The organism is Streptomyces sp. NPDC093795 (assembly GCF_044764665.1).
Lineage (GTDB): Bacteria > Actinomycetota > Actinomycetes > Streptomycetales > Streptomycetaceae > Streptomyces.
Window position 1 is genome coordinate 57194 of record NZ_JBIWIO010000004.1, and the last position, 53722, is coordinate 110915.

The window sequence follows — 53722 nt, forward strand, 5'->3', positions numbered from 1 at the left end:
CCAGGGCGGTGGCGGAGACGCGGCGGGCGCCGAGCGAGTCGGCCGCGACGGAGTCGACGGTCACGTCGACGGGCTGCCCGGCCCGGAGGGCGGCGTCGAGGGCGCGGCAGTTCTCGGGTTCGACGGCGACGGTCCTGATGCCGTGGTGTCGGGCGGCGGTGGCGACGCCGGCGAAGAGGCCGCCCCCGCCGACCGAGACGACGACGGTGTCGAGGTCCGGGATCCGCGCGTGGATCTCGTCGAGCAGGGTCCCGGCCCCGGCGGCAATCAGGGGATGGTCGTAGGCATGGGAGGCGAGCGCGCCCGTCTCGGCCGCGAACGTCTCGCAGGCGGTCAGTGCTTCGGCGTACTCCGTGCCGACGAGTCGTACGTCGGCGCCGAGGCCGAGGAGTTTGTCGGCCTTGACCCTGGGGGCGGTGGTCGGCAGGAAGACGGTGGCGGGGACACCTTGCCGGAGGGCGGCCCAGGCGCAGGCGAGGCCGGCGTTGCCGCCGGAGGCGATGGTGACACCGGCGGCGGGGAGGGTGCCTTCCTCCCGGTGGGCGAGGAGGAAGTTCTGCGCGCCACGGGCCTTGAAGGAGCCGGTGTGCTGCATGAGTTCCAGGGCGAGGTGGAGCGTGTACGGCCCGGTGCCGGGGCCCGCCTGGGGGGCGGGGTCGACGTCGGCCCGGGTGATCGTGACGGGGCGGACGTGACCGGCGATCCGGTCGGCGGCTGTCTTGATGTCGGCGTGCGTGAGGCTGTGCACCTGAGCTCCTGGAGGGGTGGGGTGGAGGAGAGGGGGCCGGTCGACTCCCGTGGTCCACGGGCGCCGACGGCGTCCGGTCCGCGTCAGCCGCCGCCGTGGCCGGGCAGCGACGTCGGGGCGTCCGACAGGGCGTGGGCGAGCGCCGTGGCGAACCCGTCCGCGTTGTCCAGCATCAGGTTGTGGCCCGCGCGGGGGATCTCGATCACCGGGATGCCGAACGCCGTCGCCTTCTCCGCGTCGGGGTCCGGCCGGCTGAATTCCCCGAGGAGGAAGGTGCGGGGCAGCGTGAGCGCGGCGAGGAGGTCACCCGGCGCGGGCACGCTGCCCTCGACGAGGGCGGTCGCGCTGCGGTGGACGGCGAGCGGGTCGGCGAGGCGCAGCCGGGCCACGTAGTCGGCGCGGTCGAGTGTGGCCAGCATCCGGGCGAACCCCTTCGCCACGAAGGCGTCCTCGTCCTGAGCGGCCACCGGGGAGCTGAACGCGCCGCCGCCCGCGTACAGGTTCGGCTCCGCGACCACGAGTCGGGCCACGAGGTCCGGGCGCGCCGCCGCGAGATGGATCGTCACGGCGCCGCCCATGGAGTGCCCGACGAGGTCGACGCCTGTGAGGCCGAGGTGGTCGAGGACGGCGGCCACCGCCGCCGCCTGGGACTCCATGCGGTAGTCGAATGCGGCGGGCCGGTCGCTCAGCCCGTGGCCGAGGAGGTCCACGAGCAGGGCCCGGGCGCCGCCGAGGGCCGGGTGGGCCGCGATATGGGCGAAGTCCGACGCCGCCGTGCACCCGAGCCCGTGGACGAACACCCGTACGGGCCCGTCTCCGGGCAGGTCGATCCACCGGATGTACGCCCCCTGGTCCGCGAGGAACAACTCCCGCATGCCGACCACTCTCCCCTGCGCCGCCACTCGTACCGTCAGGAGCCACCCTACGAGTCGGCGCTGACAACGCACCGGCCGGAACGGCCGGGACCCCGGCGGTCCGTCCGCTAGCGTCGGAGGGACGCGGCAGACAGCCGGTGACACCGGACAACCCCCGAAAGGATCTCCATGCCCCTCGCAGGCGAGTACGAGCCCAGCCCCTCGACGTGGGTGCGCGAACAGGTCGAGCTGTACGAATCGTCCGGCGGCACCAAGGGCACGACCATGCGTGGCCTGCCCGTCGTCCTGGTCACGAACGTCGGCGCGAGGAGCGGCAAGCTCCGCAAGACCCCGCTCATGCGGGTCGAGCACGAGGGGGCGTACGCGCTCGTCGCGTCGAACGGCGGGGCGGTGAAGCACCCCGTCTGGTACCACAACCTCGTCGCCTCGCCACTCGTGGAGCTCCGCGACGGCACGCACGTGTGGGACATGAAGGCGCGTCTGGTCACCGGCGAGGAGCGCCGGGCGTGGTGGGAGCGGGCCGTCGCCGCGTTCCCCGACTACGCCGACTACCAGCGCAAGACCGACCGGGAGATCCCCCTCTTCGTCGTCGAGCGGACCGAGTAGGAACCGGAGGGACCGCCGTCGACCCGGCCGAGCTCGCCGCCGAGCCCGGCCGGTGGTCCACACGGCGGAAGGCTGTCAGCGGCCTGCGTGTGCGGCGCGGTGGATCGTGGCGTCGAGGAGAGCGAGGGCGTCGGCGGCGGTGCGGCCGGGTGCCCGGTTCCACGGCCCGATCAGTTCCCGCCAGCCCCGTGACCGGAGTTCGGCCATGATCCAGGCGGCGGCCTCGTTCATCGTCGTCGCGCTGCCGTAGCCGAGGCGATGAGCGGCGAGCAGGGCGCCGCAGACGCATCGGGCTCCTCGGACGTCCCGCAGCTTGTACGGCGCGTTCTGCCAACCCCACTCCGTCAGGACGAGGCGCGCGTAGCCGAGGTGGACCGAGGGGCGCAGTTCTGGCTGCCCGACGCGTCGCCAGGCGTGCAGTTTGTCGGGGAGTACGGCTCCGATCCGGCCCGGGAGCCGGCGCTCGGCGGGCAGGGGCGGCGGCAGTGCGTCGAGCGCGTCGGCGACGAGCCGGTCCACGGGCAGGGTGAGCAGAGTCCGCCATCTCTCGGTGCCCGGCGCCGTGTCCGGGGCCGTGTCCGGAGCTGTGTCCGGCACGGGGACGGGGGCGCCCGCGGGCGGTGGCGTGGCGGTCAGGTCCGTGACGATCCGCTGCCAGGTGGCGCTCTCGTAGAGCGCTGCGGCCTCACGGTCGAGGGCGTCGGGGCTGATCAGGGAGGCGGAGGGGGACATCCGGGCGGCTCCTCGGTCGGGGTGGCACCATCCTTCAGCACGAATGTCGGGTTTGCGCGTTATGCCCTTGAGTACCCCTTCCGCCGATAGGGCCTTTCCGGCGCTCTTACCTATTAACCGAATTAAGGCGCATTTTCGGACATTGAACACCTGGTGACGCGACTCACTTTCCCGGGAACTCCCCCGCCTCCGGAGCCGCCGCGAGCCCCACCGCGCAAGGAAGTTCGGCGGGCCGGAAGAACGGTCGATCATGAATTCGGGGAATTCCGTGATCCTTTCGCGGGGCCCGCCGCCCCACCCATCTTGTTCTCCGTCGCATTACTGGCCTACGGTCACCTCCATTCGAGCGGATCGCCGAATCCTGCCACCGCTCGAAATACCTCCCTTTCACCCGACGGCAGGAGCGGGGGACCCACGAATACGCCGGCCCGGATTCCGGAACGGCTCGGGGTGAAGCCGCGTGCGCGCGGCCGGACATCTCCAGTCCGAACCCGACAGCTCACCCCGAAGGCGCCGGAGAGGAAACCGTCATGCCTGCACACGGTAAGCACCGCCGCCCCCGACGCCACCCCGTCTCGCGTGGAATCGCGCTGGTCGGAACGGGTGGAGCCGCCCTGGCCCTCCCGCTGATCGCCCCCGCCGCAGCCGGCGCCGCGCCCGTTTCCGGAGCTCCGGAACTCGCCGCCCGGCCCGCCGCCGCCCTCGCCGCTCCCGCCGCCGCGGCGGCCACGGCCAAGGCCCCCACCGCGCCGGCCGCCGCCCGCACCTACACGGTCGTCAGCGGCGACTCGCTTTCCCTGATCGCCCAGAAGAAGGGAATTCAGGGCGGCTGGAAGGCTCTTTACCAGGCCAACAAGAGCGTGGTGGGTGACAACCCGTCACTTATTCGTCCCGGCCTTGAACTGACGCTCGGTCGGGATTCCGCGAAGGCCGCTCCCGCGAAGGCGAAGAAGACCGGTTCGGCCGATCGGGCGAGCCGCTCCGAGCGCCGCCCCGCCGCCCCGGCCGTCGCCAAGGACACGGGCGCCTCCGCGGCGCAGGCCGCTCCCGCCGCCGCTCCCGTCCAGGCCGCCCCGGCCGCCGCCGCCCAGTACGCGAACAACCTCGACGGCTGGATCCGGGAGTCGCTGGACATCATGTCCCAGCGCGGCATCCCCGGTTCCTACGACGGGATCCTCCGCAACATCATGCGCGAGTCGTCCGGCAACCCCCAGGCCATCAACCTCTGGGACTCCAACGCGGTCGCCGGAACGCCCTCGAAGGGCCTCCTCCAGGTGATCCAGCCGACCTTCGACGCGTACCACGTGCCGGGCACGTCCACGGACCTGTTCGACCCGGTCGCCAACATCACCGCCGCCTGCAACTACGCGGCCGACCGCTACGGCTCCATCGACAACGTCAACGGGCCGTACTGATCCCGCTGGTCCCGAAGTGCCGGGTGAACCAGGAGCCGGCGAGTTCCGCCACCTGCTCCAGGGCACCCGGCTCCTCGAACAGATGGGTGGCGCCCTCCACGACGGCGAGCCGGTTCTCGCAGCGCAGCCGGGCCCCGGCCCGCCGGTTGAGGTCGAGGACCAGTTCGTCCCTGCCTCCCACCACGAGCAGCGTCGGGGCCCTGACCTGGGCCAGGTGGTCGGCCGCGAGGTCGGGCCGGCCACCGCGGGAGACGACGGCGGCCACGGAGGACGCGGGATCGGCCGCCGCCCACAGCGCGGCGGCGGCTCCCGTGCTCGCCCCGAAGTATCCGAGGGGGAGGCCGCCGCTCCCGGGCCGGCCGGCGAGCCAGTCCGTGGCCTCGGCGAGGCGGCCGGCGAGCAGCGGGGTGTCGAAGACGCGGGCCCTGTCCCCCGCCTCGGCCTCGGTGAGCAGGTCGAAGAGGAGCGTCCCGAGTCCCGCGCCGTTGAGTGCCGTCGCGACCGCCCGGTTACGGGGGCTGTGCCGGCTGCTGCCGCTGCCGTGGGCGAACAGGACGATGCCGGCGGCGTTCTCGGGCAGCGCGAGCCGTCCTGTGAGCGTGGCTCCGGCGGCGGGAATCCGTACGTCCTCCGCGTGGACGACCGGCCCACGCGTGGCCCGGTTCCGGTCCAGGCAGGCGATGACCTCGGCGTCGGGGGTCTGCGCGAAGTCCCGGTAGAACTGACCGATCGCGTAGAACAGCTCCGGCGTGTGGACGCTCACGGTCTCGTCGGCCTCGCCGCCGAGCCGGGCCGTCCATCCCGGTGGCGCGACCGGCACCGCGAGGACGATCCGGGCGGCGCCCCGGGCGCGTACGACCCGGCAGGCCGCCAGGGCCGTGGCCCCGGTCGCGAGGCCGTCGTCGACGACGAGGACCGTCCGCCCGTCGAGGGGCACGGAGGGTCTGCTGCCCCGGTAGCGCCGGGCCCTGTGGTCGAGCTCGGCGTGTTCGCGCTGCTCCACGGCGGCGAGATCGCGCGCGTCCGCCCCGGTCTCGCGCATCACCCGCTCGTTGACCACCCGTACCCCGCCCTCGCCGAGCGCGCCCATCGCGAGCTCCGGCTGCCGGGGCAGTCCCAGCTTCCGTACGAGACAGATGTCGAGCGGCGCGTCGAGGGCGTCGGCGACCTCGGCGGCCACCGGCACACCGCCACGCGGGAGACCGAGCACCACGACGTCCTGGCCCTTGAAGTGGCCGAGCCGGGTGGCGAGCTGCCGGCCCGCGTCGATCCGGTCGTTGAAGTACATGGCCGCCGTCCTTCCGCCTGCGCGGCTCCGGGCCCGTCCCCGGGCCCGGGGAGAACGTCGGCTGCCCGTCTCTCCAGCGTAGACGTGTCCTCGGCGGCGGCAGGTCAGGGGCGGAGGGTCCCGTCAGGCGGCGAGGAAGGCCTCGATGGCCTCGGCGAGGGCCTGCGGGGTCTCCTCGGGCGCGTAGTGGCCGGCGTCCTTGAGGACTTCGAGGCGCGCGTTCGGGTACCAGCGCAGCCAGGTGGCCTCCATCGCCTCGGTGCCGAGCGCGGGGTCGTGGGCGCCGACGACGAGCAGGACGGGGGTGGGGTTGTCACGGACGCGCTCGTGGAAGTCGGTGCGGGACCAGGAGTCCAGGTAGGCGCGGAAGGCTGTCGCGGAGGAGCGCCCGACGGAGCGCTCGACGAGGGTGCTCAGCCAGGCGTCGTCGTAGCGGCCGCCGGTGGTGTTGTCGATGATCGCGCGCCGGTTCGCCGGTTCCTCCGCGGCTCCGGCGAACAGCTCCCAGGTGTCGCCGTCGAGGGGGAACCCGGCGGCGGAGACGGGAGAGATGCCGATGATCGAGCGGACGCGGTCGGGGGCGTCCAGGAGCATCAGCTGTGCCGCCTTGCCGCCCATCGAGTGGCCGATGACGGAGAAGGAGTCCCAGCCGAGGTCGTCGGCGACCGCGAGGGCGTCGGCGGCGACCTCCTCCATCGTGTAGGCGCCCGTGCGGTCGAGAGCCTCGCCGTAGCCGCGGCAGTCGACGAACGCGTAGGAGCCGTCGGTGTCGCGGAGATGGGCGCGCAGCGAGGCGAAGCTGGTGCGGTCGCCGAACCAGTTGTGCAGCACGAGGGCCCGCCGGGGGCCGTCGCCCTGTACGTCGTACGGAAGAACGCGGTCCGTCATCGTGCCCCCTGAGCGCGAGATGGTGGTGGCGCCGCGCGACTGCGGGCCGGACTGACTACCGAGTGTGACTGTCCAGGCGCATGCGGTCAATACACCCAGGGGTGGAGGCCCGCCTCCGGGATGCAGGGCGTTGCCGGTGGGGGGCATGCTGGCCGTGTGACCTCGCACGGCACGTCCGGCCCCGGCCCGGCCGGCGGAACCGGGCGTCCGTCCGGGACCGGAGCCGCGGACGGGCCTGCTTCCGGTGCGCTGACCTGGGCCCTCGCGGAAGCGGCTCTGGGGGCGGTCGAGGATGTCGGTGGGTACGCGGGCGGGGTGTACCTGCGCTCCGGAACGACGGGGCTGCTCAGGCTCGCGGTCCTGGTGGGGCTGCCGGGGCCCTTGTTCCGGCCGTGGTGGCGGATGCACGAGAACCGGCCGTTCCCGGTGGCCGAGGTGCATCGCTCCGGCCAGCCCGTCCACCTCGCCGACGTCGAGGAGGCGATGCGACGGTTCCCCCAGCTGGTGGCGAGCCTGCCGTTCCCCTTCTCCTCGCTGTACGCGCCGGTCGTCGCGGGCCGTGAGCGGTTCGGGGTGCTCGTGGCCCTGCGGCCGCCGACGCCCGGGGTGCCGGTGGACGCACGGGACCGGAGCCGGATGACGCGGGGAGCGCTCCGCCTCGGCGAAGCCCTCGCCGACCTGGCCCGCCGGGGGACGGTGGTCGAATGGCCCGGCGATCCGGTGTGCGTGCAGCTGTCCACGACGGGCGCCCCGCCGGTCCGGTTCGGCTCCTTCGACTGGGACCTGCGCACGGGCACGGTCACGATGGACGCCGGGCTCCTGGAGATCCTCGGCACGGACGTGACCTCGCCGTGCTCGATCGAGGCGCTGACGGCCCTCCTCGAACCGGAGGACGGGTACGCGCTGTGGGCGGCCGCCCGGCAGGCGACGGGAGCGGACGGACGGCCGGTGGTGCGCAGGTTCCGGCTGAGGGGGCCGGACGGCGGACTGCACCTGCTCGAGGTCTCCTCGCGGGCGCGTACGAGCCCGCCGGAGTCCGCGAGCGGTGCGGGAGGCTCCTCCGGTGAGGGCGGCGGCGCCGTACGGCTCATGTGCACCCTCGTCGACCTCGGCACCGGGCTCATCGGCTCGGACGCCACGGACCGGCTGCCACGGGCGATCCTGGCGATCGACCGCCTGGGCCGCGTCACCTACGTCAACGAGCGCACCGAGCGGCTGCTCGGTCGCCCCCGCGGAGCGTTGGCGGGGCGGCCGTTGTGGGAGGCGCTGCCCTGGTTCGGTCTCCCGTTCCACGAGGAGCAGCTGCGCGCCGCCCTCGTCTCCGGTGAACCGGTGCGCTTCCTGGCCCGGCCGGAGCCCGGCCGGTGGCTGTCGGTCTCGCTGCATCCGGGGCGGGACGGGGTGACGATGGTCCTGGTCCCCGAGGAGGGGCCGGAGCGGATCACGCCGGGGTCGGACGCCGAAAGGGTCACGGACGACACCTACTCCCTGCCCGGTGACCGGGCGGTGGCCCCGTACCGGCCGGTCGCCCTCGCGATCGCGCTCTCCGAGGCCGTGACGGCCCGCCAGGTGTCGGCGGTGGTGACGGAGGAACTGCTTCCGGCGTTCGGCGGGCGCCAGTTGGCCATCTACCTGCTGAGCGACCGGCGCCTGTACCTGGCCTGGGAGACCGGTTTCCCGCCGGGGTTCCTCGAATCCTTCGACGGTGTGGCCCTGGACGCCCGGTTGCCGGGGGTGGAGACACTGACCACGGGCAGGCCGCTGTTCTTCGAGTCGATGGAGCAGCTGGGCCGGACGTATCCGGGGCTTCCGCTGGACGCCCACACGGGGGCGCGGGCGTTCCTGCCGCTGATCGCCTCGGGCCGGCCGGTGGGCTCCTGCATCCTGGGTTTCGACCGGCCGCGCGGCTTCAGTCCGGAGGAGCGGACCGTACTCACGGCGCTCGCGGGCCTCATCGCACAGGCCTTGGAGCGGGCGCAGCGGTACGACTCGGAGTCGGCGGTCGCACGGGGGCTCCAGGACGCGCTGCTCCCGCACCGGCTGCCGGTGCGGGAGGGGGTGGACACGGTGGGCCGGTACCTGCCGGGCACCCGGGGCATGGACGTCGGCGGCGACTGGTACGACGTGATCGAGACGGAGGAGGGGCGCCTCGCCCTGGTCATCGGTGACGTGCAGGGGCACGGCGTGGCGGCGGCGGCCACGATGGGGCAGTTGCGCAGCGCGGTGCGGGCGTTCGCGTTGGGCGGTCATCGGCCGCAGGACGTGATGCGCGGGACGAACCGGCTCCTGATCGACCTGGACCCGGGGCAGTTCGCGAGTTGCTGCTACGTACTCCTCGACCCCGCTACGGGCGAGATGCGGGCGGTGCGGGCCGGGCATCCGCAGCCGCTGCTGCTGCGGCCGGACGGGTCGACGGAGCTGCTCGACCTCGCGGGCGGGGTGGTGCTGGGGGTCGACGACCGCGCGTCGTATCCGGTGACGCGGCTGCGGTTGGCTCCCGGAGCGGTGCTCGCGCTCTTCACGGACGGTCTGGTGGAGCTGCCGGGCCGGGACATCGACGAGGGGATCGAGCGTCTGCGGCGGGCTCTCGCCGCGGCCGCTTCGCTGCCGCTCGCGGAGGCCGCCGACCGGGTGATCCGGGAGGCCCGGCAGGCCACGGCCCGCCCCGACGACATCGCGCTGCTGCTCGCGGCGCGCTGGCCTGAGCACGGCTGAGGATCACCCGGTCGGGCCCGTGGCACTGGTCGGCGGCCGTGCGCGCGGGGAGGCTGGGGGTGCCCGTGCCGACCTGGCCGGGCGAGTCGGGGCGGCAGCCCGAGGAGGACACGTGCAGCAGGACAAGCAGCCCGAGTACGGCCCGGTGGTGTTCCGTGACCGCTCGGCCGGGTACGCCTTTCTGACCCGGTCCACCGCGACCAGCGACCGGACCATCGAGTGGGACGACGGCGTCACGTACCCGGTGATCGACGTCGAGATCTCCTCCGAGAGCCACCCGTTCTACACGGGCAAGGCGCGGACGGTGGACTCGGAGGGGCGGATCGCCAAGTTCGAGCGGCGCTTCGGCGAGACGGGCTGAGGCTGCGGCTGCGCTTCGGTTTCCGCTGCGGCTCCGAGCTCCGGCCGCTTTTCTGAACCCGCTCGTGAAACTGGCCAGAAGGTGGCCAGTTCGCCTTCCAGGATGAGGTCACGAAGACGGCGGAGCGCTCGCGCTCCGCCGGGGACTCCCTGGAGGGGAACTGTTGTGATCGTGGTGACCGGAGCGACCGGGAACGTCGGACGACCGTTGGTGGAGCTGCTGGCCGCGGCCGGTGAGCGGGTGACGGCGGTGAGTCGGCGGCCGGCCGCCGGGCTGCCCGCGGGGGTGACGCACCGCCAGGGGGACCTGGCCGATGTGGAGGGTCTCAAGGGCCTGTTCGAGGGTGCGGAGGCGGTGTACCTGCTCGTCGCCGGCCTCGGGGACGAGCTGAGTCCGCGTGAGATCGTGGCGGCGGCGGTGGCCGCCGGGGTGCGGCGGATCGTGTTCCAGTCCTCGCAGCTGGTGGGGACGCGGACCGGTTCCGTGTCGCACGAGCTGCTGCGGGCGTTCGAGACGGCGGTGAGGGGGTCGGGTCTCGACTGGACGGTCCTGCGGCCGGGCGGATTCGCCTCGAACGCCTTTTTCTGGGCCGAGCAGGTGCGTTCGGCCCGTACGGTGGCGGCCCCGTTCGCCGATGTGGCGCTGCCGGTGGTGGACCCGGTGGACATCGCGGCGGTGGCGGCCGAGGCGCTGCGCGATCCCGCGCACGCGGGGCGGACGTACGTCCTGACCGGGCCGGTGGCGGTGTCGCCGCGCGAGCAGGTCGAGGCCCTCGCCGGGGTGGTGGGCGGCCCGGTCGGGTTCGTGACGCTGAGCGCGGGTGAGGCGCGGTCCCGGCTGGTGCGGTTCCTGCCGGAGGAGGCCGTCGACGGGATGCTGTCGGTGATGGGCGAACCCCTGGCGGAGGAGCGACGGGTGAGCCCGGACGTGGAGCGCGTCCTCGGCCGGGCGCCGAGTCCCTTCTCTGCGTGGGCGGCGCGCAACGCGCTCGCGTTCACCTGAGGGAACGTCCGAAAACGGCCCGAGACCCGCGGGCGGGGGCGGAGTGCGCGTCACGTGGACGGCGTTCCCCGCCCCGGCCGGGGTGGTCGAGCGAGGGCGCTCGGCGCCCTCCGCTCAGTTCGGGAAGGCGATCAGGCCTTCACGACGCCGGATTCGGCGATCTTGATCTTGGCGCTGGTGGCGCCGGAGCGGGAGCCGAGGCCCTCGATCTTCTTGACGAGGTCCTGGCCCTCGACGACCTCGCCGAAGACGACGTGCTTGCCGTCGAGCCAGTCGGTGACGATCGTGGTGATGAAGAACTGCGAGCCGTTGCTGTTCGGGCCGGCGTTGGCCATCGAGAGCAGGAACGGGCGGTCGTGCTTCAGCTTGAAGTTCTCGTCGGCGAACTTCTCGCCGTAGATGCTCTTGCCGCCGGTGCCGTTGCCGCGGGTGAAGTCGCCACCCTGCAGCATGAACTGCGGGATGACGCGGTGGAACGGGGAGTCGGCGTAGCCGAAGCCGTGCTCACCGGTGCAGAGCTCACGGAAGTTCTGGGCCGTCTTCGGGACGACGTCGTCGAACAGCTTGAAGGTGATCCGGCCCGCGGGCTCGTCGTTGATGGTGATGTCGAAGTAAACGTTGTCGCTCATGGGGGCATCCTTTCATCACTCGCGGACGGCGCGCGCACGGGCCGCCGCCTCTTGGGTCACGGCGCGCCGGTGCCCCGCCGCCCGATGGGGGCGCGGGGCACCGGTCGTGATGTGTGGGGGGGGTCAGAGCAGCCCGCCGGTCTTGGGGACCGGGAGTGCGCCTTCGGCGCTCTGGATGGTGTCCTCGACGATGGTCCCGACGGCCTGGTCCTCCTGGAGAAGGCCGGTGGCGCCGCCCAGGGGGCTCTCGGCGGCGCTGGCCTGCGGCGGAGGGGTGACGAGGGCGGTGACGACGCCTGCGGCGAGGGAGGCGATGGCGAGCATGCTGCGCTTCTTCATGCCCTGGTCAACTACTGAGGGGCCTCGGGGTTACGGCCGGCCGCCGCCGGATCCAGACGAGGAGCAGCAGCGAGGCGACGGCGGCGAGGGCGCACCAGGTGGAGAGGAACTCGGTCCGCCACAGCAGGGCGCAGACGGCCGCGCCTGCCCCGGTGACGAGCCCGAGGAGCCGCAGGAGGGGGTCGCGGGCGAGGAGCAACGCGCCGACGGTGGCGAGGAGGTACCCGGCGAGGACCAGGGGCGCGTACGGCAGGTCGACGGCGTAGCCGAGGGTGTGGCCCCTGACCTCGGCCGTGACGGGGCCGGTGGCGAGGCGGTACGCGAGGAACGCGGCGGTCGCGGTTCCCACGGCGAGCGGGGCGATCAGGCGTGGCCGGTCGGCGGGGCGGGCGGCGGCGAGGACGCCGGCGGGCACCCACAGGGGCAGCAGCGGGAGGGCGATCACGGCCCAGGCGAGCGTGGCGGTTCCGGTTCCGCCCGCGGCGCGCCAGACGGCGGCCTCGACGATCTGGTGGGCGCCGAGGAGCAGGGGCAGGGCGGCGAGCGGCGCGTCACCCGGGCGGCGTACGGAGGCGAGGGCGGCCACACCGACGGCGCCGATCCCGAGGCCCGCCCACAGGTCGGCCGTCGCACTCCAGCACATAGCGCCGTTTTATCCCATTTCTGATGGAACCGTACGGTTGTGGTGGGTGTCTCTGTCAGTGACACCACTGTCCCCGAGCAGGAGAAATGGGGGACGTCATGCATCACCGTCACACCCTCGCGGCCGTCGCCGCGGGAATCCTGTCGTTCGCCGGGATCGGCGCCACGATCCCGGTGGACGCCGCGACCACCCCGCCCCGGAGCGTCTCGGCCCAGGCCACGGCCCTGGTCGTCAACGCCCGCTGGGGCGGTCACGCGACCTTCGACCGGCTCGTGATCGACGTACGGGGTGTCATGCCCCCGGTCACCGTGCGCCAGGTCGCCGCGCTGTATCAGGACGGCTCGGGACAGAAGGTCCCGCTGGCGGGGAAGTACTTCCTGGAGATCAGGCTCTCCCCCGCGGCCGCCCACGACGACGCCGGAAGGTCCGTATACCAGGGCCCCCGGCTGCTGAAGATCCATCTCCCCGCGCTCAAGGGGGTCGCCCTGACCGGCGACTTCGAGGGCGTGGTCACCATCGGAGCCGCCTTCGACACCAAGCCCGCCTACAAGACCTTCCGGCTGCACGGGCCGGAGCGCTTCGTGGTCGACATCTCCCACCCGGTGGGCTGCCGGGCCTGAGAGGTACGGGGCGGGGCCCCTCCCGCCGGCGGCCCCGCCCCCCTGTACCCCGTCGTCTCAGTCCGTCAGGGGCCGGTGTCCAGGTACACCGGTACGCCGGTCCTGCGGGCGCGGTCGATCCCGACGAGGCGGCTGAACTCCCCCGGGTTCATCTCCCGCTCCCACTCGTCCAGGGTGCGCAGGCTGTACTCACTGTGCTCCTCGGGGTCGAGGACGACGGCGGCGATCTGCTCGTCCGTCAGCTCTCCGCCGTCGAAGATGAAACCGATGTGGTTGGCGGGCCACTCCTCGCCCCGGTCGGTGACGAAGTGCGTGCCGAGGAGCCGCGGCTCGCCGGTGAAGGTGAGGCCGGTCTCCTCGTGGCACTCGCGGACGGCCGTCTGCCAGGGGGTCTCCCCCGGGTCCATGTTGCCGCCGGGCCACTGCCACAGCTCGGTGCGGTAGCTGGCGCGCAGTTGGAAGGGGCGGCCCGCGGTGTCGGTGAAATACAGGCAGGCGTACGCCGTCGCTCTCGGCAGGGTCGCTACGTACTCGACGGGCGGCAGCCAGATGTTCGCCATGGGCGGCTCTCTCTCGACGGACCGATGGTTCGCCTTCATCCAAGCGGGCCCCGCGCTCCCGCCCGGCAGCTCGCGGGTCGATCACCGGATCGTGTGACCGCGGCGGTCCCGGTCGGTCCGACGGTGGTCGTGGTGCGGCGCCGCGGCCGGTGAGGTCAGGGACCGTCGGGCGGGGTCCCGGCGAGGCGGCGCCCCAGGAGGTGTTCGTGGACGAGGCGTCCGACGAGGGCGCCTCCGTACACGACGAAGCCGACTCCGACCAGCCAGGACTGGAGCACGAGGACGGTGCCGAACTGGCCGTACGTCACCGCGTTGGAGGCGATGAGCGGGGAGAACACGAGCTGGGAGAAGATCCGCAGCCCGAGGAGGCCGAGCGCCGTGAGGGCGGCTCCGGGAGCGAGGGCGCGCCAGCGGATGCGGCCGCAGAGCAGGAAGCGCTGCGACCACCAGAAGAAGACGAAGGTGCCGAGCAGGTCGGCGAGGGCGACGAGCACGGTGATCGAGGCCGGGGAGTCGGCGGGCGCCGCGGAGGCTACGAAGAGCAGGAGGGCGGCGACGAGGACGGCGAGCCAGACGACGTGTCGCCACATGGTGTGCCACCGGGCGGTGGGGAGGTCCCAGACCCTCTCGTACCCGGTCTGTACGGCGGATCCGAAGGTGACGCCGAAGGCCGCGAGGGCGGCGAGTCCGAAGGCGGTGGTGCGTTGCAGGGCCTGTCCCGGCTGGCCGAAGAGCCGCTCGACCTCCTCCTGGGAGACCTCGGAGACGCCGAGGCCCTGGACGAGCCAGCGGGCGAAGCCCTGGCCGCTCGCGAGGTCGGCCGCGGCGACGACGATGAGGAGCGGGACGAGGGTGAGCAGGCTGAGCGCCGCGAAGCCCATGGCGCGGTGCATGAGTTCCATGGCCCGGCCGCGGTTCCAGGCGAGGCCGAGGGAGGAGCCGGCGACGCGCGCGTGGAGTCGCCGGAACCAGTGGCCGTGTTCGGTCGGGGCACCGTCGTGCGGCGGACCGGGTGTGAAGCGCATGCTTCGTGAGGTACCCGGCCGGGCGGCGGGACCTGCCAGGGGTGCGGCCGAACGGGTGCCGGACGTTTCCTGGAACGGCGGGACGCGGGGCCTCGGCGGTAGAGCGGGCGGGCGGAGGGGGCGGCCAGGCTCAGGGGTGGAGCGGGCGGGCGCCCGGTCCGGGGTGGACGGTGACGTCACGGGCCGTGAGGGTGGCCTGTTCGTCGCCCTCGCACTGGACGACGACCCGGACGGGAGCGCCGCAGTCGGTGTGCCGGATGTCGAGGACGGACCCCTCGGGCTCTCCGGCGTGGGTGTCGCCCCACTGCTTGAGGGCGAGGAGCACGGGCCACAGGTCGACGCCCTTGGGCGTGAGCCGGTACGCGTACCGGGTCCGGGAGCCGGGGTCGCGGTAGGGCTCCGCACGCAGGACGCCGGCGGCGACGAGTTTGCGGAGGCGGTCGGCGAGGACGGCCTCGGAGAGCCCGAGGTGCCGGCGGAACTCGTCGTAGCGGCGTACACCGTTGAAGGCGTCCCGCAGGATCAGCAGGGTCCACTTCTCGCCGACCAGATCCAGGGTGCGGCGGACCGGGCAGTTCTCCGTGTCGGTCTCCAGCCACTTCATCGTCACACTCTAGCCACCTGACTGCGTCGTTGACAGTCAGCTGCGGCGAAAGCTAGCTTCGCCGTACAGAGCCAGCTGGGAGTCAGCCGGCCACGGCGGGCGGAGAGTGGTCATGGGGCGGTCGCGCACGGTCGAGTGGGAGGACGCCGGGGCCACCGCGCGGGCCGCCGGGACGATGGCGGGGCTCGACTTCCTGCGGGAGATGGTGGCGGGACGACTGCCCGGGCCGCCGATCTCCGCTCTGATCGGGTTCTCCCTCGAAGAGGTCGAGGACGGGCGGGCGGTGTTCGTCTTCGAGCCGGGCGAGGAGCACTACAACCCGATCGGCAGCGTGCACGGCGGCGTGTACGCGACCCTCCTCGACTCGGCGGCCGGCTGCGCGGTGCACTCGACGCTCCCGCAGGGCATGGCGTACACCTCGCTCGACCTGTCGACCCGTTTCCTCCGGCCGCTCACGTCCGGCACGGGCAAGGTCCGGGCGATCGGCACGGTGCTGTCGCGAGGGCGCAGGACCGCGCTCGCGGAGGCGGGCCTGTACGACGCGGAGGACAGGCTGCTCGCCCACGCCACCAGCACGTGCATGCTGTTCCCCGTCCCGGCGGAGGGTTCCGGCGGCACGCGCGCGTAGGTTCGCCGTACTCCCCCGCGCCCGGGCCGACGCGACCCGGCGTACGCCCGCGCGCCGGCTCAGCGCATTCCGGGGATCGGGAGGGTGCGGGTGCAGCCGTCCGGCGAGACGTCGGGGATGCCGTTGGCCTGGAGGGCGGCGCTCACCAAAGTGGCGAGCAGGTCGATGTCCGACCCGATGTCCAGGCGGACCGTCACCCACCCCGATCCGGCCCGGAGACGGACCGCGCTCGACCCCAGGAGCGCCGGGCGCAGCTTCGCGATCATGGCGCGGGTGAGGTGGACGTCCGCCTCGTGTTCACCGTGGAAATGCACGATCTCCTGTGTCGCGGTGCCCAGTCCGACCTCGGCGCCGCAATGGGCGCGGCCGGGGGTCAGCGAGGGCCAGCTCATCAGACGTTCACTGGCATGCCTGGCCGTGTTCATACGGAGGAGCGTGCCGGGCGCGGGGGCCGCGCACAAGCGTCCTGCCGGAAGAATCCCGCGCAGGCGTGAAACATGCCTCTGGCAGGGGCGGGGTGACCGTGCGTCACGGCGGCCCGTGGGGAGGGTGTGACTCCGTGTTATTGGGGTGCACGCGCGCGGATGCGTGCGGCGAGTACGGCGACGTCGTCCTCCGCGCCGTGCGCGCCGAGGCGGCGGAGCACCTCGTCGACGACCTGCCCGGGGCCGGAGCCCGCGGGGAGCCGCAGGTCCGCGAGACGGGCAAGCGACACGTCGATGTCCTCGCCGCGCCGTTCGACGAGTCCGTCGGTGAAGATCAGCAGGGTCTCGGCGGGGGTGAGCGGGCGGGTGGTCGGTTCGTAGCCGCCGACGCCGGTGCCCAGAGGCGGGCCGACCGGCAGGTCGACGAGTTCCGCCGAGCCGTCGGCGGCGAACACGGCGGGCGGGAGGTGTCCGGCGCTGGCGAAGGTGGCGGTGCCGCGGGCCGGGTCGACCCGGACGAGCAGGCAGGTGGCGGGGCGGCGGGCGTCGTCCTCGGCGACCACGGAGTCGAGGTGGCGCAGCACCCGGTGCGGGGGCAGGTCGGTGGCGGCGACGTCGCGGAGCGCCGTGCGGTAGGCGTTCATGTCGACGGCCGCGTCCAGGCCGTGGCCCATGACGTCGCCGACGACGAGGAGGCTGCGGCCGAAATGGAGCCGTACGGTCTCGAACCAGTCACCGCCCACGAGGGTGCGGGACCCGGCGGGCAGGTAGCCGCCGGCGACCTCCAGGTTGGGGTGCGGCCGGCCCGGTTCGGCGACGAGGGCGCGCTGGAGGTGGAGCGCGGTGTCCTCGGTGGCCGCGAGCTGCCGGGCATGCCCGAGGTGCCGTGCCGCGAGCCGGACGGCGTGACGGAGGATGGCCACCTCGTCCCCGGTGAAGGGCGCGCCGCCGGTCCGGGTGAGGGTGACCGCCCCGAGGGGCTCCTCGTCGTGGACGGCGAGGGGAAGGGAGAGGCGGTGGGCGGGGACGCGACCGGTCTGACCGCCGACGGCATCACCGGCCCCGGCGTCGGCGGCCCCGGCGTCGGTGGTCCCGGCGTAGGTGGCGTCGGCCCGTGTCGGCGGTTCCGCGTGGGCCGCGCGTCGTGGTGCGGCGCCTCGTTCCGGCGTCAGGTCGACCGTCGCGGCGGCGCGCAGGTGGCGGGCGGCGAACGTCGCGAGTTCGCGGCAGGTGCTCGTCTCGTCGAGCGTCGTGCCGATCTCGCCGATCGCCTGCTCCATGGCCTCCACCCTGGACAGGAGGGCCTCGTCCCGTTCCGCCACGACACCTCCGTACCCGGTCACCCCCATTGCACCAGCGGGTGGCGCCCCGCGCGCGGGACGGTTGTGCGGTGGGGCTCGATCTGATCAAGTACAGCAGAGGCTACTGGCCAGTAGAGGACTCGCTCCCCGGGGGGACCGTCATGACGACCGGATTCTTCAGCTCCGTCGACGATGTCGCGGATCGACTCGCCACGACCGGCTATCTGGCGTCGCCCGCCGTCGCCACCACCGTGTTCCTCGCCGACCGGCTCGGCAAGCCGCTGCTCGTCGAGGGCCCGGCCGGCGTCGGCAAGACGGAGCTCGCCAAGGCCGTGACCGAGGTGACGGACGCCCGACTGGTCCGGCTCCAGTGCTACGAGGGCGTCGACGAGTCCCGCGCGCTCTACGAGTGGAACCACGCCAAGCAACTGCTGCGGATCACCGCCGGCCGGGGCGAGACCTGGGACGAGACGCGGACGGACATCTTCGGCGAGGAGTTCCTGCTCCCCCGGCCGCTGCTCACCGCGATCCGCTCCGAGCAGCCGACCGTGCTCCTGATCGACGAGACCGACAAGGCGGACGTGGAGGTGGAGGGCCTGCTCCTGGAGGTCCTCAGCGACTTCCAGATCACCGTGCCCGAGCTCGGCACGATCACGGCGACCCGGCGGCCCTTCACCGTGCTCACCTCGAACGCGAGCCGCGAGCTGTCCGAGGCGCTGCGCCGACGCTGTCTCTTCCTGCACATCGGCTTCCCCGAGGAGGAGCTGGAGCGCCGGATCGTCACGCTCAAGGTCCCGGGCCTCGACGCCGCGCTCGCCGCGTCCGTGGTGCGGGTCGTGGGGGCGCTGCGGGCGATGGACCTGCGCAAGGTGCCGTCCGTCTCGGAGACGATCGACTGGGCCCGCACGCTGCTCGCGCTCGGCGCGGACCGGCTGGACGAGCGGATCGTACGGGAGACCCTGGGCGTCCTCCTCAAGCACCAGGAGGACATCGTGAAGGCCGGCGCCAAGCTCGACCTGGACGTGGTGTGAGCCAGGCGGCCGTCGCGCGGCTCACGGGTCTGGTGGGCGCGCTGCGGGCCCACGGCTTCGGGATCGGGACGGGCGAGACCGTGGACGCCGGACAGGCTCTTGAGGCGGTGGGCTTCACGGACCGCGAGCGGGTACGGGAGGCGCTGGCGGCGACCCTGTTGCACGGGGAGGGGCAGCGCCCGGTGTTCGACCGGGTCTTCGACCTGTACTTCCCGCTCGGCCGCACCGGGGCGGCGGAGGCGTACGACAGCACCCCGGGAGGCCTCGCCGCGCTCCGCGAGCGGATCGCGGAGGCCCTCACCGCCGGTGACGATGCGGCTATGGACCGGCTCGCCGCCGAGGCGGTGGGTGGTTTCGGCGGCTACGGTTCCGGCCCCGGGTCGGACGGCTGGTCCTCGTACCAGACACTCTCCCGGCTGCGCCCGGAGACGCTGCTCGCCCGGGTGCGGGAGCGGCTCGGGACGGCCGTCGGCGCGGAGGATCCCGAGTTCACCGAGCGGCTGATCGACGACGAGATCCGGCGGCGGATCGAGGCGTTCCGCGAGCGGGTGCGGACCGAGGCGCGGCGGCGCGTCGCCGAACGGCAGGGAAGGGATCCGGTCGCGCGCCGAGCGGTCGCGGGGACGGCGGACACCGTGGACTTCCTCCTCGCCGGGCGGTCGCAGCTGGACGAGCTGCGGCGTACGGTACGGCCGCTGGCGCGGAAGCTGGCCACCCGGCTCGCGGCCCGGCGGCGCCGGGCGGCGCGCGGGGAGATCGATCTGCGGCGGACGCTGCGCCGGTCGCTCTCGACCGGGGGCGTGCCGATGCGCCCGGTGCTTCGACGGCGCCGTCCCCGGCGGCCCGAGCTTGTCCTGCTGTGCGACGTCTCGGGGTCGGTGGCGGGTTTCGCCCAGTTCACGATGCTGCTCGTGCAGGCCCTGCACGAGCAGTTCAGCCGGGTGCGGGTGTTCGCCTTCGTCAACCGCGTGGACGAGGTGACGCGGCTGGTCGCCGGGGGCGCGGCGGACCCGGCGGGGCTCGGCGAGCGGATCCTCGCGGAGGCGGAGCTGACCGGCTGGCACGGGCAGAGCGACTACGGGACGGCGCTCGGCGAGTTCGCCGACCGGTACGCGGAGGCCGTCGGGCCACGCACGGTCGTCTTCGTCCTCGGCGACGCCCGCACCAACGGCTCCGACCCGAACCTCTCGGCGCTGAAACGGATCGCGGACCGGGCCCGGCGGGTCCACTGGCTCAACCCCGAGCAGCCCTCCCTGTGGGGTACGGGAGACTCGGCGGCCCCGGCCTACGCCGCTCTCGTCGAGATGCGCCCGTGCCGGAACGCCCGCCAGCTGGGGGCGCTGATCGGGCGTCTGCTGCCGGTCTGAGAGCGGGAACGCGGGCGCGGGCACAGCCGCGGGGGCACCCTGACATGCGCAGCGGTTGTACGGCGGGCAGGTGCTCGAACTAGCGTGGCCCCCATGGAACTCTTGGGAGAGATCGCCGCCGACCGTCCTCTGCTCGTCCTCGCCGTCAAGGAGGAGGCGCAGTTCCTGGACACGGACCTGCCGGTGCTCCTGACCGGCATGGGCAAGGTGAACGCGGCGACCGCGCTCGCGACCGTCCTCGGCAGGGGGCCCCGGCCGTCGGGGATCGTGAACCTGGGGACGGCCGGAGCCCTGCGGCCCGGCTGGACCGGGACGCATGTGGTCGGCACCGTGGTGCAGCACGACCTCGACGGCGAGCTGCTCGCCACGCTGACCGGCGAGACGTACGGTGCGCCGCTGTCGCTGCCCGACGGCGGAGACGTGGTCCTGGCCACCGGGGACGCGTTCATCTCGGACGAGGCGGCCCGGGCCCGGCTCGCGGAGCGGGCGCCGCTGGTCGACATGGAGGGGTACGCGCTCGCGGTGGCCGCGGAGCTCGCCGGGGTGCCGCTGCGCATGGTGAAGCACGTCAGTGACGAGGCCGGTGACGGTGCCGCGCGCACCTGGCGGGAATCGGTCGCCGAGTGCGCGCGGGCGCTTGCCGTGTGGGCGGAGGCGAACACGCCGTACCGCTCCTGAGGACCGTGGGCCCCCGGTCTGTCAGCGGTGCTGGAAGTGGACCTCCGGGTTCGTCGGGGAGGGCCCGTCGAGCAGGGGACGCGGGAGTCCGCGGAGGTGCTGGTCGAAGAAGGCGGCCACGTACGTCCGGGTGACGGCGACGGCGCGGTCGACGGGCAGTTCGGGCTGCGGCAGACCGAAGTGACGCTTGATCACGGGTCCGTCGCTGAAGGTGAAGTGGTCGGATCCGGCCACCGTGATCCACCGCTTCCACCCGTCGAGCACCGGCCACGCACGGTCCCAGCTGGTGTCGATCCCTCCGGGCAGATGCATGGCGTCGTGCGTCCCGAGCATCATGAACGGGCGGCCCCGCAAGCCCTCCGCGGGGAGGTCCGGCCAGAAGGACCCGTCCATGTTGACGCCGGCGTCGACGCGCGGATCGGCCACCATCGTGGTGGCCGCGCTCGCCCCGCCGATGGAGTGCCCCGCCATGCCGATCCGGCGGGCGTCGATCATGCCGGCGTGCCGCCAGGCGGGCCGGGGCCCGGTGAGCCGGTCCAGGACGTACCGCGTGTCGGCGGCGCGGGTCGAGGTGACCACGCTCTCGGGGACTCCGCCCTCGTCCACGGCGGTACAGGCGACGCAGGTGAGGGTGCGGCCGCCGGGGAGGCTGATCCCGTAGGACTCGTAGGCGTGGTCGACGGAGGCGACGACGTAGCCGCGGGAGGCGAGGTCCTCGGCGAGGTGGGTGAGCGTCCAGCGGGAGACGCTGAAGCCCGGCGAGAGCACGACCAGGGGGTGGCGGCCGGGCGCGGGACGCGCGTCGGTCCTGCTGTGGGTGCGTGTCCGGGCGAGTACGTCGCCGGAGACGGCGGGTCCCAGCTGTTCGGCGAGCAGCCGCGCCTCCTCCGGGGTGGCGTACGGGGCGGGTCGGCCGCCTCCGGCGCGTGCGGCCGGGTAGTGGAGCGTGACCATGAGCGCACGTCCGTCGGCGGTGGGGACCCACGGGTCGGTGCGGGACCGGTCGACGAACGGCAGGACGGTACTGCCGATGGGGTACGGCCCGGTGGGGGCGGGAAGCTCGGCCCGTGTGACGGCCGACGCCGGCGGTACGGCCGACGCGAGGGGTACGACGGGGGTCGCGGCGACGGCTGTCGCGGGGGCCGCCGTCGCGGGGCCCGCTGTGACGAGCGCGGCGGGTAAGGCGAGGGAACAGGCGAGGAGAGCGGCCGCTGCCGCCCTGGTGATTCGGGTCATGAGGGCACGCTAGGGCGGGTGGGCCGGTCGAGGCGTCCTGCTGGGGGCCCATGTTCCGTCAGACCGGGGGCTGACGCGGGGGTGGAGTGCGCGCCCGGCATCAGCCCCTGGTCCGATGCGGGGTGCGCGCGCCCGGCCAGGCGCGCGCACCCGTCCGCCGTCCGGCTGCCGGAGGTCAGCCGAGCGGCAGTTCCAGGAAGGACGGTTCGCCGTCCGGGGAGCTGATCACGGTCTGCGTCCAGGTGACGGAGGCGTCGCCGTACAGCGGGTCCTTGCTGTCCACGACCAGCATCAGCCGGTGGCCCGGGGCGATGTCGTACGCGGCCGCCTGGAGCTTCCAGGTGACGGTGGTGTCCTGCTCGGGCGTCAGGCCGTACACGTTGAGCGGCTCATGGGTGATGATCCGGGCCGTGTCGTCCTCGGCGACGTCCAGGAGGTGGGCGTAGAGGCTCGCGGAGGTGGCGGTGGAGCGGACCGTGAGGCGCAGTCGGGGGATGCCGCGGACGCGGCGGCCGGCCGTCTGCTCCCCGCTGGACGGGACGAGCGGGTCGGTCGTCCACGCGACCGCGTGCCGACGGTCGATCTTGCGGGTGTCGTAGATCTTGGGATTGCCCTGCCACTCGGCCTGACCGGTCTTCATGATCGCGTCCATGGCGGTGGCCTCGGTGTCGACGCCCGCGAGGAACGCGCGCCGCCAGCCCGTCTCCTCCGTCCTGGGCGCTCCCCCGTCGGCGACCGGGTCGGTGGGGAGGAGCCGGCCGTCGGAGCCACCCGCGCCGTCGCCGGTGAGGCCGAACACCTCGGTGCCGCGGGTGACCTCGCTCCAGTCGGGGCTGGTCTCCCGGTGGGCGGGCGTGACGATCCGGTTCTCGCCCGTCGGCTCGCCGGTCTCCGGGTCCGTGACCGGCTCCGTCTCGTACGTGAACATCACCTGGTTGCAGACCTGGGGCCAGTCCTCGACCCCGTTGCGTTCGCCCTTGAGGTGGTGGTCGAGCCAGGCGTACGCCTCCGCCATGGGGAGGTTGACCTCGTCGGGCGTCGGGGGCGGGCCGATGAGCGCGGGGCCCTCGGGCGCGGCGTGGTCGCCGATCCACAGGTTGAGCCGCTTGGGCACGTCGAGGCCGTTGAAGGTCTCCAGGGTCTGGTTGACCGCGAAGAGGCTCTCGTGCCAGGTGTTGGAGAAGAAGGTGGGCGTGCCGTTGTCGTTGGTCAGGTCGAGGTACGACTCGGGGGCGCGCAGCCGACCCCACTCGACGACGGTGTCCAGGTTCCGGTCGGCCTGGAAGTCGGCGAGGATCCGCTGGTTGTCCTCGTCGAACTTGCTCTCCACCGGGCCGCCGGTGAGGGCGAGGAGGGCCTTCACGGCCGCGAGGTGGCGGGTGTCGTGGTCGTAGAGGCTGGTCGCGAGGTTGCCCCAGGTGCTGAGGGCGACGACGGCGGCGACCCGGTCGTCGTGGGCGGCGACGAGCTGGCTGATGCCGGAGCCGTAGGACTCGCCCATGAACCCGATGGTGCCCGGGGCGAAGTGGTCGACGGCGAAGTCGATGACGGCGGAGCCGTCCGCCCAGTCGTGGGGTCCCGCGACGTCGACGAAGCCGCTGGAGGTGGACGGCAGGCCGGGGATGCCGAGGCCCCGGGGGGTGTAGGCGAGGACGTGGTAGCCCTTGTGGGCGAGGACGAGGTACGACCAGAGGAACAGCGGCCAGCCGAAGGGGGTCCAGCCGGCCGGGACGACGACGAGCGGGTGCGGGCCGGGGCCGAGCTGCCGGAGGCTGAAGGCGGAGAGCCGGACGCCCTCCGTGGACGCCTCGATGCGGTGGTACGCGGGCAGGGCGAGGCCCCGTACCTCCCTGACGAACGCGGCGAGTTCGGGAGGGAGCAGCGCCTCGGGACTGTTGGCGGCGCTGGTGGTGCTGGTGCCGTCGGGGCTGGCGGTGCCGGCGGGCGTTTCGCTCAGGAGGGCGTTGGCGAGGGTCTGGCCGAACCGGACGGCGCCGGGGTCCACCGTCGCGTCGGCGGCCCAGAGGCCACGTCCCGCGATCCGGCTGGTCTCGGCGGCGGTCAGGCCCACCGTGACGTCGGGGAAGCCGGGAAAGTGTTCGGACGAGCCGGTGGTGAAGGGGTTCTCCTGGGGCACGTGCACCCGTTCCTCTCGACTGGACTGGTGACTGTCCGCGATGCGGACGGTCGCAAGCCTCACGTATGCGGGGACGAGGTACCAGAGCGCACGAACAGCGCACGTATCACACAACCCGTCAGGAACGACACAAGCCGCCCCGAAGTCGATGTTTGGTGACGAGCGGGACGGGTCAGCGGGCCTCGGGACTGTCCGGAAAGACCACGAGCAGGGCGGCCACGTCGTCGTCGAGGCCGTCGGCGCCGTAGTCGGCGAGGTCCTTGTGCAGGAGTTCCGGCAGCTCCCCGGCCGGTTCCGCCGCCCAGCGGCGCAGACGCGGTTCGAGCGGGTAGAAGGTGCCGGTCCGGTCGCGGGTCTCGCTGACCCCGTCGGTGTAGAGGAGCAGCCGGTCCCCGGGCCCGAAGGGGACCTCCTCGATGCGGTGCCGGGAGTCGGCGAGGCCCGCGAGGTTGACGGGCAGCGAGGGATCGGCGAAGTGCACGGCGTGGACGTCGGCGCAGTGCTGGAGCAGCGGGGCGGGGTGGCCGCAGCTGAGGAGCCGTGCGGTGTCCTCGTCGTCGGGGAGTTCGACGAGGACGACGGTGGCGAAGCGTTCGGCGGCGTCGGAGTCCGGGTCCCACGCTCCGTAGCGGGCGAGACCCTCGTCGAGCCGGTCGGCGAGGACCGCCAGGTCGGAGGCGTCGTTGACGGAGGCGCGGAAGGAACCGAGCAGGACGGAAGCGGTCTCGACGGCGCCGAGGCCCTTGCCCTGGACGTCGCCGAGCATGATCCGCACCGCGCCGGGGACCCGTACGGCCTCGTAGAAGTCGCCGCCGATCCTGGCCTTGGCGGCGGCAGCCACGTACAGCAGGTGCAGGTCGAAGCGGCCGAGGCGGGCGGGGAGCGGACGCAGCACGACCCGCTGCACCACCTCCGCGACGGCGGTGAGCTCCCGGAGGTCCTGCTCGTAGCGGGTACGGACCTGGCTGACCCAGGCCGCGGCCGCGGTGACGGCCGCGAGCACGGTTTCGCTCGCGACGAGTTCGGGGGCGAGCGGCTCCCCGCGGATGATGCTGAGCAGGACGCGGGCGGCCATCGCGAGCAGTCCGATGCCGATCGTCCCGCGCACGCTCCAGGTGACGGCGGCGAGCGCGGGCGCGGCGACGAGGAGGCGGTCGAACCGCTCCCGGTCGGGGGTGATCACGTCGGCGAGGAAGGTCAGGGCCAGGACCAGGAAGGGCAGTGCGCGACCGAGGTTGAACTGGGTGCGGGCCGCTGTGCCGGGACGGCCCCGGTGACCGTCGGGCATCTCATGATCGTACGCAGGATCGGCGACCGGGCCGGGGTGACGTCGGCCCCGGGCGTGTCCTGCGCCGGTCCGTGGCGGCGCCGGGCAGGGCGAGCGCGGCGGGGACGGCGAGCGCGGCGATCACGACGAGGGCCGGGAGGGCCGCGCCCGCGGCCGGGACGAATCCGCCGAGCGGGACGCGGGCGAGCAGCAGGGTCGCGACGGCGACTCCGAGGGCGGGTCCGACGTTCATCGCGGTCTGTTGGAGGCCGCCGGCGACTCCGGCGTGGGCCTCGGGGGCGCGGTGCACGACGACCGAGGTCGCGGTGACGAGCAGGGTGACGAACCCGGCGCCGAGCAGGGCGGCGGAGGTGCCGACGGAGACCGCGCCGGCCGTCGCGTCGAGCCGGGAGAGGAGCAGCACCCCGAGCGTGAGCAGGCCGGTGCCCGCCGTCGCCGTACGCCGGGGGCCGAACCGGCGCTGGAGCGGCGGGCAGAGGGGCGCGCCGAGCACCATGAGGACGGCGAGCGGCAGGACGCGCAGCGCGCAGCCGAGGGGGTCGAGCCCCTGGACGTCCTGGAGGAAGTACGTCGCCACGAAGAGCGAGCCGAACAGGGCGGCCGAGGCCGCGAGGAGGACGGCGAGGCCCGCGACGACGGGCACGCTCCGGAGCAGCTCCGGTGGCAGGAGGGGGCGCGCGGCGCGGCGTTCGTGCCGGACGAGGGCGGCCGCGGCGGCGGCGGCCCCGGCACAGGCGAGCGCGCCGGCCCTCGCGCCTCCCGGCCGGGCCGCTTCGACGAGGCCGTTCACGAGCAGCCCCAGCGCGGCGGCGAGCAGCAGCGCCCCGAGCGGGTCGAGGGCGTCCCGTTCCACGTGACGTTCAGCGTGACGTCGAGCTTCACCCTCCACCTGACGTTCAGTGTCTCGTTCGCCGGTGGCGAGGGCGAGCAGGCCGATCGCGAGGGTCGGGGGTACGCCGAGGAGGAAGACCGAGCGCCAGCCGTACGCGGAGACCAGCGCGCCGCCGACGAGCGGTCCGGCGGCGGCGGCGAGTCCGATGGCGGCGGTGCGCACGGCGATGGGCGTTCCGAGCCGCTCCGGCGGGTACGCGGTCTGGAGCATGCCGAGGGTGGCGGGCTGGAGGAGCGCCCCGCACACGCCCTGGAGGACGCGCAGCGCGATGACCGCGCCGATGCCGGGGGCCAGCGCGATGCCGGTGGAGGCGGCGGCGAAGCCGAGGGCTCCGACGGCGAAGACCCGGCGGTGGCCGTAGCGGTCACCGAGCCGGCCGGCGAAGACCAGGAGGCTCGCGACGGCGATCAGATAGCCGGTGCTGGTCCACTGGACCTGGTCGAGGCCGGCGTGCAGATCGCGCTGGAGGGCGGGCTGGGCGACGGTGAGCACGGTGCCGTCGAGGGCGACGACGGCGGCGCCGACGACGCTGCACGCGAGGACAGGGGCGCGGCGGGAGGTCACGGGGCGGGCTCCACGGGCCCGAAGTTGGTGTCGAGGAGCGGGGCGGGCTCCACGGGCCCGATATACGAGGCGGGCTCCATAGGCCCGAGGTGGGCGTCGAGGGCGGTGGCGAGGAGCGGGGCCGGGTCCGCGCCGCCGGTCGCGAGCGGGAGGCTGCCCCAGTGCCAGAGCTGGGCGATGCCGTGGAGGTTGGCCCAGAGCGCGCCCGCGACGACGACGGGGTCGGCGCCGGGGCGGACGCGGGCGACGAGCCCGGTGAGGTGGGCGAAGAGCGGCAGGCTCGTCTCGCGCAGTCCCAGCCGGCCGCTCTCCAGGAGGTCATGGCGGAACATCAGCTCGTACATGCCGCGCCGGGCGCCCGCGTAGTCGAGGTACACGCGGCCGATGACCGCGATCCGTTCGCGCGGTGCGGCGGTCTCCCGGTCCTCGGCGGCGAGGCGGGCGGCCAGTTCGGCGAAGCCCTGGCGGGCGATGGCCGACAGGAGGTCGAGATGGGTCGGGAAGTGGCGGCGGGGCGCTCCGTGGGAGACACCGGCGCGTCGGGCGATCTCGCGCAGGGAGAGAGCCTGGGCCCCTTCGGCGTCCACGAGCTCGACGCCGACCCGGACGAGCCGGGCCCGCAGCCCGCCGCCGTCACGGTCGCCCACACCTTCATGACCGTCGCGGCGGTCGTCCTCGCCGTCGTACGTCTCGGGTTCGTCATGCATAGACACTGTCTACCAAGATCGAGTAGACGGTGTCTACTCACTCGTGCGCCCTCGTCGGTTACACTGAGGAACAGCGAAGGGGAGTAGCCCCGCAAACCGGTCGTCGACATACTGGAGCCCCCGGGTTCCCGGTGACCGGGTCCGCGTTCGGCGCGGACGGGCGAGACCTTCGGCCAGGCATCAACCGCGTCCGCGCTTCCGTGGGCGTGGTCCGTCATGCCGGGCCGAGTGGTCCTCCCGTCGCCCACCGAGGCGCCGTGCCGAGTCCACGGGCCCGGACCGAGCAGAGAGCCCCGGTATGCACCTCGACCCCTTGGCGATCCTCACCGCCTTCGGGCTGATCTTCCTCGCCGAGCTTCCCGACAAGACGATGTTCGCGTCCCTCGCCATGGGCACGCGCATGCGTCCGCTGTACGTGTGGATCGGCACCTCCACAGCCTTCCTCGCCCATGTCGCCATCGCCGTGGGAGCCGGCAGTCTGCTCGGGCTGCTCCCCGGCTGGTCCGTGAAGCTCGTCTCGGCCCTGCTGTTCGGCTTCGGCGCGTTCATGCTGCTGCGCGGCGGGGGCGACGACGACGAGGCCGACGCGGGCGGGCGGACGGTGACCGGCTTCTGGCCCGTCTTCTCCACCGCCTTCATGGCCGTCTTCATCAGCGAGTGGGGTGACCTCACCCAGATCACCACCGCCAACCTGGCCGCCACCAACGGCACCTGGTCGACGGCGATCGGCTCCCTCGCGGCCCTGATGAGCGTCTCCGCGCTCGCCCTGGTCGCGGGCAGGTTCATCGCCAAGCGGGTGCCGCTCAAGACCGTGCAGCGCATCGGCGGTGTCTGCATGGCCGGCCTCGCGATCTGGTCGCTGACCGAGGTCTTCACCGGCTGACACCGGGCCACGGACCGACGACTCGCGCGCCCTCACCCTCCTGGGGTGGGGGCTTGCGCCGTTCACGCCCCCGCCGCGAACCCTTGTTGAAGCAGTGAATCACTGCTTCACTTCTTCCATGCCCTACCGCCGTACCCCCGCCGTCCAGGCCCGGCTCGACGCCCAGCGCCTCGCCGTCGTCGACGCGGCCCGAGAACTGCTGGCCGAGCAGGGCTACGCGGGCTGCTCGGTGGCGGCCGTGGCCGCCCGCGCCGGAATCGCCACGGGCAGCGTGTACCGCCACTTCCCCAGCAAGGCCGCGCTCTCCGTGGAGCTGTTCCGGACCGTGGTGAGCAGGGAGGTCGCGGCCGTCTCCGAGGCGGCCGGGCAGCCCGGCCACCGTTCGGCCGCCGAGCGGGTGGTCGCCGTCGTCGAGACCTTCGCGCTGCGCGCCCTGAAGTCGCCGCGCCTCGCCTACGCGCTGCTCGCCGAACCGGTCGATCCGGCCGTGGACGCCGAGCGGCTGGTCTTCCGGCGCGCGTTCCGGGACGTGTTCGCCTCGCGCGTCGAGGAGGGCGTGCGCTCCGGCGAGCTGCCGCCCCAGGACCCGGTCCTTACGGCGTCGGCGCTCGTCGGCGCGGGCGCGGAGGCGCTCGTCGGCCCGCTGGCGGAGGGGTCCGTCGGACCCGGCACCGTACCCGCCCTCGTCACCTTCACCCTGCGAGCACTGGGAGTTCCCGATGCCGACCACGCATGAGGTCACCAACCAGGTACCGCCCCTGACCGGCTACGACGTCTCCGCGGATCCCGCGCTCCTGGGGGCGCTGCGCCGGGAGGGCGCCGGCTGGGCCGAGGCCGAGGTCCGCGAGCTCGGGGTGCGGGCCGGTGGCGCACAGGCCCAGGAGTGGGGCCGGCTGGCCGAGCGACACTCCCCCGTCCTGCACACCCACGACCGGTACGGGCACCGCGTCGACGAGGTCGAGTTCCACCCGTACTGGCACGAGTTGATGGACGTGGCCGTCCGGCACGGGCTGCACGGCGCTCCCTGGCGCGACGAGCGGCCGGGCGCGCACGTGGCCCGCGCGGCGAAGGTCTTCGTGTGGGGGCAGGTCGACGCGGGACACCTGTGCCCGGTCTCCATGACGTACGCGGCGGTGCCGGCGCTGCGCGTCCAGCCGGAGCTCGCCGAGGTGTACGAGCCGCTGCTCACGTCCCGGTCGTACGACTTCGGGCTGCGGGTGCCGACGGAGAAGCGCGGGATCATCGCCGGGATGTCGATGACGGAGAAGCAGGGCGGTTCGGACGTCCGGGCGAACGCGACCCGGGCGGTCCCGGCGGGTGAGCCCGGCCTGTACGCGCTGACCGGCCACAAGTGGTTCACCTCGGCGCCGATGTCGGACGTCTTCCTCACCCTGGCACAGGCGCCGGGCGGTCTGTCCTGCTTCCTCGTGCCCCGGGTGCTGCCGGACGGCAGCCGCAACGCGATCCGCCTCCAGCGTCTCAAGGACAAGCTGGGCAACCGGTCCAACGCCTCCTCCGAGATCGAGTACGAGGGTGCCCTCGGCCGGCTCGTCGGCGAGGAGGGGCGCGGGGTGGCGACCATCATTCGGATGGTCAACATGACGCGGCTCGACTGCGCCATCAGCTCGGCGTCCGGGATGCGTCTGGGGCTCGTACAGGCGGTCCACCACGCCACGCACCGGGAGGCGTTCGGGGCGCGGCTCGTCGACCAGCCCCTGATGCGGAACGTGCTCGCCGACCTGGCGGTGGAGGCGGAGGCGGCCACGGCGGCGGCGCTGCGTCTCGCCGGGGCGGTGGACCGGGCTGCGCGTGGCGACGCGGAGGAGGAGCAGCTGCGGCGGCTCGGTCTCGCGGTCACCAAGTACTGGGTGTGCAAGCGGGCGCCGGCGCACGCGGCGGAGGCCCTCGAATGCCTGGGCGGCAACGGCTACGTGGAGGACTCGGGCCTTCCGAGGCTCTACCGCGAGTCGCCGCTGCCCTCCGTCTGGGAGGGCTCCGGGAACGTCGCCGCCCTCGACGTGCTGCGGGCGATGGGCCGTCAGCCTCAGGCGGTGGAGGCGTACTTCGCGGAGGTCGACCGGGGCGCGGGCGCCGACCGGCGTCTGGACACGGCGGTCGCGGCCCTGCGCAAGGACCTCGCGGGGCTCGGCGACCCGGACGCGATGGCGTACGGGGCCCGGCGGCTCGTCGAACGGCTCGCCCTCGTCCTCCAGGGCTCGCTGCTCGTACGGCACGGGCATCCGGCGGTGGCGGACGCGTTCTGCGCCTCACGGCTCGACGGCGACCGCGGCCTCGCCTTCGGCACACTGCCGACCGGGGTGGACACGGCGGCGATCATCGCGAGGAGCGGCCCGGGCGCGGGCTGAGCGGCGCGGGCTGAGCGGCGCGGGCGCGGGCAAAGGGTCCGAGCGGCGCGGGCGCAAGCCGAGCGGCCCGGTCCGCCCCAGGGGCCGTCCGGCGGATCAGATGCAGGGGGCTTCCCTCCCGGACGGTACTTCACCCGGGTGCGGGGCAACCGGCCGCATGTCGTGGGCCACGCAGGCGATCCCCTGGGCACGGCTGCCGCCGCCCCGGGGCGGTGTGCCGTCATGTTCGTCTGGCGCCACGCTTTCCGGCGCCTCTCGTGCCCCGCCCAAGGAGACGTCCATGTTCCGACTGCCTCGGCTGGCCGCCACGGCCACGGCTGCCGCCGCCCTCACCGTGTTCGTCGCGGGTTCCCCCGCGATCGGTGGACCACCGGTGCCCGACCCACACGTCGTCGCCCGCTTCGACTACGCCCTCGGGCAGACTCCGGAGAACATCGCCCTCGATCCCGACGGCTCCGCGAACCTGACCCTGTCCTTCGCCCGTCAGGTCGTCAACGTCGACACACAGGGGACCAGACGGACCCTCGCGACCCTGCCCGCCGTGGCGAACCCGAACACACCCGTCATCGGTGCGGCCGCCGCCCTGGGTATCGCGCGCGCCGACGACGGGACCCTCTACGTCACGTACGCCACCGGAACGAGCGAGACCGGCATCTGGCGCATCCCGCCCGGCGGCGGCGCGCCCGTCCAGATCGTGCGGCTGCCGGCCGACGGCTTCCCCAACGGCATCGCCCTCGACGAGGAGTGCGACGTGCTCTATGTCGCCGACTCGGTCCGCGGAACCGTGTGGAGCGCCCCGCGGGAGGGCGGCACGCCCACGGCCTGGGCCACGGGAACCGTGCTCCAGCCCCTGCCCGCTCCCGACGGCTCCGGCGTCGGCGCCAACGGCATCAAGGTCCACAACGGCGCCGTGTGGGTGTCCAACACCGACCGGAAGACGCTTCTGCGCGTCCCCGTACGCGACGACAAGAGCGCCGGGGTGATCGAGACCAGGGCCGAGGGGCTGAACTGGATCGACGACTTCGCCTTCACCGGGCGCGGCGACACCGTGCTCGCCGCCCTGATCATGGACCGCGAGGTCGCTCTCGTACGCCCCGACGGCTCCCGCGAGACCGTCCTCACCCGGCAGGACGGGCTCTCCAACCCGACCTCCGTGGCGGTGCGCGGCAAGAGCGTGTACGTCCCTAGCGCCTCCTACTTCACCACCGTGAAGGAACCGAACCTCCTCCTCGCCCAGTTCCGCAAGCTCCACAGCCAGAGCACGTCCTGATGGGAGCGACCCCTGCGGGTCGCGGACTCACCGGGGCGCCGGGTCCAGCCAGGGCCGCCAGTACGGGGCCTCCACCCTCGTCCGTATCGTCGTCACCGGCGAGCAGACGCACGGGTCCACGCCCTGGGAGGGCATCGACCCGATGCCCGCCGTCGGCGCGGTCCTGACGGGCATCGGCCGGCTGTACCGGCAGGTCTCCGCCTTCGACCCGGTCACGGTGTCGATCGGGCACATCGAGGACGTCGGCCGCTTCAGCATCGTGGGGCAGACGGTGACGCTGTGGGGCACGGTCCGCTGCGCCGTGGAGTCCGACATGGCGCGGGTCCAGCGGCGGCTGGCGACCCTCGCGGAGCACTCGGCCGCGGCGTACGGGGCGACGGCGACCGTGGAGTACCTGCAGTCCGTGCCACCCGTGCACAACAGCGGCCCGTGGGTCCAGGCGGGACTGCCGACCTTCCGCCGGGTCGTGGGCGAGGAGCGGGTGGTCGAGACGGGCGGGACGCTCGGGTACGACGACGTCTCCGAGTTCGTGAGCCGGTTCGGCGGCCTGTACGTGATGCTCGGCGTCCAGGACGCGACGCTGGACGCGGCCGGCCGGCCGGTGCCCGCACCGGGCGGTCGTGGTCTGGTGACCAACCACAACCCTCGCTTCTACGCGGACGACGACACCCTCGTCACCGGCGTCCGGCTCCACGCGCACGTGGCGTACGACCATCTGACGGGGGCGCTCGTGCCGCGTGGCGGCGGTTGACCGGCGGCCCGTCAGGCCCGCCGGGTGCCGACCGCCGTCACGAAGGCCCTGAGCAGGGCGGAGTCGGCGGCGGTGGGCCAGACCAGGCCGTATTCGAGGGGCGGGGCGTCGCGCAGGGGGACGTAGGCGACGCCGGGGCGGGGGTGGTAGCGGGCGCCGCGCGCGGCACCGGGGGCGACGCCCCGGCCCGCCGTGACGTGGGAGAGGACCTCCTGCCAGGTGGCGGCGACCGGGCCCCGCCCGATGGGCGCTCCGGACGGGGTGCGCGGGGGGTAGTGGTGGTCGAGCCAGTGGCGGGCGTTCGCGCCGCCGGTGGTGATCAGGGGCAGCCCGGCGAGGTCGTCGAGGCCGAGGGACGGGCGGCCGGCCAGGGGGTGGGCGGCGGGCAGCAGCAGGGCCCGGTCGTCGCGGACGACGGCGGGGCCGGTGGTGAGTTCCGGCTCGCGCACGGGGAAGGCGGTGAGTTGGATGTCGAGTTCGCCGTCCTTGAGGGGCCGGACGCCGCCGTCGAGGGGGACCTCGTGGAGGGTGATCTCGCAGCCGGGATGCCGGGTGAGGAAGGTGTCGGCGGCGGCCGTCAGCAGTTCGCCGCCCCAGGGGGTGCCGAAGCCGGTGCGCAGCCGGCCGTGCAATCCGCGTCCGGCCTCGATGGCGCGTTCCATGGCCGCGCGGAGCTGCTGGTGGGCGGGGCGGAGGTCCTCGTACAGGCGTCGGCCGACCGGGGTGAGCCGGACACTGCGGCTCGTACGCGCGAAGAGCGGCGTGCCGATACGACGCTCCAGCTTCTTGACGGTCTGGCTGACCCGGCCGGTGGAGACGCCGAGGCGCTCGCCGGTGCGCCCGAAGTGGAGCTCCTCGGCGAGCGTGAGGAACGTCTCCAGTTCGTGGCGTTCGAGCATCCGGCCCCTCCTGATCCTTCACGATCTCTCGCGATCGTTGAGTCTGGCTCAACGTCGGTTTCATGATGACATCTTGATCGTGCGGTCCGGCTGCGAGGAGCCTGGAGACATCAGCCTCCCCGCGCGGAAGAGAGTCCGTGGAACCCAGCCTCCGATCCAGCCCCGGGCCCGCCCGGCCCGTGAACGTCCTGCTGTTCGCCGTGGCCGGGGCGGTCACGGTGGCCAACATCTACTTCCCGCAGCCGCTGCTCGCCGCCGTCGCCCACGGCCTCGACGTCTCGGAGCGGACGGCGGGGCTCATCGCCTCCGCCGCGCAGATCGGGTACGCGCTCGGCATCCTGCTGCTCGTGCCGCTGGCCGACACCGCGCGGCTGCGCCGCCTCACCTCCCTGCTGCTCGCCCTCACCAGCGGGGCGCTGCTCGTCGCGGCGGCGGCCCCCGACGTGCTCACGCTGACGCTCGCCACGCTCGCGCTGTCCACCACGACAGTGCTGCCGCAGATCCTCACCCCGGTGGCGGCGGTCCTCGCCGGTCCGGGGCGCCGGGGCCGGGTCGTGGGTCTGGTGGGCCTCGGCCTGACGCTGGGCTCCACTCTCTCCCGTACGGTCTCGGGCGCCGTGACCGACGCGAGCGGTAGCTGGCGGGTGGCGTACCTGGTGGCCGCCGTGGCCACGGCGACCCTGCTGTGCGTCCTGCCCCGGCGGCTGCCCGAACGGCTCGGCCCGCCAGGTCGCACCTCGTACGCGAAGCTCCTGGCCGGGCTGCCGCGCCTGCTCACCGCCCACCGCGCGCTCAGGGTGGCGGCGCTGCTCGGGGCCTGTGTCTTCGCCGCGTTCAGTGTCTTCTGGGCGGTGCTCGCCTTCCATCTGGCGGCGCCGGCGCTCGGGTACGGGCCGGGGGCCGCCGGGCTCTTCGGCGTGCTGACCCTGCCCGCCGCCCTGCTCTCGGCGACGGCCGGGCCGCTCACCGACCGGTACGGGGCGCCCGCCGTCAGCGCCGCTGGGCTGGCCCTCGCCGGGCTCGGTCTCGGTGTGGCCGGCCTCGCCCCGTACTCCCCGGCGGCCCTGGTGGCCGGGGCGAACCTGCTGGTGATCGGGGTCAGCTCCTGCCAGGTGGCCAACCAGGCGCGGGTCTTCGGGATCGATCAGGCGGTGGCGGCGCGGGTGAACACGGTCTTCATGCTGGCCACGTTCGGCGGCGGAGCGCTGGGCACCTTCGCGGGGTCCTGGCTGTACGCGGCGTACGGCTGGCCGGCCGCCCTGTTCGCCGCCGGGGCGTTCGTCGCCGTCGGCGCGCTCGTGGTGGTGCGTTCGGCGCGGCCGGCGGCCCCGAGTTGCGTACCGGACGTCACACGAGAGGCTGGGGGTGTCCGCCCGCGCACCCCGCAGGGAGAGTCATGAAGCTGGACCTCACCGCCCTCGCCGACGAGCATCTCGCCGCCGCCCGCACCGCGCCGCACGGGCGCAGCGCTCATCTCCTCATGCACGACGGGGTGCTTCGGCAGACCGTCATCGCCCTGACCTCGGGCACGTCCCTCGACGAGCACAACGCGCCGCCGGCCGCGAGCCTCCAGGTGCTGCGGGGCCGGGTGAACCTGACGGCGGCCGGGTGGGCGGAGGAGCTCGCGTCGGGCACGCTGCGGATGATCCCCAAGGAGCGGCACGGGCTCACCGCCCTCGAGGACGCGGTGGTGCTCCTGACGGCGGTGAACGACTGACGGTACGGGGCCGGACCTCCCGTCATTCGGTCGCGTCGAGGTCCTCGGCGTAGTGCTCGATGGCCCGGCGGTAGGCGCGTACGGACGGGTCCTCGCTGGTGGTGGCGAGCAGCCGGAGCAGCAGGCGGACCGACTCGTGGTGCCGGCCCGTGTTGTAGAGGGCCATCGCGAGGAAGGTCCGCAGCGAGCCGTCCTCGGGAAACTCCTCGGCGGCGCCGGTGAGCAGCGTGACGGCGTCGTCGTGGCGGCCGAGGACCCGGTAGGTGCTGCCGAGCCCGAGAAGCGCACCGCGGCGGTCCTCGGAGGTGAGGGTCGTACGCCGGTCCTCGTCCTCGGAGGTGAGCCCGGTGCTCGCGAGTGCGCGTTCGTAGTACGGCACGGCCTCCGCCTCCAGGCCGAGGGCGTCGTGCGCCCAGGCCGTCTGGTACGCGATCTCGGCGTCGTCCGGGTGGTGGGCGGCGAGCGCGACGAGCCGCTCGCGGGCCTCCTCCGTCCGGCCCTGTCGGCGCAGCGCGACCGCCTCGGCCAGCGGGCCGTTCCTCACGTCGTGGAGTTCCGTGACGGCATCCTCGCAGCTCGCGGCGGGCGCCCTTGGGGCGGCTGCCAGGTGATGGGCCGCCATACCCGGCGGGCCGGATTGTGGCGTCCTCGCCCATGGAGGAGGACGCCCACCCGCCCATAGCCTCCCGGCCGAACCTCCGTCAGGAACGAGCCATCCGGGAGCCCCCATGCGTTCACCCCGTCCCACCCGCCGCAGCGGGCCACGCCGTGTCGCGGCGCTGCTGCTGTGCGCCGCCGCGGCCCTCTTCCCCACGGCGGTCCCCGCCGGGGCCGCCGCTCCCCCGCCCGTGCCCGGCACGCTCACGCCGTACGACATCGGCTCCGTGTTCAGCGCGGGCGTGTCGTCCGGCGGCTACATGGCCACCCAGCTGCACGTGGCGTACTCGGGTACGTTCGAGGGCTCCGCGGTGTTCGCGTCGGGGCCGTACGACTGCGCACGCGGGCAGCTCGCCACCGCGCTCAACGCCTGTATGGACACGACCCAGAACCTGTCGCTCGCCACCTTGGAGCAGATCACCCGCGACCGGTCGGCCCAGGGCCAGGTCGACCCGGTGGCGAACCTGGCCGGTGACCCGGTGTACGTCTTCGGCGGCTCGAACGACACGACGGTGAAGCGGCCGGTGGTGGACGCGCTCGCCGACTACTACGGCCGGTTCGGCGCCCGGGTGCGCTACGACCGCTCGACGGCCGCGGGGCACGCCTGGGTCACTCCGCTCGGCCCCAACTCCTGCACGGTGACGCAGAGTCCGTACCTCAACAACTGCGGGATCGACGCGGAGGGGGCGCTCCTCGGGCACCTCCTCGGTTCGGTCGCGGCGCCCGGGTCAGGCACGGGCGGCTCGCTGATCCGCTTCGACCAGAACGCGTATGCGCCGGGCGGTTCGGCGGCCGCGCTCTCCATGGGCGGCGAGGGCTTCGCGTACGTACCGGCGTCCTGCGCCGAGGGGGCGCGGTGCCGGCTGCTCGTGGCGCTGCACGGCTGCAAGCAGGGGTACGCGTACCAGGGGTTCGGGACCCGGTTCGTCGAGGGCGCCTACCTGAACGAGTACGCCGACACCAACGACATGATCGTGCTGTACCCGCAGGCGGCGCCCACCACGACCCTGGAGAACCCGAACGGCTGCTGGAACTGGTGGGGCTACCTCGGTGACTCGGCCTACGCGCGGCACGGCGGGAAGCAGATCGAGGCGGTCATGGGCATGGTGCGGGCCCTGCGCGGCACGGGGACACCGCCGCCCGCCCCGGGCCGGGCCGTCCTGTCCAGTACGGATGCCGAGGACGGGTACGTGAAGGCGGCGGCGGACGGCTCGGGGGCGGCGGTCGGCACCCTGGAGGACGTGTCCGGCCTCGCGCTCGGCCGGGGCACGGACGGCAAGGTGAACCGGTCGCTCGTCTCCTTCGACACCTCGCGGATTCCGGCCGGGAAGGAGGTCACCCGGGCGTGGCTGACCGTCACCCGGTCCGGGGGCTCGGGCGATCCGTGGGCCTCACCGGTGGGGAACCGGCTCCTGGTGGACCTGCGCACGGGCTGCTTCGGGGGATGCGCGGTGGAGCCCGGGGACTGGTCCGCGGCGGCCTCGGTCGCGGGTGCGGCGCGGATCGAGGCGTTCTCCTCGGGGAGCGCGGTGTCGACGGACCTGTCGGCGGAGGCGCTCGCGGCGCTGAACCGGGGCGGGGTCACGCAGTTCCGGCTCGGGTTCGCTTCGGCGCCGACGGGGACCGCGTATCTCTTCGTGAACCGGGACACGCCGGTGACCCTGACGGTCGAGTACCGGTAGAGGCGTCGGGTGGGTGTGGCCGTCCGGCTCGCTCAGCGGGGCGGCTTCTCCCATTCGAGGGTGACGCGCAGGCTCGCGTTCGCGCTGCCCTGGACGACGAGGGCGGTGAGCTTGCCGGCGTCGAGTCCGAGCTGGCAGCCGAACTCGACGGTCGCCCGGTCCGGGGCCGCCCGGTGGAGGGCGTCCCCGATCTGCCCGGCGAAGGAGGAGAGGGCCTCGGTGACCGCGGAGAGGTCGGGAAGACGGCCGCCGAGCCCTTCGAGGTCCGAGTCGGGGCCGAGGCGCCGCGCCTCCACGAAGAGGGTCGCGTCCCCGACCTCGACCCGCGTGATGTCCGTCATCGAAGCTCCCTACGGTCGGCGGGGGGGGTGGTCCGGGGCGCGGACGAGCGGTTCCTTTCAGCGGGGCGGCTCCGGGAGTTCCTCGCCCGTCTCCAGGAGGGACTTGAGGCTGGAGATCAGCGCGGGCCAGCCCTCGCCGATCAGGTCCTTCATCAAGCCGTCGGTTTCGAGTTCGCCGTGCGTGACCGTGAGCTTGACCGTGTCGCCGGAGGGTTCGATCGCGAAGGTCACTTGGGACCGGCGCTCCCGGGCGAGACGCTCGTACACGTCCTGCCCGAGATGCACGGCCTCCGCCCAGGCCGGGGTGAAGGTGTGCCAGGTGTACGAGAGGAGGCGGCCGGGCTCGGCCGCGAGGACGACCTGCTCGGGGTCGGCGGTCCTGCGGCCGCCCTCGTTCCAGACCATGGACGCGCCGGGGGTCCACTCCGTCTCGAAGGCCACGCCCCAGTAGCGACGGGTGAACGCCGGGTCGGTGAGGGCCTTCCAGAGCTCGTCGGGAGTGGTCCGCATGTAGCTGGTGTAGACGAACGTGCCGCTGTCCATCGCGCTGCCCCTCGGGTCTGCCGTCCCCTCTCTCCAGCCTAGGCAGGCGCCCGACGGACGTGCCAGCGAAGCGCCCCCGTACGGCAGGGCCGCACCGGTTGAATAGGTGCGGAAGAAACTATTCAACGTGCTGCTAGCGTGGCCGGATGTCGCTCAAGCACGCCGTCCTCGCAGCCCTCCTGGAGGGCGAGGCCTCCGGGTACGACCTGGCCAAGATCTTCGACGTGTCCGTGGCCAACTTCTGGGCCGCCACCCCGCAGCAGCTCTACCGCGAGCTGGACCGGCTCGCGGAGGCGGGACTGATCACGGCGCGTGTGGTGGAGCAGGAGCGGCGCCCCAACAAGCGGATGTTCAGCCTCACCGAGCCGGGGCTGCGGGACCTCGCCGCGTACACGTCGACGCCGCCGCGGCCCAGCGCCGTCCGGGACGAGCTGATGGTCCAGGTACAGGCCTGCGACGAGGGGGACACGGCGGCCGTCCGCGGGTTCGTGGCGCAGCGGATGGAGGCGGCGCGGGCGAAGCTGGCCCGTTACGACCGGCTGCGGGAGCGGATGCTCGACGGCCGGGACGAGGAGCGGTACCTGGCGGAGACCGAGCGGGTGGGCCCGTATCTCACCCTGATGCGGGGCCGGTTCTTCGAGGAGGAGAACGTGCGCTGGGGCGAGCAGGCCCTCGCCGTGCTCGACCGGCGCGCCGCCGCGCGGGGCGGACGGCCGGAGGGTGTGCCCCAGGGGTGACGCGGGCCCGTACGAGTACCGGGCCGGGGGCGGTGAGGGGTGACGGCGGAGCTACTCTGCGGTAACGTCACCGGCCGCGAGTACCGGAGGTGCCGGCCGCTCACGGGCACGGATCGGGGATGGGCCTGCAATGAACGTCGGTGACCTCGTCGAGGACTTCAGCCTTCCGGACGAGACGGGCGCCCCGCGCTCCCTGACCGGGCTGCTGACCGAAGGACCGGTCGTCCTCTTCTTCTACCCGGCGGCGATGACGCCGGGCTGTACCGCCGAGGCCTGCCACTTCCGTGACCTGGCGGCCGAGTTCCGGGCTGTCGGCGCGCTGCCCGTCGGGATAAGTTCCGACGGTGTGGAGCGGCAGCAGGAGTTCGCCGAGCGGCACTCCCTCGGCTACCCCCTGCTGTCCGACCCGGACGGCGCCGTACGGGCACGGTTCGGCGTGAAGCGTGGGTTCTCGCTCGCGCCGACGAAGCGGGTCACCTTCGTGATCGGCCAGGACCGACGGGTGCGCGAGGTCGTGCGCAGCGAGCTACGGATGAGCGCCCACGCGGACCGCGCCCTCGCCGCCCTCCGCGACGCCTGACGGAGGAGCGACCGGGCCGGGCCGTCCGGCGGTCGGCGGTGTGGGGCGGGTCAGCAGCCCGTCGACCAGATGTGGGAGTCGCCGCGGTCGTTGGCCGCGCCGTTGTAGCCCACCTCCTGTCCCGGGGCGAGACAGATGGTCATGCTGCCGCCCTGCCAGGCGCTCTCGTAGACCTTGACGTGGTCCTTGATGCCGGGTCCCGAGATGCCGTGGTTGGCCCAGGAGGAGTCGGTGTCGGAGATCCAGCTCTCCCACCATCCGTCGTCCCCGCTCCAGTTGGCGCGCTGGCCGCCGAAGTCGGAGTTCTGCCAGACGCAGAACTCACCGCTGGGGCATTCGGCGGCGATCGCGGAGGTCGCGAGGGCGAGGCCGGCGGTGGCGGCGAACAGCGCCGCGGCGGTGGTGACGAGAAGTCGCTTCACGAGAGGGTGGGGCCTTTCTGCGGGTGGGTGGGCGCGGGCAGTTCGGCTGCCCGCCGCAGCGCGCGGTCGCGCAACTGCTTGTACGTGGTGAGCTCGGCGCGGCGCAGGGTGCGCACCGTGGCCAGCTCGGCGGGCTCCAGCCGCGCGCGGACCTCGTCGAGTCCGCTCTCGCGGGCGCAGCGGGCGGCGACGGCCGGATCGGGACGGTCGGGGCGGGGCCGGTCGGGTGGGGTCACGCACCGGGTCCAGCGGTCGAGCGCCGCCCGGTGGTCGGGGTCGGCGCTCATCCGGGCCTGGGCCTCGGTGCGGAGGTTGTCGACGATGACCTGGGCCCGGAACCAGCGGCGCTGATCGCCGTACAGCCGGTGGCGGGCGGTGGCGAGGCAGCCGTCCTCGTGGGCGGTGACCGTGGCACCCGTGGCGAGGGTGACGGAGAGTTCCGGGGGTCCGGCGCCGAAGAGTGCCGCCCGGAAGGTCCGGTCCTCGTCCGGCGCTCGGGGCCTGGACGTCAGGGACAGCCCATGGTCGTGCAGGCAGTCGGCGACGAGCCGCTGCTCGGCGGCCTTGAGGAGCGCGTCCTGGGCCGCCGCGCCGGAGGGGACTCGGGCGGGACCGGGGGGTGTCTCGGGGCTGACGGTGGTGCAGGCGGAGATCAGGAGTGCGGCTGCCGCGGTCAGTAGGGCGTGGCGGGTGCGCGAGGTGGTGCGGAGCACGGGGTCCCCCTTCGATCGTCCCTGGTCGGAGGGGCCGGCGAGTGGTCGTCCCGACGGCCCGGGAAGATCACTTCCCGGGGGCGGAGCCGCCATGCCGGGCCTCACTCGAACGAGTCGAAGGCGCCGGAGTGCGCGCCCCTCGGGCGCCGTCGGCGAGCTGTGCGGGAGAGTGCCGTGCGGGGGCAGGAGCGGGGGCGGGAGCGGGGGCGGGAGTGGGGGCGGGAGTGGGGTGGGGGCGGGAACGACAAAGCCCCGGTTGGACGGGGGATTCCAACCGGGGCCGATCGCCGTGACGCGAAGGGCGGTCACCTCTGGGGGGGACCTTGGGGACCGGGCCCCTTCGCCGTCACATACGTATGAACGGTAAACCTTTCCCGAATGTTCCGAGCGTTCCCGGGTGGGTGGTGTGAGACACCTCACCCGGTTTCGGTCGGCTTGTCAGTCTTTCTCGGGTCGGTAGACGGTGCCCGGTTCGGCCGTGCCGGGGGCGAGGAGCTCCGGCACCGTCACGAAGGTGAAGCCTCGCCGCTTGAGCTCGTCGATGATCGACGGTACGGCCGGGACCGTGCCGTCGTAGATGTCGTGGAGCAGGATGATCCCGTCACCGTGCGCCTGTTCGAGGACGCGCTGTCGTATGAGAGCCGAGTCGGTGGTGGAGTAGTCCTTGGCGGTGATGCTCCAGAGGACCTGGGCCAGCCCGAGTTCCCGGCTGATCTCCGACACCGTGTCGTCGGTACGGCCCTGCGGCGGGCGCATGAGCGTGGGCTTCCGACCGGTGATCTTCTCGACGGCGTCCTGGGTGCGGGACAGCTCGTCGCGCACCTCCGCCTCGTCCAGATCGGTCAGGATCCGATGGGTCCAGGTGTGGTTGGCGACCTCGTGCCCCTCGTCGGCGATGCGCTTGACCACCTGGGGGTACCGGTCGACGTGCCTGTGGCCGAGGAGGAAGAAGGTCGCGGGGACCTGCTTCTCCTTGAGTATGTCGAGGAGCCGGGGGGTGTCCTTGCCAGGCCCTGCGTCGAAGGTCAGCGCGATGCACTTGACCTTGGCGCAGTCGACGCGGCGGGCCGCGGAGCCGGCCTTGTCGTCGGTTCCGCCTTCCCCCCGGGCGTCCTGCGGGGTGACGGGGTCGACCCCGCAGCCGCCGAGCGTCAGCATCAGCGACGCGGCGGCGAACAGGGCAGTGGCCGTCCCCCGGCGTCGGCCCAGCCTGGATCGGAACATGGTGGAACCCGCTTTCCCCTGCGATGTCTTCGATGCAGCCGGAAAACCGCCTGGTCAGGGCGTGACGCACGGCTGCCCGAGCACTCTACACACGGTGTATACCGGGGAGGTCGGGGGGTCCCGCGATCGCGCGGGCACACGTGAACCCCGGACGGCGCCCGTCCGCTCCGTCCGGGGAGTTTCGCGCGCTCGCTCAGCGCGAGGCGAGCAGCAGTCGGGCCTCGGTCTCCTGGTCACCGGAGACGGACTGCAGGGACTGGATGTCGAAGCCGGCGGCGAGCACCTTCTCGACCTCGTCGACGGCGTGGTAGCCACCGGTGAGCGTGGCACCGACCGGGGAGGTCAGAGAGGTGGGACGCACTTCCTCGTGCCGTCCTCCGGCCGTGTCGAAGGTGGCCGTCCAGACGGTGGGGGCAGGGCCTGTCGCCGTCTGCGGACCGGGGGCCGTCATGTCCTCCAGCTGGTAGACGCCGTCGAGGACGTCGAAGACGGCCTGTGCGTCCTCCCGGCTGCAGTCGCACAGCTGCACGGTGACGTCGGTGTCGATGTGCAAGTCGTACACGTCGCTCATCTCCTCGCGGCCCGCCGGGCGCCCGCGGCACCCCGCGCTCGTCGTACCGGCGCTCGTCGTACCACGACTCCAGCATCCCTCTCGGGACCGCGTCGCGCGAGGCCCGCCCCCGTCCCTCACCGGCGGCCGACGACCTCCTCGACCGTGTCGGCCTCCGAGGCCGGCTTGTCGGGGCGGTGACGCACGACGCGGGCGAAGCGGAGGGTGACACCGGCCGGGTAGCGCGTCGAGGTCTGGAGACCGTCGTAGGCGATCTCCACGACGAGTTCGGGGCGCACCCGTACGGTGAATCCGTCGTCCTCCACGGCGAGTTCACCGAGCCGTTCGGTCTGCCAGCGAAGCATCTCGTCGGTGAGCCCCTTGAAGGTCTTGCCGAGCATGACGAAGCCGCCGTCGGCCGCGCGGGCGCCGAGATGGAGGTTGGAGAGCAGCCCGGTCCTCCGTCCGTGGCCCCGTTCGACGGCGAGGACGACGAGGTCGACGGTGTGGACGGGTTTCACCTTCAGCCAGGTACGCCCTCTGCGGCCGGCGACGTACGGCGCGTCCAGGGCCTTGACCAGCACACCTTCGTGCCCATGAGCCAGTGTGTCGGTGAAGAACCGCTCGGCCGCCGCGATCTGCGCGGGGTCGGCCGGGTCGGTGACGAGGACGCGACGGACCCGCTGGGACTCGGGGAGCAACCGGGAGAGGACCGCGTGCCGCTCGCGGCCCGATCGGTCGATCAGCCCCTCTCCGCCGGCCGCGAGCACGTCGAAGAAGACCGGTGTGAGGGGCAGGACGGCCCGCGCACCGGCCACGTCGGTGCGGGAACCGACCCGGGCCGCGATGGACTGGAAGGACACGGGGCGTCCGGTGGGGTCGAGGGCGATGACCTCGCCGTCCAGGATGAAGGCGTCGGCGGGCACGGCGCGGGCGGTCGCGACCACTTCGGGGAGCCGGTCGGTGATGTCGTCGAGCGAACGGGTGTGGACACGGACCTCGTCTCCACGTCGATGGACCTGGATGCGGATGCCGTCGAGTTTCTCCTCCACGACACACGCCCCGAGGGCGGCGATCGCCTCGGTGACGGATGCGGCGGTGTGCGCGAGCATGGGCTGCACGGGGTTGCCGACCCGCAGGGTGAACCGGTCGAGGGCGGTGACTCCCTCGGCGAGCACCGCCTGGGCGACCCTGGGCAGCGCGCCTTCGAGCATCACGGCGCGCCGCAGCTCGGCGGCGGGCACGGTGGCGGCCAGGGCGACGCCCTCCAGGGCGATGGCGTCGAGGGCTCCCTGACGCACCTCTCCGGTGAGCAGCCGCAGCAGCAGTTGCTGCTCGTCGTGGGTGGCGGCGGCGAACAGGGCGTGAACCAGCCGGGTCCGCTCGGCACGGGCGCCGGCTCCGGAGACCGCGGCGAGCTCCGACATCACCTCGTCGACCCGCCCGAGCGTGAGACCCGGCAGCTCGGCGGGAGGGACGGCGGGAGGGACCACTCCCTTGAGGACGCTCCACCCGACGCCGAGCCGCCCCTGCGGGAGCCGTCCCGACAGATACGCGATGACGAGCGGGCTCTCCTCCGGGGCCGCCTCCGCGAACAGCTCGGCCAGCAGGCCGATCTTGCGCGAGCGCGCGGAGGCGGCGGTGACCTCCCGGGACACCTCGGCGACGCGGGCGAGCAGCATGAGCCCATCCTCCCCACAGCTTCCGACCGCCGCACGCCGACACCCCCGCCCGGTGCCTGCGCCCCGTACCCGATCGGGACGACGGCCCCCTGGGCGCCGGCGTCAGGGCCAGGACACCGGCCGCTTCCGTCCCCTGGGCCGCCCGGCGTCCGGCCCCTTGCGGCGGAACCGGTCGAGGAGCCTGCTGCGGGCCGGACGACCCGGCGGACGGTCCGTCAACGCCGCACGCCCGACCGGGCCGGGCACCACCGGATCCGCCCGCCCGGCCGGGACCGATACCTCCAGGTCCGGCGTCTCCAGGTCCGGCGCCTCCGGGACCGGTACCTCCGGGACCGCGCGCCCCGCCAGGACCGCCACCTCCGGGACCGTACGCCCTGCCAGGACCGCCACCTCCGGAACCGCGCGCCCCGCCAGGACCGCCACCTCCAGGCCCGCACTCCCCGCCGTGACACCGACGCCCGGCACGACGGCACCGGCCTCGCCCGGATACGGAGCCGGTCGCTCGGCCCGCGCCTCGTCCAGGGCCATCGCGAGACTGATCCGCTGCCACAGGATCTCGTCCGGGGCGTCGGCCCGGGTGAGCCGCTCGGCGATGTCCCTCGCCGCCGCTGCCACCGGCATCCCCGGCGGAGGCGGTGGGCGCAGTCGGTCGAGTTCGGCGCGCTCGTACGGGTCGTCGACGACCTCGGCCACCTGGACCGGGTCGAGCAGCGAGGCGATGGCCGCGGCCCGCGCCCAGGGATCACCCGTGGTGCGGAGCAGCACCGCGAGCCGCTTCGCCCGCCAGTTCCTGGGCCGCAGGTCCTCGTGCGCGGCGAGGCGTTCACGAAGGTCGAGGGGCAGCCGCCCGGTGAGCAGCGCCGGGCAGGTGAGGCCGAACTCGGCGACCTCCTCCGCGAGGTAGGTCCACACCACCGCCCGGTACCGGTTCAGGGAGAACCGCACCGGGCTGACGTGCCCCGTCCGGGCCAGCCTGCTGAACCGGTCCGGGGTGATCTCCAGGAGTGCGGCGGCCTCCCCCGTACCGACCGCGCGCACCCGTTCCCGCAGGCCGGCGGGAAAGTCCGGCGCCGCCCTGAGACGGTCGAGCTCGCACCGCTCGACCCGCCGCTGCCCGCCGACGCCCACTCGCGTCGGCGCCGTCCTCACCAGGCCCAGCTGGACCGCGAGCCGGAACTCGTCGCGCCCCAGTTCCAGTTCCTGCGCGGCCCGCCCCGGTGTCACCGTGCGCGCCCCTCCGTCCACCGTCATCCCGTCGCCCTCCCCCGTACGTACGTCCATGTGTCCTGGGGTCGCGGTTCTTTCCGCCCCCACCAGAAACGTAACGCAGAGTGACGACATGTGCGCGACCTGTGGACAACTGCCTGTGGACAACGGTCCGGCGGCGTCGAGGTCGGGCCTCAGGGCGTCAGAGCACACCGCCGCCCGGCCGGCCCGGCTGTCGTGCCGCCACGCCGAGGTGCTCGCCGACGCGGTTGACCAGGAGAGTCATCTCGTACGCCACCTGGCCGACGTCCGCCTCCGCCGCGCTCAGGACGCAGAGGCAGCTTCCCTCCCCCGCCGCCGTCACGAAGAGCAGCGCCTCGTCGAACTCCACCATCGTCTGCCGCGCCCTGCCCGCCCGGAAGTGCCGGCCCGATCCCCGGGCGAGGCTGTGCAGGCCGGAGGAGACGGCTGCCAGGTGCTCGGCGTCCTCACGGGCGAGTCCGCTGCTCGCACCCGTCACCAGCCCGTCGTTCGACAGCACGAGCGCGTGCCGTATGAATCCGACCCGCTGGGTCAGGTCGTCGAGCAGCCAGTCAAGTTCCTTGTCCAGCGCCATCAGTGGTCCTCCCCCTAGGTGGTGCGTCCCCCGTCGGCCGGTTTCCCGTGGTCCTGTGGTCCTGTGGTCCGTGCCGTCGCGGTCCGCCGTGTCGCCGTATCCCCGCAAGCCTTACGCACTGCCGTGGACAGGGCAAGCACTGGACCACGCCCGCGCGTTCCCCTTCCGGGCTGTCTCCGGGCCGGCGGCTCAGCCGACGGTGTCGAGGAGCCGGGCGGTGTGCATCCGCCCGGCGTACTCGACGAGGCGGATGAGCACCTCCTTCCCGGAGTCGCGGTCGCGCGCGTCGCACAGCACGACGGGCGTGCCGCGGTCCAGGTCGAGGGCGCGGGAGACGTCCGCCGCGCCGTACGCACGCGCGCCCGTGAAGCAGTTGACGGCGACCACGAAGGGGATCTTCCGGTGCTCGAAGTAGTCGACCGCGGGGAAGCAGTCCTCCAGGCGCCGTGTGTCGGCGAGGACGACCGCCCCCAGGGCGCCCTGGGACAGTTCGTCCCACAGGAACCAGAACCGGTCCTGGCCGGGCGTCCCGAAAAGGTAGAGGGAGAGCCCGGCGCGGATCGTGATGCGGCCGAAGTCCATGGCGACGGTCGTGGTGGTCTTCTGGTCGACTCCGCCGGTGTCGTCGACGAACTCCCCGGCACGGCTGAGCCGTTCCTCGGTGCGCAGGGGCCGGATCTCGCTGACCGCGCCGACGAGGGTGGTCTTGCCCACGCCGAACCCACCGGCGATCAGGATTTTCAGGGCGAGGGCGGTGGTGTCCGCGCCGTCGTCCGCGCCGGTGCTCTCAGAGCGCTCGTAGGCCATCGATTACTTCCCTCAGGATTCGTTCGTCAGGGAGCTGTGCGGGCGGTACGGGCCGGCTGACACGTACGAAGCCCGATTCGAGGAGGTCGCCGAGGAGGACCCGGACGACGCCGACGGGGAGGTCGGCGTCGGCGGAGAGTTCGGCCACCGACTGGGTCTCCGCCCGGCACAGGGCGAGCAGGGACCGGTGCTCGGGGCCGAGGAGCGACTCCTCGGCCGGTCCGGGCGGATCGTCGTCCACGACGACGAGGGCGATGAGGTCGAACCGTACGTTGCTGGGCCCCGGCCTGGTCCGTCCGCCGGTCATCGCGTACGGGCGTACGAGCGGTCCGGCGTCGGCGTCGTACCACTGACTGCCCGGCGCGGACGGGCCGCCGCCGGTGCTGTCCTCGTTCATGGGGGTTCTCCGGGTCAGCCGGCGGCGGGCGGGGTCACCGTGAGCCGTGGCGGGGTGTGGAGGTGCTCGCCGACGCGTTTGACGAGGCGGGCCATCTCGTAGGCGATGAGGCCGATGTCGGCGCTCACGGAGCTGAGGACGGCGAGGCAGGAGCCGTCGCCCGCCGCGGCGACGAAGAGGAAGCCGTCGTCCATCTCGACCATGGTCTGCCGGACGCCGCCGGTGTGGAACTGGCGTCCGGCGCCCTTGGCGAGGCTGTGGAAGCCGGAGGCGATGGCCGCCAGGTGCTCGGCGTCCTCACGGCTGAGTCCGCTGGAGGCCCCCACGGCGAGTCCGTCGTTGGAGAGCACCACGGTGTGGCGGACCTCCCGGACCCGCATGACGAGGTCGTCGAGGAGCCAGTCGAGCTCGCCGGACCGGTGATGGGAGATCCTCTCGTGGTCGATCATGCGTGGTCTCCTTCGGAACGGGGGTCGTCGAGGGGTGTGGTGCCATGGCCGGTGCCGCTGCCGGGCTCCGTACGGGAGTCGGTACGTGGCCGGGTGGTGGGGTCCGCGGCCGGGTCGCCGTCGAAGCCGGTGCCGAGCGGGCGTCTGCTGCCGGGGGCGGCGCCTCCGCCGCGCTGCCAGCCGTCCCGGTAGGCCGTCATCCGGTCCCGTACCCGCTCGGGGGTGCGGGGGTCCGCGTCGGACGCGGACGGTACGAAGGCCGGTGCGGGAGCGGGTGCCTCGCGCAGCTGCGGTACGAGGCTCGCCTGCCGTACGCGACGGGGAAGTTCGGCCTCGGGGCCGCCGTGGCCGGGGGGCGGGCCGAGCGGCTGTTCCCGCGTCGGCGGCGGTACGGCGGGACCGCGGCGGCGCAGCTCGGTCACCCCGGCGGGCGGAGGCCCGGACTCCGGCGGCGGCGCGAGTGCGGGGACGGCGGTCGGGCGTGGCAACGGGCGCGGCTGCGGCTGTGGTCGGGAGGACGGTGGGGCCTGGGGCGGTCCGGGAGGCCGGGGGTTGCCGTACTCCCTGGGCGGGTGCACCGGCCGCGCGCCGGCAGGCGGCTGTGGGTCGATCCGGCGGGGTTCCGGGACGGACCCGCGGGGAGAGGCTCCGGCGATCGGGGTGTCGGCGGGGGCGATTCTCGTGATCGGCGTACCGGCGGGCGGGGGCGGGCCGACCTGTCCCGGAGTGCGGGTCATCTGGGGGCGGCCGAAGCGGCGCGCCTCGGCGCGGTGCTCCTCCTCGCGCTCGCGTGCGGCACGCGAGTCGTCCGTACGCCGGTCGGCATCGGTCCGGTCGGTGCCGAGCCGGTGGGCGCTGGTCCGGTCGGTCCCGAGCCGGTCGGCGGTCCCGTGTTCGGGGGTGCTTCCACGGTCGGCGGCGTCGGGGGCTCCAGAGCCGGAGGCAGGCGTACGGGCATCGCGCGCGTGCGGGGGTCCGGCGTGGGCCGGTCCGAGTCCGTGGCCGGGCGCGGGGGCGCCGCGGCCGGGCGGCAGCGCGCCCTGGAGCAGGTCCGTCGGGAGCAGCACGACGGCGGTCGTGCCGCCGTACGGCGAGGTCCGCAGCTGGACCTTGATGTCATGGCGGGAGGAGAGCCTGCTGACCACGAAGAGGCCGAGCCGGTCGCTGTCGAAGAGGTCGAGGGCCTCGGACTGGGCGATGCGGGCGTTGGCCTCGGCGAGGGTCTCCTTGCCCATGCCGAGTCCCCGGTCCTCGATCTCCAGTGCGTATCCGTTGCCGACGGGTTCGCCGCTGACGCGCACCTTGGTGTGGGGCGGGGAGAACTGGGCGGCATTCTCGATGAGTTCGGCCAGGAGGTGGGTGAGGTCGGCGACGGCGCCGCCGACGACGGCCGTCTCGGGGAGCCGGCGCACCTCCACGCGCGCGTAGTCCTCGATTTCGGAGACGGCGGCGCGGACGACGTTGGTGAGGGGGACGGGCATGCGCCAGGCCCGGCCGGGGGCGGCGCCCGAGAGGATGATGAGGCTCTCGGCGTGGCGTCGCATCCGGGTGGTGAGGTGGTCGAGCCGGAAGAGGTCGCCGAGCTCGTTCGGGTCGTCGGCCCGGCGCTCCATGCTGTCCAGGAGGTTGAGCTGGCGGTGGACGAGGACCTGGCTGCGCCGGGCGAGGTTGACGAAGACCCCGGAGATGCCGCTGGCGAGTTCGGCGCGCTCGACGGCGGCGGAGAGAGCCGCGCGGTGGACGGTCGTGAGTGCTTCGCCCACCTGCCCGATCTCGTCCTGGGAGACGGGTCCCGGCGGTGCCTCGGCCCGGACGTCGATCTCCTCTCCGGCACGCAGTCGGCGCATGGCGGCGGGGAGTTTGCCGCGCGCGATGCCGAGGGCGGTGTTGCGGAGGCTGACGAGTTCGACGACGAGTCCGCGACCGATGCGTACGGAGATGACGAGGGAGACGACGACGGCTCCGAGGCCGAGGACCACCGCCGCGCCGCCCGCGCTGAGGACGCCACCGGGGAAGGGGTCGGCCCGGTCGGCCGCCGCGGTGCGCGCGTCGGCCTCGATCGCCGTGAGGGCGGTCCGTACGGCGGCGAGGGTGTCGTCCCAGTCGGCCGAGGTGACCGCCTGGGCCGCACCCCGGCCCGGGCTCGCGGTCCGGATCCGGTCCTCCGCCCGGGTGAGCCGGGTGTGGTCGCCGCTCGCGGTGAGCCGGGTCCACGCGGCGCGTGCCGCGGCGGGCAGATCGGCGGTGGCCGAGGCGGTGAGGGCGCGTCGGGTCTCGACGGCGCCGGAGAAGGCGCGGAGCCGGTCGTCGGTGAAGCTGCCGTCGAGGTGGGCGGCGGTGAGGAGGGCGTCCTCGCGGGACAGCATCTCGCCGGCCCGGCCGAATTCCAGGAGTACGCGCGCGTCGGATCCCTGCTGGGCGTCCTGGATGCCGGTGAGGGCGCCGCCGACGGCGAACGCCGCGGATACCGCGGCCGTGTACTCCTCGTACACCTGGTCCCCGTCGGCCCGCCCGTCGGTGGCGGCGGTACGGAGCCGGGCGAGGCCCTCGACCTTGCCGACGAACGCGCCCACCCGGTCCCCGACGTCGCCGGGCAGGTCCCCGGTGTCGCCGACGGTGTGCGTGTCGTCGAGCTGGAGCCGGTCGACGGCCTCGTCCGTGCGGCGTATCCGGTCCTTGAGTTCGGCGGCCCTGGTGGCACCGGGGGCGGCGACCTGCCGTACGGCGGCGCGCCGTTCGGCCTGGAGGGCGGCGAGGGCGGCCGTCACGGGCTCACGGATCACCGCGTCGACGCGCTGGAGCTGGCGGAGCCGTGCGACGTCCTGGGCGGTGGTGACGGTGGCGAATCCCCAGAGTGCGAGGAGAGAGACGACCGGGACCATCAGGAGCGAGACGATCTTGGCGCGGACGGTACGGGGCCGTAGGCCGTGACGCAGGGGGCGGAGCCGGCGCGGGGCAGTGGCGGGCGGGGCCGTGGGCGGGGCCTCGGCACCACCACCCGCCGCGGGCCCGGCGGTCGTGTGTGCCCCAGCCGTGTGCCCGGTGGCCTCGCGCCCAGCGGTCGCGTGGGCGGCTGTCGGGAAGGCCTCGGGGGTGGGCTCCCCCGGTTCTTCGGCGGGCGGCCCGGCGTGTGCGCGCCGCCCGCGCGCGGCCCCCGTCGGCGGCGCCGTCGCCTCGGCGTCCTTGGTCTTGCGGGGAGTTCGCATGGCCTCCTCGTTCCGGCTGCGGCTGTCTCTGGTGGCAAGTGGGGTGAGGGTCAGTTCAGGGGCGTACGGGCCGGCTGTGCGGTGCGGAAGCCGGGCGGGGCGACGTCGACGGCGCGCTCGTCCGGCTCGGTGAGACGCCCCGCCGAGTCGTACGCGGCCCGTTCCCCGGCCGTCGGGGAGAGGGCGACGAAGGCGGAGGTGATGAAGAGGTACGAGCCGAGGCCGACCGCGAGCGGGAAGATGAACTGCATGACCGTGGCCCCCGGCAGGCCCGCGCCGGAGGGGACCACGTCCACCCGTACGGCGAACATGCCCGTGTAGTGCATGCTGCTGACGGCCGCGCCCATCACGAGCGACGCGACGGCCACGGCGGCGGGCGCGTGGATGTTGAGGGCCGCCCACAGGGCCGCGGTGGCGGCGACGACGGCGATGAGGACCGAGAGGCCGACGAGTACGGGGTCGTAGCGGACGTCGCCGTGGAGCCGGAGGGCGGCCATGCCCATGTAGTGCATGCTCGCCACACCGACGCCCGTGGTCAGCCCGCCGATCAGGAGCGATCGGACCCGGTCACGGCCGTAGCCGACGGCGAACACGCCGACGCCGACGACGGCCATGGCGATGACGAGGCTGAGGATGGTGAGCGGAACGTCGTAGCGGATGTCGGTGCCGGTCACACCGAAGCCGAGCATCGCCACGAAGTGCATCGTCCAGATGCCGGTGCCGAGGGCGGAGGCGGCGGTGAGCAGCCAGTTCCGCCGCGAGCGGCCGGTCGCGTCGAGCGCTCGTACCGTGCAGCGCAGCCCGAGGGCGGCGCCGACGCAGGCCATCGCGTACGACAGTGCAGGTGTCAGCCAGCCGAAGGTGGCGTGGTCCAGGTGTCCCATGGCTCAGGGACGCTAGTGCGCATCGGGGGGCGCACCAGGGGCGCATTTCGAAAGCTGATGGAATATGACAGAGAGATGGTCCCGAACGATCGCGCCGAGCTCGAACGTGCACACAGAACGTTCACAAGAACGTTCACCCCACCGGGTACGGAATCATGAGCGCATGAGCGATGACCCCACACACGTCCGAGAGTTCTTCGGCGCCCGCGCCGCCGACTGGGACAGCCGCTTCCCCGACGACGGGCCCGCGTACGCCGCGGCCGTGGCCGAGATCGGGCTGCGTCCGGGCGACGCGGTACTCGACGCCGGCTGCGGGACCGGGCGGGCCCTCCCGCCGCTCCGCGCCGCCGTCGGCCCCTCCGGCACCGTGCTCGGCGCCGACCTCACCCCCGAGATGCTCGAACAGGCGGTCCGGGCCGGGCGGGGCGGAGCGGGGGGCGCCGCGACGCTGCTGCTCGCGGACGTCGGCCGTCTTCCGGTACGCGACGGGGCGCTCGACGCCGTCTTCGGAGCGGGGCTCATCTCCCACCTCGCGGAACCCGCCACCGGCCTGCGCGAACTCGCCCGTGCGGTACGGCCCGGCGGCCGGCTCGCGCTCTTCCACCCGATCGGCCGGGCCGCCCTCGCGGCCCGCCACGGCCGCCGGATCACGCCGGACGACCTGCGCGCCGAACCCCGGCTGCGCGTCGTGCTCGCCGAAGCGGGCTGGCGACTCGTCAGCTACGTCGACGAGGACGCGCGCTTTCTGGCCATGGCCGTCCGCGAGGGCTGAGGGCTCGGGCCGGCACGGCGCTTCCGGGAATGTGAGCCGGCCGGTGAACGCACCCTTCTGTCACGGCACTTCACTGTCTACGGTGGACGTACCGGGCAGTCGTGCCCGGGAGAGGCGGTGCGGCGTGGCACGGATACCGGAAACACTGCGCAGGCTCCTTCCCTCCGCCCGGCGAGCGCCCGAGCCGGCCCTGCCGGCGCCACCGCGCCCCCGGCAGGGGCACAACCTCTTCGAGGCCGCGGCGGACTACGTGGCCGCGTGCGCCGAGAACGACGCGGCCCGCGCCGAGGAGGCGGCGGGCCGGGTCTCCCCCGGGATGCTGTCGTTCGGCGTCAACGAACTCGCCTGCCGGGCCCTCCTCGCTCTCGCCCGGGAGCGGGACGAGACGCCGAGTGCGGTGGCCCGGTCGCTGCTCGGCCTCCGGGACCAGCAACCGAGGCGACCGGCGGGTGACGCCTAAAGCCTGCCGCGAACGCCACCCCTCCGCCGCGTGAAGCACCGGTGAAAACCCGGTGGAAGCGGTGTCGGTGGGCCCGCTTATGCTGCACCGGACTCATACACGGGGCCTGGGGAGGGCGCGGCGATGTTCGGCAGGTTGTTCGACAGGGGTGCGGGGGGAGCGGCGGCGGATCCGTACGCCCTCCCCGTCACGCGCAGGCAGAGGAACGGGATGTACACCCTGCGCGCACTCGGCGACACGCGGGTGCTCGCCCTTGTGGAGGCGGCCGACGCGGGTGACTGGGAGGCGGTCAAGGCGGCCCTCGCGCCCTTCGACCTCGGCCGCGACCACCAGGTCCTGGGCGAGCTCGCCGACATGGACGGCGTGCAGGACTGGATCGGCCGGGCCGTCGAGGAGGACAAGGAGCACCGGGCGACCGCCCTGCTGATATCCGGGGCGCGCCACCTCACGTGGGGCTGGGAGGCGCGTACCGCCGCGCGTGCCGTGGACGTCACGCAGGAGCAGTGGCGGATCTTCCGCGATCGGCTCGGCATCGCCGAGGAGCAGTTGCTGGAGGCCGCCGAGCTGCGGCCGGAGTGGGTCACGCCGTGGCGCCGCCTCCTCA

At 73.6% G+C, this 53722-nt stretch carries 57 protein-coding genes and 1 riboswitch (2 of these 58 cut by a window edge); of the genes, 23 read left to right on the forward strand and 34 right to left on the reverse strand.

Annotation, left to right across the window (positions count from 1 at the left end; genetic code table 11):
* Both ACIRB7_RS12510 and ACIRB7_RS12515 read right to left on the reverse strand, forming a co-directional pair.
* Positions 1-748, reverse strand: the 5' portion of a protein-coding gene (locus ACIRB7_RS12510; RefSeq protein WP_403596369.1) for a threonine/serine dehydratase. Its footprint begins 254 nt before the window's first position; only the first 748 of its 1002 coding nucleotides appear in the window; its start codon is at positions 746-748; the stop codon falls past the left edge of the window.
* 83 nt (positions 749-831) lie between these two features.
* Complete coding sequence (locus ACIRB7_RS12515; protein WP_403596371.1) at positions 832-1623, reverse strand: alpha/beta fold hydrolase; 792 nt, start codon at positions 1621-1623, stop codon at positions 832-834.
* 168 nt (positions 1624-1791) lie between these two features.
* On the opposite strand from ACIRB7_RS12515, the gene ACIRB7_RS12520 reads away from it, so the two are divergent.
* Complete coding sequence (locus tag ACIRB7_RS12520) at positions 1792-2229, forward strand: nitroreductase family deazaflavin-dependent oxidoreductase (RefSeq protein ID WP_403596373.1); 438 nt, start codon at positions 1792-1794, stop codon at positions 2227-2229.
* 75 nt (positions 2230-2304) lie between these two features.
* Here the strand turns inward: ACIRB7_RS12520 and ACIRB7_RS12525 are convergent, their stop codons facing one another.
* Complete coding sequence (locus ACIRB7_RS12525) at positions 2305-2961, reverse strand: hypothetical protein (RefSeq protein ID WP_403596376.1); 657 nt, start codon at positions 2959-2961, stop codon at positions 2305-2307.
* A 342-nt stretch (positions 2962-3303) separates the two neighbouring features.
* A riboswitch (cyclic di-AMP (ydaO/yuaA leader) is annotated at positions 3304-3487 on the forward strand.
* A gap of 4 nt (positions 3488-3491) precedes the next feature.
* Between ACIRB7_RS12525 and ACIRB7_RS12530 the strand changes: the two genes are divergently transcribed.
* A complete protein-coding gene (locus tag ACIRB7_RS12530; protein ID WP_403596379.1) occupies positions 3492-4376 on the forward strand; it encodes a transglycosylase SLT domain-containing protein in 885 nt (294 codons plus the stop codon).
* On the opposite strand, the gene ACIRB7_RS12535 is transcribed toward ACIRB7_RS12530, so the two are convergent.
* Both ACIRB7_RS12535 and ACIRB7_RS12540 read right to left on the reverse strand, forming a co-directional pair.
* Positions 4360-5664, reverse strand: coding sequence for an alpha/beta family hydrolase (locus ACIRB7_RS12535; protein WP_403596382.1), 1305 nt, complete (start codon positions 5662-5664; stop codon positions 4360-4362). The genes ACIRB7_RS12530 and ACIRB7_RS12535 overlap by 17 nt on opposite strands.
* A 123-nt stretch (positions 5665-5787) precedes the next feature.
* Complete coding sequence (locus tag ACIRB7_RS12540; RefSeq protein ID WP_403596385.1) at positions 5788-6552, reverse strand: alpha/beta fold hydrolase; 765 nt, start codon at positions 6550-6552, stop codon at positions 5788-5790.
* A gap of 156 nt (positions 6553-6708) precedes the next feature.
* Between ACIRB7_RS12540 and ACIRB7_RS12545 the strand changes: the two genes are divergently transcribed.
* From ACIRB7_RS12545 to ACIRB7_RS12555, 3 genes are all read left to right on the forward strand, one after another.
* Entirely contained in the window at positions 6709-9267 is a 2559-nt protein-coding gene (locus tag ACIRB7_RS12545; RefSeq protein WP_403596388.1) for a SpoIIE family protein phosphatase, read from the forward strand.
* Between the two features lie 112 nt (positions 9268-9379).
* Positions 9380-9628, forward strand: a complete 249-nt coding sequence (locus ACIRB7_RS12550) for a type B 50S ribosomal protein L31 (protein ID WP_351219830.1) — start codon at positions 9380-9382, stop codon at positions 9626-9628.
* A 165-nt stretch (positions 9629-9793) separates the two neighbouring features.
* Entirely contained in the window at positions 9794-10630 is an 837-nt protein-coding gene (locus tag ACIRB7_RS12555; RefSeq protein WP_403596391.1) for an SDR family oxidoreductase, read from the forward strand.
* A 131-nt stretch (positions 10631-10761) separates the two neighbouring features.
* Here the strand turns inward: ACIRB7_RS12555 and ACIRB7_RS12560 are convergent, their stop codons facing one another.
* The 3 genes from ACIRB7_RS12560 to ACIRB7_RS12570 form a co-directional block, all read right to left on the reverse strand.
* The gene (locus ACIRB7_RS12560) at positions 10762-11259 is read right to left on the reverse strand and encodes a peptidylprolyl isomerase (RefSeq protein WP_403596394.1); all 498 of its coding nucleotides are present in this window, start codon (positions 11257-11259) and stop codon (positions 10762-10764) included.
* A gap of 123 nt (positions 11260-11382) precedes the next feature.
* The gene (locus ACIRB7_RS12565; protein ID WP_403596397.1) at positions 11383-11598 is read right to left on the reverse strand and encodes a hypothetical protein; all 216 of its coding nucleotides are present in this window, start codon (positions 11596-11598) and stop codon (positions 11383-11385) included.
* A gap of 7 nt (positions 11599-11605) precedes the next feature.
* Positions 11606-12241, reverse strand: coding sequence for a DUF6629 family protein (locus ACIRB7_RS12570; protein ID WP_403596399.1), 636 nt, complete (start codon positions 12239-12241; stop codon positions 11606-11608).
* Between the two features lie 98 nt (positions 12242-12339).
* Between ACIRB7_RS12570 and ACIRB7_RS12575 the strand changes: the two genes are divergently transcribed.
* Complete coding sequence (locus tag ACIRB7_RS12575; RefSeq protein ID WP_403596402.1) at positions 12340-12861, forward strand: hypothetical protein; 522 nt, start codon at positions 12340-12342, stop codon at positions 12859-12861.
* A 65-nt stretch (positions 12862-12926) separates the two neighbouring features.
* On the opposite strand, the gene ACIRB7_RS12580 is transcribed toward ACIRB7_RS12575, so the two are convergent.
* The 3 genes from ACIRB7_RS12580 to ACIRB7_RS12590 all read right to left on the reverse strand — a co-directional run bounded on the left by ACIRB7_RS12580 (position 12927) and on the right by ACIRB7_RS12590 (position 15050).
* Positions 12927-13421, reverse strand: a complete 495-nt coding sequence (locus ACIRB7_RS12580; RefSeq protein WP_403596405.1) for an NUDIX domain-containing protein — start codon at positions 13419-13421, stop codon at positions 12927-12929.
* 155 nt (positions 13422-13576) lie between these two features.
* A complete protein-coding gene (locus ACIRB7_RS12585; RefSeq protein WP_403596407.1) occupies positions 13577-14446 on the reverse strand; it encodes a YhjD/YihY/BrkB family envelope integrity protein in 870 nt (289 codons plus the stop codon).
* A 130-nt stretch (positions 14447-14576) separates the two neighbouring features.
* A complete protein-coding gene (locus tag ACIRB7_RS12590; RefSeq protein WP_403596410.1) occupies positions 14577-15050 on the reverse strand; it encodes a winged helix-turn-helix transcriptional regulator in 474 nt (157 codons plus the stop codon).
* Between the two features lie 112 nt (positions 15051-15162).
* On the opposite strand from ACIRB7_RS12590, the gene ACIRB7_RS12595 reads away from it, so the two are divergent.
* A complete protein-coding gene (locus ACIRB7_RS12595; RefSeq protein ID WP_403596413.1) occupies positions 15163-15678 on the forward strand; it encodes a PaaI family thioesterase in 516 nt (171 codons plus the stop codon).
* A 59-nt stretch (positions 15679-15737) separates the two neighbouring features.
* Here the strand turns inward: ACIRB7_RS12595 and ACIRB7_RS12600 are convergent, their stop codons facing one another.
* Positions 15738-16103, reverse strand: coding sequence for a luciferase family protein (locus tag ACIRB7_RS12600; RefSeq protein ID WP_403596415.1), 366 nt, complete (start codon positions 16101-16103; stop codon positions 15738-15740).
* A gap of 137 nt (positions 16104-16240) precedes the next feature.
* Complete coding sequence (locus ACIRB7_RS12605; protein WP_403596418.1) at positions 16241-17425, reverse strand: PP2C family protein-serine/threonine phosphatase; 1185 nt, start codon at positions 17423-17425, stop codon at positions 16241-16243.
* A 140-nt stretch (positions 17426-17565) separates the two neighbouring features.
* Here ACIRB7_RS12605 and ACIRB7_RS12610 point away from each other — a divergent pair, with 140 nt between their 5' ends.
* The 3 genes from ACIRB7_RS12610 to ACIRB7_RS12620 all read left to right on the forward strand — a co-directional run bounded on the left by ACIRB7_RS12610 (position 17566) and on the right by ACIRB7_RS12620 (position 20480).
* On the forward strand, positions 17566-18435 hold the full coding sequence (locus ACIRB7_RS12610; protein ID WP_403596421.1) for an AAA family ATPase: 870 nt from the start codon (positions 17566-17568) through the stop codon (positions 18433-18435).
* Positions 18432-19802: a VWA domain-containing protein gene (locus ACIRB7_RS12615; protein ID WP_403596424.1), complete on the forward strand. Its 1371-nt coding sequence runs from the start codon at positions 18432-18434 to the stop codon at positions 19800-19802. Before ACIRB7_RS12610 ends, ACIRB7_RS12615 begins: the two co-directional genes overlap by 4 nt.
* Before the next feature lie 93 nt (positions 19803-19895).
* Positions 19896-20480: a nucleosidase gene (locus tag ACIRB7_RS12620; protein WP_403596427.1), complete on the forward strand. Its 585-nt coding sequence runs from the start codon at positions 19896-19898 to the stop codon at positions 20478-20480.
* A gap of 21 nt (positions 20481-20501) precedes the next feature.
* Here ACIRB7_RS12620 and ACIRB7_RS12625 read toward each other — a convergent pair whose 3' ends face one another.
* The 5 genes from ACIRB7_RS12625 to ACIRB7_RS12645 all read right to left on the reverse strand — a co-directional run bounded on the left by ACIRB7_RS12625 (position 20502) and on the right by ACIRB7_RS12645 (position 27304).
* The gene (locus tag ACIRB7_RS12625; RefSeq protein WP_403596430.1) at positions 20502-21716 is read right to left on the reverse strand and encodes an alpha/beta hydrolase family protein; all 1215 of its coding nucleotides are present in this window, start codon (positions 21714-21716) and stop codon (positions 20502-20504) included.
* A 175-nt stretch (positions 21717-21891) separates the two neighbouring features.
* Positions 21892-23853: an alpha/beta fold hydrolase gene (locus ACIRB7_RS12630; RefSeq protein ID WP_403596433.1), complete on the reverse strand. Its 1962-nt coding sequence runs from the start codon at positions 23851-23853 to the stop codon at positions 21892-21894.
* Between the two features lie 172 nt (positions 23854-24025).
* Positions 24026-25141, reverse strand: coding sequence for a PP2C family protein-serine/threonine phosphatase (locus ACIRB7_RS12635; protein ID WP_403596436.1), 1116 nt, complete (start codon positions 25139-25141; stop codon positions 24026-24028).
* Between the two features lies 1 nt (position 25142).
* Complete coding sequence (locus ACIRB7_RS12640) at positions 25143-26597, reverse strand: MFS transporter (protein WP_403596439.1); 1455 nt, start codon at positions 26595-26597, stop codon at positions 25143-25145.
* On the reverse strand, positions 26594-27304 hold the full coding sequence (locus ACIRB7_RS12645; RefSeq protein ID WP_403596442.1) for a TetR/AcrR family transcriptional regulator: 711 nt from the start codon (positions 27302-27304) through the stop codon (positions 26594-26596). Before ACIRB7_RS12645 ends, ACIRB7_RS12640 begins: the two co-directional genes overlap by 4 nt.
* A 298-nt stretch (positions 27305-27602) precedes the next feature.
* On the opposite strand from ACIRB7_RS12645, the gene ACIRB7_RS12650 reads away from it, so the two are divergent.
* The 5 genes from ACIRB7_RS12650 (at position 27603) to ACIRB7_RS12670 (ending at position 32574) form a co-directional block, all read left to right on the forward strand.
* A complete protein-coding gene (locus tag ACIRB7_RS12650) occupies positions 27603-28187 on the forward strand; it encodes a TMEM165/GDT1 family protein (RefSeq protein ID WP_403596445.1) in 585 nt (194 codons plus the stop codon).
* 118 nt (positions 28188-28305) lie between these two features.
* Entirely contained in the window at positions 28306-28923 is a 618-nt protein-coding gene (locus ACIRB7_RS12655) for a TetR/AcrR family transcriptional regulator (protein ID WP_403596448.1), read from the forward strand.
* On the forward strand, positions 28907-30553 hold the full coding sequence (locus ACIRB7_RS12660; protein WP_403596451.1) for an acyl-CoA dehydrogenase family protein: 1647 nt from the start codon (positions 28907-28909) through the stop codon (positions 30551-30553). Before ACIRB7_RS12655 ends, ACIRB7_RS12660 begins: the two co-directional genes overlap by 17 nt.
* A gap of 280 nt (positions 30554-30833) precedes the next feature.
* Positions 30834-31823, forward strand: a complete 990-nt coding sequence (locus ACIRB7_RS12665; RefSeq protein WP_403596454.1) for a hypothetical protein — start codon at positions 30834-30836, stop codon at positions 31821-31823.
* 85 nt (positions 31824-31908) lie between these two features.
* Entirely contained in the window at positions 31909-32574 is a 666-nt protein-coding gene (locus ACIRB7_RS12670; protein WP_403597652.1) for a hypothetical protein, read from the forward strand.
* Positions 32575-32585: 11 nt separating this feature from the next.
* Here ACIRB7_RS12670 and ACIRB7_RS12675 read toward each other — a convergent pair whose 3' ends face one another.
* On the reverse strand, positions 32586-33473 hold the full coding sequence (locus tag ACIRB7_RS12675; protein WP_403596457.1) for a LysR family transcriptional regulator: 888 nt from the start codon (positions 33471-33473) through the stop codon (positions 32586-32588).
* Positions 33474-33610: 137 nt separating this feature from the next.
* Between ACIRB7_RS12675 and ACIRB7_RS12680 the strand changes: the two genes are divergently transcribed.
* Both ACIRB7_RS12680 and ACIRB7_RS12685 read left to right on the forward strand, forming a co-directional pair.
* On the forward strand, positions 33611-34873 hold the full coding sequence (locus tag ACIRB7_RS12680) for an MFS transporter (RefSeq protein WP_403596460.1): 1263 nt from the start codon (positions 33611-33613) through the stop codon (positions 34871-34873).
* Positions 34870-35190 (forward strand): cupin, encoded by a 321-nt coding sequence (locus ACIRB7_RS12685; protein ID WP_351215437.1) that lies wholly within the window; start codon positions 34870-34872, stop codon positions 35188-35190. The genes ACIRB7_RS12680 and ACIRB7_RS12685 overlap by 4 nt, the downstream gene beginning before the upstream one ends.
* 22 nt (positions 35191-35212) lie before the next feature.
* Here ACIRB7_RS12685 and ACIRB7_RS12690 read toward each other — a convergent pair whose 3' ends face one another.
* Positions 35213-35812 carry a tetratricopeptide repeat protein gene (locus ACIRB7_RS12690; protein ID WP_403596464.1) on the reverse strand — a complete coding sequence of 200 codons (600 nt, stop codon included), beginning with the start codon at positions 35810-35812 and terminating at the stop codon, positions 35213-35215.
* 106 nt (positions 35813-35918) lie between these two features.
* Here ACIRB7_RS12690 and ACIRB7_RS12695 point away from each other — a divergent pair, with 106 nt between their 5' ends.
* Complete coding sequence (locus tag ACIRB7_RS12695; RefSeq protein ID WP_403596467.1) at positions 35919-37529, forward strand: PHB depolymerase family esterase; 1611 nt, start codon at positions 35919-35921, stop codon at positions 37527-37529.
* Between the two features lie 32 nt (positions 37530-37561).
* Here ACIRB7_RS12695 and ACIRB7_RS12700 read toward each other — a convergent pair whose 3' ends face one another.
* Together ACIRB7_RS12700 and ACIRB7_RS12705 are read right to left on the reverse strand one after the other, a co-directional pair.
* Complete coding sequence (locus tag ACIRB7_RS12700; protein ID WP_403596470.1) at positions 37562-37870, reverse strand: CU044_2847 family protein; 309 nt, start codon at positions 37868-37870, stop codon at positions 37562-37564.
* Positions 37871-37927: 57 nt separating this feature from the next.
* Complete coding sequence (locus ACIRB7_RS12705; RefSeq protein WP_403596473.1) at positions 37928-38413, reverse strand: SRPBCC family protein; 486 nt, start codon at positions 38411-38413, stop codon at positions 37928-37930.
* Positions 38414-38559: 146 nt separating this feature from the next.
* On the opposite strand from ACIRB7_RS12705, the gene ACIRB7_RS12710 reads away from it, so the two are divergent.
* A complete protein-coding gene (locus ACIRB7_RS12710) occupies positions 38560-39150 on the forward strand; it encodes a PadR family transcriptional regulator (protein WP_403596476.1) in 591 nt (196 codons plus the stop codon).
* A 130-nt stretch (positions 39151-39280) separates the two neighbouring features.
* Entirely contained in the window at positions 39281-39730 is a 450-nt protein-coding gene (locus tag ACIRB7_RS12715) for a peroxiredoxin (RefSeq protein WP_403596479.1), read from the forward strand.
* A gap of 50 nt (positions 39731-39780) precedes the next feature.
* Here ACIRB7_RS12715 and ACIRB7_RS12720 read toward each other — a convergent pair whose 3' ends face one another.
* The 12 genes from ACIRB7_RS12720 to ACIRB7_RS12775 form a co-directional block, all read right to left on the reverse strand.
* Entirely contained in the window at positions 39781-40152 is a 372-nt protein-coding gene (locus ACIRB7_RS12720; protein ID WP_403596482.1) for a peptidase inhibitor family I36 protein, read from the reverse strand.
* On the reverse strand, positions 40149-40865 hold the full coding sequence (locus ACIRB7_RS12725; RefSeq protein ID WP_403596485.1) for a hypothetical protein: 717 nt from the start codon (positions 40863-40865) through the stop codon (positions 40149-40151). Before ACIRB7_RS12725 ends, ACIRB7_RS12720 begins: the two co-directional genes overlap by 4 nt.
* A gap of 438 nt (positions 40866-41303) precedes the next feature.
* Positions 41304-42089: a polysaccharide deacetylase family protein gene (locus ACIRB7_RS12730; protein ID WP_403596487.1), complete on the reverse strand. Its 786-nt coding sequence runs from the start codon at positions 42087-42089 to the stop codon at positions 41304-41306.
* A gap of 193 nt (positions 42090-42282) precedes the next feature.
* Complete coding sequence (locus tag ACIRB7_RS12735) at positions 42283-42660, reverse strand: hypothetical protein (RefSeq protein ID WP_403596490.1); 378 nt, start codon at positions 42658-42660, stop codon at positions 42283-42285.
* A 116-nt stretch (positions 42661-42776) separates the two neighbouring features.
* Positions 42777-44321 (reverse strand): ATP-dependent DNA ligase, encoded by a 1545-nt coding sequence (locus ACIRB7_RS12740; protein WP_403596493.1) that lies wholly within the window; start codon positions 44319-44321, stop codon positions 42777-42779.
* A gap of 102 nt (positions 44322-44423) precedes the next feature.
* On the reverse strand, positions 44424-45602 hold the full coding sequence (locus ACIRB7_RS12745; protein WP_403596495.1) for a DUF6397 family protein: 1179 nt from the start codon (positions 45600-45602) through the stop codon (positions 44424-44426).
* 127 nt (positions 45603-45729) lie between these two features.
* The gene (locus ACIRB7_RS12750) at positions 45730-46143 is read right to left on the reverse strand and encodes a roadblock/LC7 domain-containing protein (protein ID WP_384105365.1); all 414 of its coding nucleotides are present in this window, start codon (positions 46141-46143) and stop codon (positions 45730-45732) included.
* 189 nt (positions 46144-46332) lie between these two features.
* Positions 46333-46950, reverse strand: coding sequence for a GTP-binding protein (locus ACIRB7_RS12755; RefSeq protein WP_403596498.1), 618 nt, complete (start codon positions 46948-46950; stop codon positions 46333-46335).
* Positions 46931-47347, reverse strand: coding sequence for a DUF742 domain-containing protein (locus tag ACIRB7_RS12760; protein WP_351215466.1), 417 nt, complete (start codon positions 47345-47347; stop codon positions 46931-46933). The genes ACIRB7_RS12755 and ACIRB7_RS12760 overlap by 20 nt, the downstream gene beginning before the upstream one ends.
* 14 nt (positions 47348-47361) lie before the next feature.
* Positions 47362-47796: a roadblock/LC7 domain-containing protein gene (locus ACIRB7_RS12765; protein WP_056568542.1), complete on the reverse strand. Its 435-nt coding sequence runs from the start codon at positions 47794-47796 to the stop codon at positions 47362-47364.
* Positions 47793-51002, reverse strand: a complete 3210-nt coding sequence (locus tag ACIRB7_RS12770; protein ID WP_403596499.1) for a nitrate- and nitrite sensing domain-containing protein — start codon at positions 51000-51002, stop codon at positions 47793-47795. Before ACIRB7_RS12770 ends, ACIRB7_RS12765 begins: the two co-directional genes overlap by 4 nt.
* Positions 51003-51052: 50 nt before the next feature.
* Positions 51053-51886, reverse strand: a complete 834-nt coding sequence (locus ACIRB7_RS12775) for an MHYT domain-containing protein (RefSeq protein WP_403596501.1) — start codon at positions 51884-51886, stop codon at positions 51053-51055.
* 163 nt (positions 51887-52049) lie between these two features.
* Here ACIRB7_RS12775 and ACIRB7_RS12780 point away from each other — a divergent pair, with 163 nt between their 5' ends.
* The 3 genes from ACIRB7_RS12780 to ACIRB7_RS12790 all read left to right on the forward strand — a co-directional run.
* Complete coding sequence (locus tag ACIRB7_RS12780) at positions 52050-52658, forward strand: class I SAM-dependent methyltransferase (RefSeq protein WP_403596503.1); 609 nt, start codon at positions 52050-52052, stop codon at positions 52656-52658.
* Between the two features lie 124 nt (positions 52659-52782).
* The gene (locus tag ACIRB7_RS12785) at positions 52783-53118 is read left to right on the forward strand and encodes a hypothetical protein (RefSeq protein ID WP_403596507.1); all 336 of its coding nucleotides are present in this window, start codon (positions 52783-52785) and stop codon (positions 53116-53118) included.
* 123 nt (positions 53119-53241) lie between these two features.
* Positions 53242-53722, forward strand: partial view of a hypothetical protein gene (locus ACIRB7_RS12790; protein ID WP_403596509.1) — the 5' end (the start) only. 506 nt of this gene lie beyond the right edge of the window; only the first 481 of its 987 coding nucleotides appear in the window; the start codon lies at positions 53242-53244; the stop codon falls past the right edge of the window.

Bases quoted from the DNA above. Each gene is read 5' to 3' on its own strand.
- ACIRB7_RS12515 (WP_403596371.1), bottom strand. From the start codon at position 1,623: ATGCGGGAGTTGTTCCTCGCGGACCAGGGGGCGTACATCCGGTGGATC.
- ACIRB7_RS12520 (WP_403596373.1), top strand. From the start codon at position 1,792: ATGCCCCTCGCAGGCGAGTACGAGCCCAGCCCCTCGACGTGGGTGCGC.
- ACIRB7_RS12525 (WP_403596376.1), bottom strand. From the start codon at position 2,961: ATGTCCCCCTCCGCCTCCCTGATCAGCCCCGACGCCCTCGACCGTGAG.
- ACIRB7_RS12530 (WP_403596379.1), top strand. From the start codon at position 3,492: ATGCCTGCACACGGTAAGCACCGCCGCCCCCGACGCCACCCCGTCTCG.
- ACIRB7_RS12535 (WP_403596382.1), bottom strand. From the start codon at position 5,664: ATGTACTTCAACGACCGGATCGACGCGGGCCGGCAGCTCGCCACCCGG.
- ACIRB7_RS12540 (WP_403596385.1), bottom strand. From the start codon at position 6,552: ATGACGGACCGCGTTCTTCCGTACGACGTACAGGGCGACGGCCCCCGG.
- ACIRB7_RS12560 (WP_403596394.1), bottom strand. From the start codon at position 11,259: ATGAGCGACAACGTTTACTTCGACATCACCATCAACGACGAGCCCGCG.
- ACIRB7_RS12565 (WP_403596397.1), bottom strand. From the start codon at position 11,598: ATGAAGAAGCGCAGCATGCTCGCCATCGCCTCCCTCGCCGCAGGCGTC.
- ACIRB7_RS12570 (WP_403596399.1), bottom strand. From the start codon at position 12,241: ATGTGCTGGAGTGCGACGGCCGACCTGTGGGCGGGCCTCGGGATCGGC.
- ACIRB7_RS12575 (WP_403596402.1), top strand. From the start codon at position 12,340: ATGCATCACCGTCACACCCTCGCGGCCGTCGCCGCGGGAATCCTGTCG.
- ACIRB7_RS12580 (WP_403596405.1), bottom strand. From the start codon at position 13,421: ATGGCGAACATCTGGCTGCCGCCCGTCGAGTACGTAGCGACCCTGCCG.
- ACIRB7_RS12585 (WP_403596407.1), bottom strand. From the start codon at position 14,446: ATGCGCTTCACACCCGGTCCGCCGCACGACGGTGCCCCGACCGAACAC.
- ACIRB7_RS12590 (WP_403596410.1), bottom strand. From the start codon at position 15,050: ATGAAGTGGCTGGAGACCGACACGGAGAACTGCCCGGTCCGCCGCACC.
- ACIRB7_RS12595 (WP_403596413.1), top strand. From the start codon at position 15,163: ATGGGGCGGTCGCGCACGGTCGAGTGGGAGGACGCCGGGGCCACCGCG.
- ACIRB7_RS12600 (WP_403596415.1), bottom strand. From the start codon at position 16,103: ATGAACACGGCCAGGCATGCCAGTGAACGTCTGATGAGCTGGCCCTCG.
- ACIRB7_RS12610 (WP_403596421.1), top strand. From the start codon at position 17,566: ATGACGACCGGATTCTTCAGCTCCGTCGACGATGTCGCGGATCGACTC.
- ACIRB7_RS12620 (WP_403596427.1), top strand. From the start codon at position 19,896: ATGGAACTCTTGGGAGAGATCGCCGCCGACCGTCCTCTGCTCGTCCTC.
- ACIRB7_RS12625 (WP_403596430.1), bottom strand. From the start codon at position 21,716: ATGACCCGAATCACCAGGGCGGCAGCGGCCGCTCTCCTCGCCTGTTCC.
- ACIRB7_RS12635 (WP_403596436.1), bottom strand. From the start codon at position 25,141: ATGCCCGACGGTCACCGGGGCCGTCCCGGCACAGCGGCCCGCACCCAG.
- ACIRB7_RS12645 (WP_403596442.1), bottom strand. From the start codon at position 27,304: ATGCATGACGAACCCGAGACGTACGACGGCGAGGACGACCGCCGCGAC.
- ACIRB7_RS12650 (WP_403596445.1), top strand. From the start codon at position 27,603: ATGCACCTCGACCCCTTGGCGATCCTCACCGCCTTCGGGCTGATCTTC.
- ACIRB7_RS12655 (WP_403596448.1), top strand. From the start codon at position 28,306: ATGCCCTACCGCCGTACCCCCGCCGTCCAGGCCCGGCTCGACGCCCAG.
- ACIRB7_RS12660 (WP_403596451.1), top strand. From the start codon at position 28,907: ATGCCGACCACGCATGAGGTCACCAACCAGGTACCGCCCCTGACCGGC.
- ACIRB7_RS12665 (WP_403596454.1), top strand. From the start codon at position 30,834: ATGTTCCGACTGCCTCGGCTGGCCGCCACGGCCACGGCTGCCGCCGCC.
- ACIRB7_RS12675 (WP_403596457.1), bottom strand. From the start codon at position 33,473: ATGCTCGAACGCCACGAACTGGAGACGTTCCTCACGCTCGCCGAGGAG.
- ACIRB7_RS12685 (WP_351215437.1), top strand. From the start codon at position 34,870: ATGAAGCTGGACCTCACCGCCCTCGCCGACGAGCATCTCGCCGCCGCC.
- ACIRB7_RS12690 (WP_403596464.1), bottom strand. From the start codon at position 35,812: ATGGCGGCCCATCACCTGGCAGCCGCCCCAAGGGCGCCCGCCGCGAGC.
- ACIRB7_RS12695 (WP_403596467.1), top strand. From the start codon at position 35,919: ATGCGTTCACCCCGTCCCACCCGCCGCAGCGGGCCACGCCGTGTCGCG.
- ACIRB7_RS12700 (WP_403596470.1), bottom strand. From the start codon at position 37,870: ATGACGGACATCACGCGGGTCGAGGTCGGGGACGCGACCCTCTTCGTG.
- ACIRB7_RS12705 (WP_403596473.1), bottom strand. From the start codon at position 38,413: ATGGACAGCGGCACGTTCGTCTACACCAGCTACATGCGGACCACTCCC.
- ACIRB7_RS12710 (WP_403596476.1), top strand. From the start codon at position 38,560: ATGTCGCTCAAGCACGCCGTCCTCGCAGCCCTCCTGGAGGGCGAGGCC.
- ACIRB7_RS12715 (WP_403596479.1), top strand. From the start codon at position 39,281: ATGAACGTCGGTGACCTCGTCGAGGACTTCAGCCTTCCGGACGAGACG.
- ACIRB7_RS12730 (WP_403596487.1), bottom strand. From the start codon at position 42,089: ATGTTCCGATCCAGGCTGGGCCGACGCCGGGGGACGGCCACTGCCCTG.
- ACIRB7_RS12735 (WP_403596490.1), bottom strand. From the start codon at position 42,660: ATGAGCGACGTGTACGACTTGCACATCGACACCGACGTCACCGTGCAG.
- ACIRB7_RS12740 (WP_403596493.1), bottom strand. From the start codon at position 44,321: ATGCTGCTCGCCCGCGTCGCCGAGGTGTCCCGGGAGGTCACCGCCGCC.
- ACIRB7_RS12745 (WP_403596495.1), bottom strand. From the start codon at position 45,602: ATGGACGTACGTACGGGGGAGGGCGACGGGATGACGGTGGACGGAGGG.
- ACIRB7_RS12750 (WP_384105365.1), bottom strand. From the start codon at position 46,143: ATGGCGCTGGACAAGGAACTTGACTGGCTGCTCGACGACCTGACCCAG.
- ACIRB7_RS12755 (WP_403596498.1), bottom strand. From the start codon at position 46,950: ATGGCCTACGAGCGCTCTGAGAGCACCGGCGCGGACGACGGCGCGGAC.
- ACIRB7_RS12760 (WP_351215466.1), bottom strand. From the start codon at position 47,347: ATGAACGAGGACAGCACCGGCGGCGGCCCGTCCGCGCCGGGCAGTCAG.
- ACIRB7_RS12765 (WP_056568542.1), bottom strand. From the start codon at position 47,796: ATGATCGACCACGAGAGGATCTCCCATCACCGGTCCGGCGAGCTCGAC.
- ACIRB7_RS12770 (WP_403596499.1), bottom strand. From the start codon at position 51,002: ATGCGAACTCCCCGCAAGACCAAGGACGCCGAGGCGACGGCGCCGCCG.
- ACIRB7_RS12775 (WP_403596501.1), bottom strand. From the start codon at position 51,886: ATGGGACACCTGGACCACGCCACCTTCGGCTGGCTGACACCTGCACTG.
- ACIRB7_RS12780 (WP_403596503.1), top strand. From the start codon at position 52,050: ATGAGCGATGACCCCACACACGTCCGAGAGTTCTTCGGCGCCCGCGCC.